The organism is Gleimia hominis (genome assembly GCF_032085515.1).
Classification (GTDB): domain Bacteria; phylum Actinomycetota; class Actinomycetes; order Actinomycetales; family Actinomycetaceae; genus Gleimia; species Gleimia hominis.
In genome coordinates, this window is record NZ_JASXSX010000001.1 from 195,610 (window position 1) to 253,280 (window position 57,671).

General features: G+C 57.6%; 43 protein-coding genes and 4 tRNA genes (2 of these 47 only partly in view). 21 read left to right on the forward strand and 26 right to left on the reverse strand.

What is annotated here, in order from left to right:
- On the forward strand, window positions 1-343 hold the 3' portion of the coding sequence (locus QS713_RS00930) for a Crp/Fnr family transcriptional regulator (protein ID WP_102217068.1). 335 nt of this gene lie to the left of the window's left edge; the window shows 343 of its 678 coding nt (coding positions 336-678); the start codon falls outside the window, past its left edge; it ends in the stop codon at window positions 341-343.
- 207 nt (window positions 344-550) lie between these two features.
- Here QS713_RS00930 and sp36 read toward each other — a convergent pair whose 3' ends face one another.
- Window positions 551-712, reverse strand: a complete 162-nt coding sequence (gene sp36 / locus QS713_RS00935; protein ID WP_102216856.1) for a Sp36 family protein — start codon at window positions 710-712, stop codon at window positions 551-553.
- 75 nt (window positions 713-787) lie between these two features.
- Window positions 788-1,129, reverse strand: a complete 342-nt coding sequence (locus tag QS713_RS00940; protein ID WP_102216857.1) for a WhiB family transcriptional regulator — start codon at window positions 1,127-1,129, stop codon at window positions 788-790.
- Between the two features lie 126 nt (window positions 1,130-1,255).
- On the opposite strand from QS713_RS00940, the gene QS713_RS00945 reads away from it, so the two are divergent.
- The 8 genes from QS713_RS00945 (at window position 1,256) to QS713_RS00980 (ending at window position 10,961) form a co-directional block, all read left to right on the forward strand.
- Complete coding sequence (locus tag QS713_RS00945) at window positions 1,256-3,457, forward strand: transglycosylase domain-containing protein (protein WP_313271704.1); 2,202 nt, start codon at window positions 1,256-1,258, stop codon at window positions 3,455-3,457.
- Entirely contained in the window at window positions 3,457-4,389 is a 933-nt protein-coding gene (locus tag QS713_RS00950; RefSeq protein ID WP_313271706.1) for a metallophosphoesterase, read from the forward strand. Before QS713_RS00945 ends, QS713_RS00950 begins: the two co-directional genes overlap by 1 nt.
- A 74-nt stretch (window positions 4,390-4,463) precedes the next feature.
- A tRNA-Pro gene (locus QS713_RS00955) sits at window positions 4,464-4,540 on the forward strand.
- Between the two features lie 441 nt (window positions 4,541-4,981).
- On the forward strand, window positions 4,982-7,609 hold the full coding sequence (locus tag QS713_RS00960; protein WP_313271708.1) for a DMSO/selenate family reductase complex A subunit: 2,628 nt from the start codon (window positions 4,982-4,984) through the stop codon (window positions 7,607-7,609).
- 44 nt (window positions 7,610-7,653) lie between these two features.
- Complete coding sequence (locus QS713_RS00965) at window positions 7,654-8,340, forward strand: DMSO/selenate family reductase complex B subunit (protein WP_313271710.1); 687 nt, start codon at window positions 7,654-7,656, stop codon at window positions 8,338-8,340.
- 13 nt (window positions 8,341-8,353) lie between these two features.
- Window positions 8,354-9,406 carry a dimethyl sulfoxide reductase anchor subunit family protein gene (locus QS713_RS00970; protein WP_313271712.1) on the forward strand — a complete coding sequence of 351 codons (1,053 nt, stop codon included), beginning with the start codon at window positions 8,354-8,356 and terminating at the stop codon, window positions 9,404-9,406.
- A gap of 2 nt (window positions 9,407-9,408) precedes the next feature.
- The gene (locus QS713_RS00975; RefSeq protein WP_313271714.1) at window positions 9,409-10,314 is read left to right on the forward strand and encodes a TorD/DmsD family molecular chaperone; all 906 of its coding nucleotides are present in this window, start codon (window positions 9,409-9,411) and stop codon (window positions 10,312-10,314) included.
- Window positions 10,311-10,961: a hypothetical protein gene (locus tag QS713_RS00980; protein ID WP_313271716.1), complete on the forward strand. Its 651-nt coding sequence runs from the start codon at window positions 10,311-10,313 to the stop codon at window positions 10,959-10,961. Before QS713_RS00975 ends, QS713_RS00980 begins: the two co-directional genes overlap by 4 nt.
- Window positions 10,962-11,086: 125 nt before the next feature.
- Here the strand turns inward: QS713_RS00980 and QS713_RS00985 are convergent, their stop codons facing one another.
- Window positions 11,087-12,421 (reverse strand): APC family permease, encoded by a 1,335-nt coding sequence (locus QS713_RS00985; RefSeq protein WP_313271718.1) that lies wholly within the window; start codon window positions 12,419-12,421, stop codon window positions 11,087-11,089.
- 388 nt (window positions 12,422-12,809) lie between these two features.
- Window positions 12,810-14,252, reverse strand: coding sequence for an adenylosuccinate lyase (gene purB / locus QS713_RS00990; protein ID WP_313271719.1), 1,443 nt, complete (start codon window positions 14,250-14,252; stop codon window positions 12,810-12,812).
- A 154-nt stretch (window positions 14,253-14,406) separates the two neighbouring features.
- Between purB and QS713_RS00995 the strand changes: the two genes are divergently transcribed.
- The 3 genes from QS713_RS00995 to hisC all read left to right on the forward strand — a co-directional run bounded on the left by QS713_RS00995 (window position 14,407) and on the right by hisC (window position 17,535).
- Entirely contained in the window at window positions 14,407-14,676 is a 270-nt protein-coding gene (locus QS713_RS00995) for a hypothetical protein (protein ID WP_313271721.1), read from the forward strand.
- Window positions 14,673-16,235 carry an alpha/beta hydrolase family protein gene (locus tag QS713_RS01000; RefSeq protein ID WP_313271723.1) on the forward strand — a complete coding sequence of 521 codons (1,563 nt, stop codon included), beginning with the start codon at window positions 14,673-14,675 and terminating at the stop codon, window positions 16,233-16,235. The genes QS713_RS00995 and QS713_RS01000 overlap by 4 nt, the downstream gene beginning before the upstream one ends.
- Before the next feature lie 211 nt (window positions 16,236-16,446).
- A complete protein-coding gene (gene hisC / locus QS713_RS01005; RefSeq protein WP_313271725.1) occupies window positions 16,447-17,535 on the forward strand; it encodes a histidinol-phosphate transaminase in 1,089 nt (362 codons plus the stop codon).
- Here hisC and QS713_RS01010 read toward each other — a convergent pair.
- From QS713_RS01010 to QS713_RS01025, 4 genes are all read right to left on the reverse strand, one after another.
- On the reverse strand, window positions 17,524-18,492 hold the full coding sequence (locus tag QS713_RS01010; RefSeq protein WP_313271726.1) for a YwiC-like family protein: 969 nt from the start codon (window positions 18,490-18,492) through the stop codon (window positions 17,524-17,526). The genes hisC and QS713_RS01010 overlap by 12 nt on opposite strands.
- Before the next feature lie 286 nt (window positions 18,493-18,778).
- Entirely contained in the window at window positions 18,779-22,570 is a 3,792-nt protein-coding gene (locus tag QS713_RS01015) for a hypothetical protein (RefSeq protein ID WP_313271728.1), read from the reverse strand.
- A gap of 129 nt (window positions 22,571-22,699) precedes the next feature.
- A tRNA-Ser gene (locus QS713_RS01020) sits at window positions 22,700-22,784 on the reverse strand.
- A gap of 61 nt (window positions 22,785-22,845) precedes the next feature.
- Window positions 22,846-23,406 (reverse strand): nucleoside deaminase, encoded by a 561-nt coding sequence (locus QS713_RS01025; protein WP_313271730.1) that lies wholly within the window; start codon window positions 23,404-23,406, stop codon window positions 22,846-22,848.
- Window positions 23,407-23,436: 30 nt separating this feature from the next.
- On the opposite strand from QS713_RS01025, the gene upp reads away from it, so the two are divergent.
- Window positions 23,437-24,075 (forward strand): uracil phosphoribosyltransferase, encoded by a 639-nt coding sequence (gene upp, locus QS713_RS01030; protein ID WP_102216870.1) that lies wholly within the window; start codon window positions 23,437-23,439, stop codon window positions 24,073-24,075.
- 134 nt (window positions 24,076-24,209) lie between these two features.
- On the opposite strand, the gene QS713_RS01035 is transcribed toward upp, so the two are convergent.
- The 4 genes from QS713_RS01035 to QS713_RS01050 all read right to left on the reverse strand — a co-directional run bounded on the left by QS713_RS01035 (window position 24,210) and on the right by QS713_RS01050 (window position 30,133).
- On the reverse strand, window positions 24,210-25,049 hold the full coding sequence (locus QS713_RS01035; protein ID WP_313271732.1) for a MetQ/NlpA family ABC transporter substrate-binding protein: 840 nt from the start codon (window positions 25,047-25,049) through the stop codon (window positions 24,210-24,212).
- Between the two features lie 89 nt (window positions 25,050-25,138).
- Complete coding sequence (locus QS713_RS01040) at window positions 25,139-25,861, reverse strand: methionine ABC transporter permease (protein WP_313273687.1); 723 nt, start codon at window positions 25,859-25,861, stop codon at window positions 25,139-25,141.
- A 32-nt stretch (window positions 25,862-25,893) separates the two neighbouring features.
- Window positions 25,894-26,940, reverse strand: a complete 1,047-nt coding sequence (locus QS713_RS01045) for a methionine ABC transporter ATP-binding protein (protein ID WP_313273689.1) — start codon at window positions 26,938-26,940, stop codon at window positions 25,894-25,896.
- 148 nt (window positions 26,941-27,088) lie between these two features.
- On the reverse strand, window positions 27,089-30,133 hold the full coding sequence (locus QS713_RS01050; RefSeq protein ID WP_313271734.1) for a right-handed parallel beta-helix repeat-containing protein: 3,045 nt from the start codon (window positions 30,131-30,133) through the stop codon (window positions 27,089-27,091).
- 357 nt (window positions 30,134-30,490) lie between these two features.
- Here QS713_RS01050 and QS713_RS01055 point away from each other — a divergent pair, with 357 nt between their 5' ends.
- On the forward strand, window positions 30,491-34,267 hold the full coding sequence (locus QS713_RS01055; RefSeq protein ID WP_313271736.1) for a glycosyl hydrolase family 95 catalytic domain-containing protein: 3,777 nt from the start codon (window positions 30,491-30,493) through the stop codon (window positions 34,265-34,267).
- A gap of 142 nt (window positions 34,268-34,409) precedes the next feature.
- Here the strand turns inward: QS713_RS01055 and QS713_RS01060 are convergent, their stop codons facing one another.
- Window positions 34,410-34,847, reverse strand: a complete 438-nt coding sequence (locus QS713_RS01060; protein WP_313271737.1) for a fluoride efflux transporter FluC — start codon at window positions 34,845-34,847, stop codon at window positions 34,410-34,412.
- The gene (locus QS713_RS01065; RefSeq protein ID WP_313271738.1) at window positions 34,844-35,599 is read right to left on the reverse strand and encodes a fluoride efflux transporter FluC; all 756 of its coding nucleotides are present in this window, start codon (window positions 35,597-35,599) and stop codon (window positions 34,844-34,846) included. The genes QS713_RS01060 and QS713_RS01065 overlap by 4 nt, the downstream gene beginning before the upstream one ends.
- Before the next feature lie 205 nt (window positions 35,600-35,804).
- Here QS713_RS01065 and gluQRS point away from each other — a divergent pair, with 205 nt between their 5' ends.
- Window positions 35,805-36,731, forward strand: a complete 927-nt coding sequence (gluQRS, locus tag QS713_RS01070) for a tRNA glutamyl-Q(34) synthetase GluQRS (protein ID WP_313271740.1) — start codon at window positions 35,805-35,807, stop codon at window positions 36,729-36,731.
- Between the two features lie 55 nt (window positions 36,732-36,786).
- On the opposite strand, the gene QS713_RS01075 is transcribed toward gluQRS, so the two are convergent.
- Together QS713_RS01075 and mgtE are read right to left on the reverse strand one after the other, a co-directional pair.
- Window positions 36,787-38,382, reverse strand: a complete 1,596-nt coding sequence (locus tag QS713_RS01075; protein ID WP_313271742.1) for an MFS transporter — start codon at window positions 38,380-38,382, stop codon at window positions 36,787-36,789.
- Between the two features lie 232 nt (window positions 38,383-38,614).
- Entirely contained in the window at window positions 38,615-39,961 is a 1,347-nt protein-coding gene (mgtE, locus tag QS713_RS01080; RefSeq protein WP_313271744.1) for a magnesium transporter, read from the reverse strand.
- 74 nt (window positions 39,962-40,035) lie between these two features.
- Between mgtE and QS713_RS01085 the strand changes: the two genes are divergently transcribed.
- Window positions 40,036-40,911 carry a fructosamine kinase family protein gene (locus QS713_RS01085; protein WP_313271746.1) on the forward strand — a complete coding sequence of 292 codons (876 nt, stop codon included), beginning with the start codon at window positions 40,036-40,038 and terminating at the stop codon, window positions 40,909-40,911.
- Between the two features lie 217 nt (window positions 40,912-41,128).
- On the opposite strand, the gene QS713_RS01090 is transcribed toward QS713_RS01085, so the two are convergent.
- Window positions 41,129-41,201 (reverse strand) — tRNA-Arg (locus QS713_RS01090).
- Between the two features lie 176 nt (window positions 41,202-41,377).
- Here QS713_RS01090 and QS713_RS01095 point away from each other — a divergent pair.
- A tRNA-Ser gene (locus tag QS713_RS01095) sits at window positions 41,378-41,464 on the forward strand.
- Between the two features lie 54 nt (window positions 41,465-41,518).
- On the opposite strand, the gene QS713_RS01100 is transcribed toward QS713_RS01095, so the two are convergent.
- The 7 genes from QS713_RS01100 to QS713_RS01130 all read right to left on the reverse strand — a co-directional run bounded on the left by QS713_RS01100 (window position 41,519) and on the right by QS713_RS01130 (window position 50,881).
- On the reverse strand, window positions 41,519-41,740 hold the full coding sequence (locus tag QS713_RS01100; protein ID WP_313271749.1) for a hypothetical protein: 222 nt from the start codon (window positions 41,738-41,740) through the stop codon (window positions 41,519-41,521).
- A gap of 119 nt (window positions 41,741-41,859) precedes the next feature.
- Entirely contained in the window at window positions 41,860-43,200 is a 1,341-nt protein-coding gene (locus QS713_RS01105) for an AGE family epimerase/isomerase (protein ID WP_313271751.1), read from the reverse strand.
- The gene (locus tag QS713_RS01110; protein WP_313271752.1) at window positions 43,200-44,102 is read right to left on the reverse strand and encodes a carbohydrate ABC transporter permease; all 903 of its coding nucleotides are present in this window, start codon (window positions 44,100-44,102) and stop codon (window positions 43,200-43,202) included. Before QS713_RS01110 ends, QS713_RS01105 begins: the two co-directional genes overlap by 1 nt.
- Entirely contained in the window at window positions 44,099-45,112 is a 1,014-nt protein-coding gene (locus QS713_RS01115) for a carbohydrate ABC transporter permease (RefSeq protein WP_313271754.1), read from the reverse strand. The genes QS713_RS01110 and QS713_RS01115 overlap by 4 nt, the downstream gene beginning before the upstream one ends.
- 28 nt (window positions 45,113-45,140) lie before the next feature.
- Window positions 45,141-46,439, reverse strand: coding sequence for an extracellular solute-binding protein (locus tag QS713_RS01120; protein WP_313271756.1), 1,299 nt, complete (start codon window positions 46,437-46,439; stop codon window positions 45,141-45,143).
- A 50-nt stretch (window positions 46,440-46,489) separates the two neighbouring features.
- Entirely contained in the window at window positions 46,490-47,770 is a 1,281-nt protein-coding gene (locus QS713_RS01125) for a hypothetical protein (protein WP_313271758.1), read from the reverse strand.
- Window positions 47,771-47,773: 3 nt separating this feature from the next.
- Complete coding sequence (locus QS713_RS01130) at window positions 47,774-50,881, reverse strand: alpha-mannosidase (protein WP_313271759.1); 3,108 nt, start codon at window positions 50,879-50,881, stop codon at window positions 47,774-47,776.
- 119 nt (window positions 50,882-51,000) lie between these two features.
- Between QS713_RS01130 and QS713_RS01135 the strand changes: the two genes are divergently transcribed.
- Together QS713_RS01135 and QS713_RS01140 are read left to right on the forward strand one after the other, a co-directional pair.
- Entirely contained in the window at window positions 51,001-52,002 is a 1,002-nt protein-coding gene (locus QS713_RS01135) for a LacI family DNA-binding transcriptional regulator (protein WP_313271760.1), read from the forward strand.
- 66 nt (window positions 52,003-52,068) lie between these two features.
- On the forward strand, window positions 52,069-53,514 hold the full coding sequence (locus tag QS713_RS01140; protein ID WP_313271762.1) for a GuaB1 family IMP dehydrogenase-related protein: 1,446 nt from the start codon (window positions 52,069-52,071) through the stop codon (window positions 53,512-53,514).
- Window positions 53,515-53,639: 125 nt separating this feature from the next.
- Here the strand turns inward: QS713_RS01140 and QS713_RS01145 are convergent, their stop codons facing one another.
- Together QS713_RS01145 and QS713_RS01150 are read right to left on the reverse strand one after the other, a co-directional pair.
- Entirely contained in the window at window positions 53,640-54,200 is a 561-nt protein-coding gene (locus QS713_RS01145) for a hypothetical protein (protein ID WP_313271763.1), read from the reverse strand.
- The gene (locus QS713_RS01150) at window positions 54,197-55,762 is read right to left on the reverse strand and encodes an alpha/beta hydrolase (RefSeq protein ID WP_313271765.1); all 1,566 of its coding nucleotides are present in this window, start codon (window positions 55,760-55,762) and stop codon (window positions 54,197-54,199) included. Before QS713_RS01150 ends, QS713_RS01145 begins: the two co-directional genes overlap by 4 nt.
- A 141-nt stretch (window positions 55,763-55,903) precedes the next feature.
- Here QS713_RS01150 and QS713_RS01155 point away from each other — a divergent pair, with 141 nt between their 5' ends.
- Both QS713_RS01155 and QS713_RS01160 read left to right on the forward strand, forming a co-directional pair.
- The gene (locus QS713_RS01155) at window positions 55,904-56,134 is read left to right on the forward strand and encodes a heavy-metal-associated domain-containing protein (protein ID WP_313271767.1); all 231 of its coding nucleotides are present in this window, start codon (window positions 55,904-55,906) and stop codon (window positions 56,132-56,134) included.
- A 197-nt stretch (window positions 56,135-56,331) separates the two neighbouring features.
- Window positions 56,332-57,671, forward strand: the 5' end (the start) of a protein-coding gene (locus QS713_RS01160; protein ID WP_313271768.1) for a heavy metal translocating P-type ATPase. The gene runs 1,345 nt beyond the window's last position; 1,340 of the gene's 2,685 nt are visible here — the first part of the coding sequence; its start codon is at window positions 56,332-56,334; its stop codon lies off the right edge, out of view.

The window sequence follows — 57,671 nt, forward strand, 5'->3', positions numbered from 1 at the left end:
AATTCTGGACACGAACCCGACGATGGCGCGGCACATGCTGCGTTCACTGGCGCGTCGTCTGCGTCGCACCAACGAGTCGCTTGCTGACCTGGTGTTCTCAGACGTACCCGGCCGCGTCGCCAAAGCCCTGCTGGACCTGGCAGACCGGTTCGGCACCCAAACTGACCACGGCGTACACGTACCTCACGACCTCACGCAAGAGGAGCTTGCGCAGCTCGTGGGTGCCTCACGCGAAACTGTTAACAAGTCTTTAGCGGACTTTGTTTCGCGCGGCTGGATCCAGCTCGAAGGCCGTGCGGTAACACTACTGGACCTGGATCGGCTCGCCCGCCGCGCCCGGTAACAACACCCCGGGCCCTAGCGCCAAACCTGCGGTAAGGCTGCATCCGCGGATACCGCAGGTTTAAAACACTTTGAGGCCCCAGCACTGCTGGGGCCTCAACGCAATTATTTAACTAGTGTTTCCATGAACATGAACGCACGCCAAAACAACTAACGTTGCCGCGAGCCTAGCCGCACGCCGGAAATAACTAGTCTTATTTCGAAGTCGCTAGTCTTGCTTAGGGCGTTTCAGATACGCCACAAGACTTTCGGGGTTCGCGGGTGCGGGAACGACCTGCACGAGTTCCCACCCGTCTTCGCCCCACTGATCCAGAATCTGTTTTGTACTGTGCACCAGCAACGGTATCGTTGCGTATTCCCATTTCTGCATGTACCCCATCCTAAGCTACAAATCCGCCCAGTTGAACCCCACCACCGAAAGTGGGACCCACAAGGCGAACGCTTGTTAGCGACGAACGCGCGCGAGAACTTTCGGTACTTTCGGTGTGCGAATCTCTTCCGCTAACGGATCATCTGAATGTAAGATCCATTCGCGCCAATCCTTGACATCCGTGTAGTGGCGGAGCATGGCCCGGCGTTCCCGTTCAGTTAACCCACCCCAGACTCCGAAGTTAGCTTCTGATTGCAACGCGTCCGCCAGGCATTCCAACCTCACCTCGCACGCAAAACAGCGCGATCGAACCTGACGCTGACCTGCGCCCTGAACGAACAACGCGTCGGGAGAATCAGTTGCACACAGCGCCTTCGCTGCCCAGCTCTGATCGCTATCCGCGTATTCGTATTTCATTTGCACCCCATTGATACGTCTTAATACGTAACCTTCTCTACATTGTGACCATACACACATGAACGCGTTTTTACCAATCGGCCTCCAGTTAGGCAGCGAAGGGCCGGTTCGTCGTAGGCTTAGAACATGCCTCATTCGAATATTCGCTCGGTCAAAAAACCGCAGCTCGCCCGTCTCCTCACCGCGTTCCTTGCGGTGTGCGCACTGGCGGGTGTGCTCCTTTCGGGTCTTTTAGTTCCGACCCTTGGGTTAGCGGGCATGGTGGTGAAGTCTGGTCCGGAGGTTTTTGATTCCCTCCCCGCCGACTTGAAGATCGTTCCCCCGTCGGAACAGTCCACTCTTGTGGCGTCAGACGGCACGGTTTTGGCGTCGTTCTACACGGAAAACCGGATTGTCGTTCCGCTCGACAAGATTTCCAAGCACCTTCAGCAAGCAGTTATTTCCACTGAGGACCGCCGGTTCTACGACCATAAAGGCATTGATCCTGAGGGCATGGCCCGCGCCGCGTTGAATAACCTCGGTGGATCCGGGTCCACGCAGGGTGCGTCTACCCTCACGCAACAATATGTGAAGAACTCGCTTCTGGAAGCTGGTTTGCAAAAAGGTGACCAGGACATGATTGATGAGGCAACCGAGCAGACCATCGGGAGGAAATTGCGCGAGGCACGCTACGCCCTGGACCTAGAGAAGCGGTTGTCGAAAGAAGAGATCCTGGCGGGGTACTTGAATATCGCCCCGTTCGGCCCCAACGTGTACGGGGCGGAAGCGGCTGCGCACCTGTATTTCTCAAAACCAGCTGCGAAACTGGACGCATTAGAATCCGCGCTGCTAGCGGGAATTGTTAAATCCCCCAATGAGTACAATCCGCTGCGGAACCCGGATGCGGCTCAGGATCGGCGGGACACGGTCCTAACGTCAATGCTGGCGCAAAACAAGATCACGCAAGAAGAGTACGACAAGTTCGTGAAAATCCCAGTGAAGAAAATGTTGAAACCCGACTACACTCCCCAGGGGTGTGCGGGAGCTGGCAACGCCGCGTACTTCTGTGAGTACGTGCGGTCTGAACTGCTGCGGTCAAAAGAGTTCGGGGCATCCCAAGAAGACCGATTGCAGAAACTGCAGCGCGGTGGTTTAACCATTAAAACCACGTTGAATAAGGACTTGCAGGCGAAAGCGTTCAAGGCGGCGCAAGATCGGATTCCAATTAACGACCCATCGGGTGCCAACACGGCGATAGTTTCTATGGATCCACGCAACGGCGCGATTGTGGCGATGGCGCAGAACACGAACTTCGGCACCCCCACGGAGCAGAACCCGGGAGCAACACAGAACTCGATCACGGCCGATAAGGCACACGGTGGTGGTGATGGGTTCCAGGCGGGGTCAGCGTTGAAGCCGTTCACGATGCTCGAATGGTTCCGTGAGGGCCGCTCCGCGTATGAACGGGTTGGAGGCCACTCCATTCACTTCAGCCGAGGAGAGTGGAATATTCCATGCGCCCCCCAGATGGCGGACAACTGGACGGTGCAGGATGTGGACGGTAAACCCGGGTCGTTCAACATTATTGAGGCCACGGAGAAGTCTGTGAACCGTGCCTACGCGCACATGGCAACCCAGTTGGATATGTGCAAGCTCTTTGACGGCATGAAAGACCTGGGGATCTCTAAGCCCGACGGTTCCCGGTTGGATCCGCACCCGTCGTCCATTATTGGTGCACCGGCAACCCCGCTGAGCATGGCGCGCGCGTATTCTGCGTTCGCTAACAAAGGTAAGTTGTGCAAACCCATGTCCGTGACCGAGGTGACGGATCGGGATGGTAAGCAGGTTGCGAAGTTCAAGTCTTCTTGTTCGCAAGCGATACCGGAGAAGAATGCGAACCAGGTGGCGGATGTGCTGCAGCAAACCACGCAGAGCGCGTTCTACCGCGCCTCTGACATTGGCCGCCCGCACATCGGGAAGACCGGGACTACGGATAACAACGCGGGTCTTTGGTTCGTGGGTGGTACCCCGCAGCTGATTACCAGCGCGTGGGCGGGTTACGCTTCCCAGTCTTCGGCGTCGATGAATGGCATTACCGTTAACGGCACATACTACGGCACGGTTTACGGTGGTACGTTCACCGCTCCGATGTGGAAGCAGTACATGGAGTCTGCTTTGGAGGGCCAGGAGGTAATGAACTTCCCTGAGGCAGACTTGACTAACGGGAAGAAAGACGAACCCGCGCGGGCTCGTGAGCCGCAGCATCAGCAGGCTGAAGACGAGGGTGAGCGGGATGCCGAACCTCAATACGAGTACGTTTACGAATATGAGGAAGACGACGGCGAATAGTGCCTAAAAAACCAGTTTTAACACGATTGAGGTACGCAACCGCGGTGGTGGCGGCAACTGCGATGGCAGGGTTGGCGTGGACGCAGGTGGAGCGGCGGTGGCCGACGGTGCGTCACGTGGATGCCCACGGCGTGCTGCCCACCGGGTCTGCGCCAGTGCGGGTTCTGCACGTGTCTGATCTGCACCTGTTTCCAGGCCAGGATTTTTTAGTTGATTTTGTGCGCAGTTTAGCGGAACTGGAGTTCGACTTCGTCGTGTCTACGGGCGATAACTTCGGGTCCACCCGAGGGTTGCCGATGCTACGCCGGGCGTACGAGCCTCTGCTGGGCCATCCCGGCGCGTTCGTGTTTGGTTCTAACGACTATTATTCGCCGCAGCCAAAACCGTGGCATTCTTACCTGGTGGGTTCGCGCCGCCACGCGTTCAACCGGGTGTCGCGTACAAAACCGGATTTGCCGTGGCAGGAGTTGGAAGCGTTTTTTCACAACGCCGGCTGGGTTAACTTGAACAACCGGGCGGGGCACGTGCAGTTAGAGGACGGGCGCACGCTGGCACTAATGGGGGTGGATGACCCGCATATTCACCGCGACCGGATGCCCGTTCCGAATGCGGATTGGAATTCTCCTGAGGCGCTGCGGATCGGCTTGTTGCACGCTCCTTACCAGCGGGTCCTCAACGAGTTCGTCCACTTGGGAGCGCAAGCACTGTTCGCGGGGCATACGCACGGTGGGCAGTTGCGCGTGCCAGGCGTGGGGGCGATTGTCAGTAACTGCGATGTGCCGCGCAGCATGGTGCGTGGTTTACACCGCTGGCACACCGCCGAAGGGGCCGCGGTTTTGAACGTGTCCGCTGGTTTAGGTACGTCCATGTATGCGCCCGTGAGGTTTGCCTGCCGGCCTGAGGTTAGCTTGGTGACCTTACATTCCGCGTGAGGTTCATTACCGTTACAAAAGTCTTTTGGTGGTTTGACAGCCGCTTGGCTATACTAATCAAGTCGCTTTGACTTCGGGGTGTGGCGCAGCTTGGTAGCGCGCTTCGTTCGGGACGAAGAGGTCGCAGGTTCAAATCCTGTCACCCCGACCATATGATGTCTCGAGGCATTGTTAACTGGTGTCTCGGGGCATTATTTACATTATTTTGCGCTATTGTTTACTTTTTAGTTGGTAGTTTTTGTTGGGGTCGAGTGCGATCTCGACAGCTATTCCTTTGGCGTTGTGGTTGATTACTTTTCCGGTGTTGTGGTTGCTTATTAGGATCTTGTTGTTTATGGGCTCTTCACCACAAACTCTTTTTAGAAAAACCCTGGATAGTATTTAAGTAATTGCTTACTGTTTTAAAAGATTTTCTTGGCACTAAATCATGAGGCGTCGCTCACCTCAAAGAACCCATTATTTCCCGTATTTACGCGCTTTAAGCCGAGTCGAAGAAGAATTTGCGGTTGCTTTCACCCCTCCCCTTTCGTCCCCTATTTTTGACGGAAACAACCGTTACTATTGAGGCAGTTATTAACTCCAGGGAGGGACGTTGCGAGTACTACACGAAGCTCAGAAAGAGCCGAAAGCCAGCATTCAAGCAGAACCTTCATCTGAGACCCCCGATAAACGAGGTGGGGTAACCCGCCGGTCATTCCTCGGATGGTCAGCAGTGGCCGGTGCAGGGCTCGGACTCGTGGGATGTTCCACCCAGAAAAACCCGTACTCCATTCACGGCCAAGCCCTCGTGGCAAACGGAACCGGACGCACCGACGTCGATAAAACCGTGTGGTCAGCCTGCACCGTGAACTGTGGGTCACGCTGCCCCCTGCGCCTACAAGTTAAAGACGGGCAAGTGGTACGGGTCTTACCCGACAACACGGGCACAGATGAGCTGGGGAACCAGCAGGTACGCGCCTGCCCGCGCGGCCGGTCAATCCGCCACCGCATCTACAATCCGGATCGTCTCAAACACCCCCTCAAGCGCAAAGCCGGTACTAAACGCGGGGACGACCAGTGGGAAGAAATCAGCTGGGACCAGGCCCTAACCGAAATCGCGCAGAAAATGAAAGAGATTAAACGCGACTACGGAAACGAAGCGTTCTACATTAACTACGGCACGGGGGTACTTGGTTCCACGATGTCTTGCTCATGGCCGCCAAATACGACGCCCGTGGCGCGGCTGCTGAACCTCTACGGCGGGTACTTGGACCACTACTCGGACTACTCCACTACGGGTATCACTCAGGCATACCCCTATTTTTACGGCGGGTGGCAAAACACGAACTCGCTTGACGACGTGATGAACTCAAAATTGCAAGTCATGTTCGGTAACAACCCGCAAGAAACCCGCATGTCTGGCGGTGGGCAAACCTTCGTCACCCAATACGTTAAACAGCACGCGAATGTGAAAACGATTGTGATCGACCCGCGTTACTCCGAAACGTCGATTGCTCTTGGTGACGAATGGGTTGCGCTACGGCCCGGCACGGACGCCGCCCTGATCGCCGGAATGATTTACGTGATGATCAAAGAGGGGTTGCACGACCAAGCGTTCCTAGACAAGTACTGCGTGGGATTCGACGAGAACACCTTACCCGAAGGCGCACCGAAGAACTCCTCTTACCGCGCTTACCTAGAAGGTAAGGGCCCGGACAAGACAGCGAAAACACCGCAGTGGGCGGCGCGCATAACGGGGGTACCTGCTAAACGTATTGAACAGTTGGCCCGCGAAATCGCCGGTGCTAAACCGTGCGCAATCAGCCAAGGGTGGGGGCCGCAGCGGCACGCGAACGGTGAGAACGCAGCCCGCGCCATCTTCTTGCTCGCAGCCGTAACCGGTAACATCGGCATCCCCGGTGGGGGTACTGGTGGCCGGGAAGGGGGTTCTTCCCTACCGGTAGACCCGATTTTTAACACGGAGTACACGAACCCCTCAAACAAAATTATTTCCGTATTCGGATGGCTCGACGCGATTGAACGCGGCCCCGAACTAGACACGTTCAACGCCGGGGTGGGGGTAAAACCAGAACCGGGCGTGCGGGCCCTGAAAGTACCGGTAGACGAGGATGGGAACCCGACGAACACGAAACTGGAAGTGCCAATTAAGGCGGTGTTCAACTACGGTTCCAACTCGCTCGTGAACCAAACGGGAGATAACAACCGGTCGGTAGAGATCCTCCAGAATGAAGAAAACTGTGAACTGATCGTCACGTGCGACATCATGAAAACCGTGACGGCACGGTACTCGGACTACATTCTGCCAGGCACGTCCACGTCGGAGGAATCGGACTTCCACCAGGGGGAAAACGCAACCCCAATGGCGTACGGGATCGTGTCGCAACAGGCGATTAAACCGCTGTACGAATGCAAATCCATTTTCGACATCTGCACCCTACTAGCAGAAAAACTCGGGTTGAAAGACGAGTTCACGGGTGGGAAAACGCGTGAGGAATGGCTGGAAGCCACGATTGCTGCCGCCCGCGAAGAAGACCCCGACCTACCCACGTACGCGCAGTGGAAAGAAATGGGAATCTACCGGCGCAAAGTTGATTCCGAGGTACCCATGGCGGATTTTCGAGAAGACCCGCAAGCGAACCCGTTGGACACGCCGTCTGGGAAGATCGAGATCTACTCCAAACGCCTCCAAGACATGGGGCAAAAATGGCACTTCGGGCAAATCCACGAGCAGCGCAAAGGCGATAAACTCACGGCCCTACCGGAATACATTGAAACCTGGGAAGGCCCAGCGGAAGCACAGGAGAACCCGGATTACCCACTGCAGGTGATCGGACACCACTTCAAGGGCCGCACTCACTCTTCGTACGGGAACGTGGAATGGCTCAAAGAAGCGCACGTGCAAACCGTGTGGCTTAACCCGATTGACGCGAAAACCAGGGGCATTAAGAACGACGACCTCGTGTTTGTCTACAACCCGCGCGGCACCATCCGGCTGCCTGCGAAAGTGACGACGCGGATCAGCCCCGGAACGGTTTCAGTCCCTCAGGGCGCGTGGTACGACCCGAAACCATCCACGGAAGTGAAGCCCCCTAAGGGCGCTAACCCAAATAAACCAGTGGACGTGAACGGGTCCGTGAATACGTTAACGTCCCTGCACCCCACCCCGCTGGCGAAAGGCATGGGCGTGCACACCACCCTCGCGCAAGTGGTGAAGGCATAGGCGTCGAAGCCAAGTGGTGAAGGCATAGGTGAAGAGGAAGATAGATGAGTAACGAGAAGATACCCGCCCCGGGCCGTGCAAACACGGTGGATGCGCCGCTGACGCAACCGGGCGCGAACTACGGTTTCGTATTCGACCAGAACGTGTGTAACGGGTGTAAGGCCTGTCAGATTGCCTGTAAGGATAAGCACGACCTGCCCCTGGGGATGAACTGGCGCAAGGTTGTGGAATACACGGGTGGTTCGTGGTCGCAAAACGATGCGGAGAACACGTTCACCCCATCCGTGTTCAGCTACTACACGTCGATTTCTTGCAACCACTGCGTGAACCCCGTGTGCGTGCAAGTGTGCCCCACGACCGCTATGACTAAGCGCGAAGACGGCACGGTGTACGTCGACCAGTCCAAGTGCGTGGGCTGCCGGTACTGCCAGTGGGCGTGCCCCTATGGGGCGCCGCAGTTGGATGCCCGCACGGGCCACATGTCTAAATGCGACCTGTGTTATGACTACCGAGTGGAGGGGCAGAATCCGGCGTGCGTGGATGCGTGCCCAACCCGGGCTTTGGGGTGGGGGCCGATTGATGCGCTGCGGGAAGAGTACGGTAGCGAAGCGGGGATTGCGCCCCTACCGGATCCGTCGATTACGGAACCGAACCTGGTGATTAAACCGCACCGGGATGCACAGAAGTGGGATCGGGGCACCGGCATGGTGCAGAGCCCGAAAGAGATTTAGGTAGGAGAATCCAATGCATGTGGGCGAACTGCCTATGATTATTTTTACGGTCGTTGCGCAGATGTCCGTGGGCGCGTTCTGGACGCTGGGTTTAATCCAGTTTTTGGGGCGTTTGAGGCGCGTGGATCGCACTGCGGTTGATCGCATCACGAACGCGGGGCTCTACGCGGCGGGCCCGTTGTTGGTACTGGGCTTTTTCGCGGCTTTCTTCCACCTACACGACCCGTTCCACTCACCGTTCACACTGCTGCACTTGGGGAGTTCTTGGTTGTCGCGCGAGCTGGTTAGCGGGGTGGCGTACGGCGCGTTCGGCGCGGTGTTTGCCCTCACCCAGTGGTTCAACTGGCTGTCGCGCACCGCGCGGGAAGTGCTGGCGGCACTCACGGCGGTTGCGGGCCTGTTTTTGATCATTTCGATGAGTGGGGTTTACTACTTTACGGTTACGGTGCCGGCTTGGCATTCGTGGTTCACGTGGGTGCTGTTTTTCGGTTCCACACTGTTCACCGGCCCGTTGGCAGTGGCGGTTGCGTTAACCGCTACGCTCGGGGTGTCACACAAGCGCCGCACGCAAACCCGCGTTTCGAAGCCCAGTAGTGGCGCGGGGCAGCCGATGATGGGAACTCGGGTTTCGCGGTGGCGAAAGAGCGTTGGGTTTGTCTCGCGCGGTTTCTTCCCTGAAGGTAGTTTCGAACCGGATGCGTACGCGCTATCTACCGCTTCGCTGCGCATGTCGAACGTGATATCCGTGGTGTCGGGCCTGTGTCTGCTGGTTGCTTACGGCGTGCGGGTACCGCAATTGGCGTTGGGGACCAGTGTGGAGCACGCGGTGGCGCAGGCGATGACGGCCCACGGTTACCTGGTGATTCGCCTGGTTACCCTGGTGATTGCCGTGGTGTTGACCGCGTGGGTGGCGCGTAAATCGTGGGATACTAGCCGCCGCCCGGCCCGGGCGTTAGTGTGGGGTCTTGGGGCCGCGTTCGTTTTCGCGTTGGTTACGGAACTGATTGGGCGCGGCATGCATTATGAAGGTTTGATTCACGTTGGGTTAAACACGACATTCGGGTGAGTATGAGTATTGATTCGCAGGTTCTTGAGGATTTTGCGCAAGCGTTCACGGTGGCGTCTACGCTGCAGTTGAGTCCGCTTTCTAACGCCGCTGCGGCGGAGCTTGTGCAGATGGGTCCGCATTGGCCGCTTAATGGTTTTGAGGCTGCGTGGCAGCTGCTTGCCGACGGGGTGGATGAGGGTGAGTACGCGCGGTGGCAAGACATGAACCGCGTGTATGGGCTAACTGGGCCAGCTGTGGTACCTCCGTACGAGTCCGTGCACACGGGTGATGATGGTTTGATTTTTGACCGCGACACCCTTCAGGTCCGTTTAGAGTACCTTCAGCTTGGCCTTGAGGCACCCCGGCTTAACAACGAGCCCGATGACCACATTGGGTTGGAACTGTCGTTTTTAGCGCACGCGTGCATGACGGCGGCGCAAGCGCAAACAGAGTTGTTCGCGCAACGAGCCGTCGGGGTGGCGGTAGATTTTTCTGCCCGCCACCTGCTGGTCTGGGGCCCGCCCATGTTGCGTGCAGCCTTGAGGGAAGCGTCTACCCAGTGGTTTAAAGGGGTGCAAACGTTAACGTTGCAACTGCTGGAGCAGTGGCAAGAACTGCTGGTCAACGCCGGTTTAGCGACCGTTGGCAAGCAAACTGGTTCAGATGGTGACTCCGCGGATAGCGCCCCGACCTCAGGAAATAAAACCGAAATACCATCCGGTGGCGACACGGACGGTTCGGGCGGCAAGAGTGCTGACGCTGACCGTTCGGAAGGCAAGAGTGCTGACGCTGACCGTTCGGGCGGCAAGACTGCTGGCGCCGGGGAACGGGCGGGCGTTAAACGCGACGGTGGAAAACAGGCGGACTCTGAGCGCAAAGCCGGGGAACGGGCGGGTTCGAAGCGCGACTGGTTAGAGGCATTATGATCCGATTCGACCCATTGGAAACGCCCGAACCGGGGGATGTGAACAGTAGGGGAACTCGGCTGGGGACAGTAGCGTCCGTGCTGGCGATGCTGCTTGCTGCCCCACCTTCGCGCGGAATGGAGTTGAACCTGCGGGACGGGCAGATGCTTGATTTATGGCCGCTGCGCGATGAGGATTCGCAAGCGGGGGTACGTAAACTCCGCACCGTAATGGCGGGTGGGCCGCTGCGTGTATCCGGCGAATACAATGCGTTGCTTGGCCCCGGTGGGTGCGTGCCAAAAAGTGAGACTGCAGCGACTGGGGCCGAGGCAAACCAGGGGGGACAGACGCTGGCGGGCACGTATGCGCGCTATGGTTTTGCGCAGCCGCATCTGCAGCACTTGGGATTCGGGCACGTTGCGAACCAGGTGGGATTCGTGGGGGTGCTCGCAACCACTTTGGCGCAGTGTGCGCGCGAAAACACGGACTTGTCTGAGCATGCGCGGGTGTTTTCCACTTTTCTAGATGACCACGCCGGCCCCCTGTGTGCGCGCGTGGTGAAGGGGATTCGCAGTGAAGGGTCGAGCGAGTTCTACAGTGCGGTTGGGGATCTACTGGTGGGGTTCTTGAAAGAAGCCGCGGCCCTAGCAAACCATCTAACCGACTAGCTTGCTGGGCCGCGGCTGCGCAGCTATCTCGCTTTACGCCGCCCCCGTTTAACTGCGGGCGGGCTCACTTGCCAGGTGATTACACCCCGCGTGTTTAACTGCGGGCGCGCCTAGTGCAGAGGTGATTAACTGCGGGCGCGCTGACCGCGGATGTGTTTGGCCGCGTACACGATCCCGCCTACCACCGCCCAGATAGCGGCAATAGTTAGTGCCAGGCGTGCTGCATCTACCAGCAGGTTCACCACAATAATGATCCCGATGATGGGCACCACCGCGGCTTTCCACCCTTCCCCACGGCCCCGCGCGTAGTAGCCGATCACGGAGATGTGCAGGAAGATGAACGCCACCAGCGCCCCAACCGTCACCATCGTAGACAGGGTTTCTAAACCATCGGCATGCAACGCAGCGACCGTAGAGACCACCAGCGTGATCCCCGCAGAAACGAGCGTGGCGTTGCGCGGCACGCCCTCACGCGCATCTACCTGCCCCAAGAAAGCCGGAAGGTCGTGGTCACGACCCATCGCGAACAAAAGACGCGACGCCGCTGCCTGCGCCACGAGCGCACTGAAAACCGGGCCGATAGAACGCATGATCGTGATCGGCAAATGCAACCACGATCCAATGGACGCGTCGAGCATGTCGTAAAAAGCAGTTCCCTGCAGGTCCGGGTGGGAACGCAGAACCTCCGGAGAATACGGGGTGAGCAACGACGCCACGTAAGTTTGCGCTACGAACAAAACCGCGGCAACCACTAGGCACCAGCCGAGTGCCCGCCCCACATCACGCGTGTCCCCAGTGGTTTCTTCAGCGAACGAAGCGATCGCATCGAACCCCAAGAACGCTAACGCAGCCACCGTTGCTGCACCGAGCACACCGCGAATATCCAAGGTTTGCGCGCCAATGATGGGTGACAGCCACGGCCTCTGCGGCCCCACAGTGAACAGAACCCACAGGCCTGCGATTAGGAACACGGACAGGGCGATGACCTCAATAATCAACATGACCATGCCAACTTTTGTTGCAAGTTTAACGCCCAACAGGTTCAAAACCGTCACCAGCACCACGCCCGCTAGCGTGAGCGCCCAAACCGGGAGGGAAGGCACCAGCGCGTGGGTCGCGATCCCCATGAACAGCACCGCCATCGCGGGAATGAACAGGTAGTCCAAAGACAACATCCAACCGGCAAAGAAGGCAGGTCCTTTCCCGAGCCCCGCTTCGGAATACGCGTAAACAGAACCGGCTTTAGGTACCGCGTGGCTCATCCGCGCATACGAGTACGCAGTAGCTCCCATCGCACAAACCGCGATTACGAACACGAGTGGGGTAACCCCACCACTTCGCGCGTCGAGCACACCGAAAGTGCCCATCGGCGCGGTTATCCCAATGAACAGCATGCCGTACACGATCAAATCCGTGACCGACAGTGTTCGCCGCAGTTTTGGTTCAGCAGTTGACGTCATTTATCGACCTTTTCGTTAATCTTCCCTCTTCTCGCCGTCACTTCAACACTTGCACTACCCACATTTATTCCCCTTGCACCGCGTATTTCGCTACTCGCGCTAGTTTTGCTTACGACGCTCGGAAGAACGCGGCTCAGGCCGCTCACTTAGTGCACTTTATCGCTGTTCACAGCACTGCAGTTACGCGTGTTTACTCCACTTGCTGTGCGTGTCGCGTTTGTGCAACGTGCACGCATTGCGTAGCGTGCGCACCGCGTTCCCGTAGCGTATGCATATTTCGTGCACTACCGGCAGCTGGGTCATGTTTGTGCGACTTATTGAGGGTTTCTTTCTGTCTAGTTAGGGAACTATTTCCCTTTGCGGGGGACGTATCCCTTTATTTAGGAATCTATTTCCCTATGTATTGGGTAAGCATGGGGGCCACCCCCACGTAGTTCGCAGGGGTTAGGGCCAGCAGGCGTTTTTCTTCTTCCGCTGGGAGCCCGAGTTCTTTAATAAAACATCGCATGGAAGACCCATCTATTTTGTGTCCGCGCGTTAGTTCTTTCAGCCGCTCGTATGGATCTTCCATCCCTTTAACACCAGCGATCGCTAGAACCCGCATGGTTTGCTGCACGGCTTCACCCAGGACCTCCCAGTTATTTTCAAGGTCCGCACGCATTTTGCTTGCGTTCACGTCCACGCCTTCCAGCCCGCGCCGCAAGTTATTGAGCGCGAGGAGGGAGTGGCCCAACGCCACCCCGATCGTGCGTTTGGTGGACGAGTCCGTGAGGTCCCGTTGCATCCGCGACGTCGTAAGCGTTTGCGCAAGGTTGTCGAGCAGCGCACACGACACCTCCAGGTTCGCTTCCGCATTTTCGAACCGAATGGGATTGACCTTATGCGGCATTGTGGACGATCCCGTACTGCCTTGCGCCTGCAGGTTCTGGTGGAAATAATCCATTGAAATGTACGTCCACGCGTCAGTCGCCAGATTGTGGGCCACCCGGTTGTAGTGGGCAACGTGTGCATACAGGTCCGCTTGCCAGTCGTAGCTTTCGATTTGTGTGGTGAGGGGGTTCCATTCCAGCCCGAGGCTACCCACAAACTCTTTGGTGACCGCTAGCCAATCCACGTTCGGTAGTGCCACCACGTGCGCCGCGTACGTGCCGGTTGCACCATTCATTTTCCCGAGGTACTCGGTGGCCTCTACGCAGCGACGCTGGCGCGAAAGTCGGTGCGCAAAAACGGCGAGTTCTTTACCGACCGTAGTGGGGGTCGCGGGTTGCCCGTGTGTGCGCGCCAGCATCGGGGTTGCGGAGTGCGCTTGGATCATTACCTGCAACTGGTCTTCGAGTTTGCGTGCGGCTGGCAACCAGATTTGCTCAACCGCCCCTTTAATTCCCAGGGCGTACGCCAGGTTGTTCACGTCTTCCGAGGTGCAGAAGATATGCACTACCTCGTGCAAAGCTTTAAGTTTTTCACCGTCTAGTTCTACACCGTCCAGGTCCGCTGGCGCGTTGTCTAAGCGGTGTTTTACGTAGTATTCAACTGCTTTAACATCGTGGCGCGTCTGTGCTTCAGCCTGGGCGATCCACGCGATCGCGTCCGCGTCAAAATCCTCAGCGATACTGCGTAAGTAATCACGCTGCGCGTCTGTCAGCTGCGGGGCACCGGGCAGTAGTTGGTGGTCGAGCAAGAAGATGAGCCATTCGACTTCGACGTGTACCCGCGCCCGGTTCAACGCGGGTTCCGACAGGTGGTTCACCAGTGGAGCGGCAACGCGCCGGTAGCGGCCATCCAGGGGCCCTAACGCGATCGAAGGCTGAATAGTCGAAAGGTCGATGCTCATACAGTAATTGTTGCATAAAACAGTATGAGAATACTAAGGCGCTCATCACAACACGCATTCACCGCCGGTGTAAACTACCCGGGGCTGTGGATAGACCTAATACACAGGATAGGCGTGTACACAGCCCGATGCTCTCCGCGTTATTGCCCCCTCTGTGGTCCGATACTTTTTCTACGTGGACTTCATAACAGATATTTCATTGTCGGGAGCATGTATTTCCCTAGAGAGCAGCGCATCAGCAGTGCGTGACCTCGCGATGGAGTGGGAGGGGTCGGCTGCTGCATCGGCTCGGTCCCGCCAACGCGAAATCGCAGACAAAGTGGAGCACGCCGCCGGGTTAGCGCGGCAAGCCCAAGCGTCTTGCAAGAAACTACAGGCATTACAGGCCGCCCAAGTGGCGTCCGCATTAGTGGGGGCACCGTGACTGTCGTAATAGATTCGGGCCAGACCCGAGTGAACACTGTGAGCATTCTTCTAGCCGCATTCACAGCGAAAACAATTGTGGCGCAACTGCAGATCGCCAAGGGAGCAATCAGTCTTGCACGTATTCCCGTGCAAGCCACCGCCATGACTGTACCGTTCGGCAGCTCCGCTGCTGCTCAGCTGGATGCGGCTAACGCCGCTATTCCCATCGCGGAACTGGATGAGTTTGCCACTAACTTATTGTACGTAGCAAGGATCATGGATACGGTAGAAAACCAGGTGCGCGGCTCATTCGAGTTCTCTCGAGGGCTCGCGGCTTGGTTAACCGGCGACCAACTGCGGGGCATAGAGACCGCGCATTTGATTAGCCCTGCCGCTCAAGTGCTTCGCCCCATTATTGACGAAACGCGAAGAAAGGTAGCGCTCCCACTTGGGATAATCGCGTTTTGGCAAGACGAAAGTAAACGCGGTGACAGTATTTTAACTGGACCGTTTTCACTGAAGAAAGCCGGTGAATTCCTCAAACGTGGAGTGGCTGAAATCTTCAGTGGCTACTACATCCACTCTCCCCTCCTCCACCCGCGTGATGATGTGCGTCAAAGCGCGCGGGGAATAGCTGTGATCTGGGAGCGGTTAGTGCGCGCAACCGACCCGAATTTCTTTCCGATAACTCGGATCCGAGAATCCTCAACTGGAGAACAGGTGCACGAGTTCGATTCGATTAACACCCACTATGGTTTACGCGATGCAGCAGTGTGCGGCATGCTCACCAATCGTCTGAGCAAGAACAGTGATTGCGTGATTCCCGTGCGATCTTTAAAGGATAAGCACGGCAAAGAACCCGGGGTGGAAGTTAGTACACCTATGAACTCAGCGGACGTGCTGAACCGGGTGCATGATTTGGCTACCAGTACGCGCGATGAGAACACTAATACGATTGAGATCCTACGCCACAACACCCCCGGGTCTAGCCGCCCAAGCTGGTCCGTAAACATGCGGGGGACACAAACGTGGATGGTGGGCCGAAACCCGGCTGATGGGTTGAATGATGTGAAGATCATGGGTGGCCTGGTCACAGACCTGGAGCAAAGTGTGGCTGACGCAATGAAAAGCGCGGGCGTTCAACCGGGTGATGCCGTAGAGTTCGCGGGGCATTCGCAAGGTGGGATGGTGGCTGCCTCACTTGCTGGGTCCGAACTAATGCAAAAGAAGTACAACGTGGCGAGCGTTATCGCCGCTGGATCACCGATAGATGGGATTCGTGGGCTCGAGAACACGCCTGTTGTTTCTTACATGAATACGGCCGACCTGGTACCCGCTTTGGATGGTCGCGCCGTTCATGGCACCAATGAGCACATAATGGTGCACTCCATTACTCAGCGTGATTATGCGCATTCACTACCCGGATATGTTGAGGATGCGTTAGAAGCCGACAACAAAGGAGACGTTAACTTTGACGCGCTGGCGCAACAGCGGCGCAACAAGTTGGGCTTGCGGGAAGATACGGTTACGACCGCGGTCCGGTTTGACCTGGACCGAGTTAAAGAGGCGAGCAAGTAAAACCCGCCTAGCCAGGGAGCCACCCAGTCGATTCCAGCCCCTGCCGGGTAAAGCCCAGCCAGGAACCACCCTGCCGGGAACCACCCAGCCGGGTAAAGCCCAGCTAGGTGCCGGCAAGGGCGTGCGGGAAGCGCTCCGGCGCTCGTGGGGCACCGCTTCCCAGACTGTTGGGCGGTGTTCTAGCCCCGTGGCGTGGGCGTAAACTGGGGTTATGAACCACTGCCATGTTTCGATTCGCCCCGACGTTGCCGCACTCCCTAACTACGTGCCGGGCAAACGGCCTCAGGGGAAAAACCCAGCAAAACTATCTTCCAACGAAAACCCGTACCTGCCACCACAAGCCGTGCTCGCAGCGTTCGCAGACACGGCACAATCCGTGAACCGGTACCCAGACATGGCTTGCACCGAATTGCGTGAAACGTTGGGGCAAATGCATGGGGTTGCTCCGCAGCAGATTCTGGTTGGGGATGGTTCTTCCGCAACCCTGCTGCACGCGTTAACTACTGTGGCTCATCCGGGTAGCGAAGTGGTGTTTGCGTGGCGATCTTTTGAGTCCTACCCGATCGCCGTCCCAACAGTTGGGGCCAAACCAGTGGCTGTTCCCCTCACCAACAAGGGTGATCACGACCTTGATGCAATGCTCGCAGCCGTAACTGATCGCACGTGCGCAGTGATTGTGTGCACCCCAAACAATCCCACTGGGAACGCGATCACCCTGCAGGCACTGCGAGAATTCTTGTCGCACCTTCCAAGCAGCGTGATGGTGCTGGTGGATGAAGCGTATATTGAGTTCGCCTCCGCCCCCGGGGTTGAGACCGCGTTGGGTTTGCTCGGCGAGTTCGCGAACCTCGTGGTTATGCGCACGTTCTCCAAAGCCTACGGTTTAGCGGGTTTACGCGTCGGCTACCTGGTGGGACACGAGGAGTTGATCGCAGCGATCACGCGTGTCGCCACTCCATTTGGCGTGTCCACAACCGCGCAGGCCACGGCTTTAGCTGCGCTGCAAAACCGCGGTTACGTAGAAGAAGCGGTGGCAGCTCTGTGTGAGCAGCGCGACGCGACGATCACAACGCTGCGGAACCTAGGGTTAAAAGTGTGGGATAGTCAAACTAACTTCTTTTGGATACCCGCCGAGGATTGTCCCCTGCCACCCGCGGAGTTGGCCGCACGTTTCTTAGCCCAAGGGGTTGCAGTGCGGGCGTTCCCACAGGGGGTGCGGATCAGCGTGGGGCTACCGCAAGACAACGAGCGGTTAATCCACGTATTCCACGACCTGTTGATGGGCGGCTCAGTACGGTAATGTAACCACGATCAGGGCGGACAGGGCGATTTCCGGTAGCCCGATTGCCCGCGGGGGCCACGGTTTTGCCCGCAACCTCGCGGAAACTGGCATGCCCACTGCCCGCCCCAGCGTAACCGCCCACGCAAGCAGATGCCACGGGGAAACGAGGCCCCGGGTGAACAGCAGCAGTATCACGGCGAACGCGATCGCGTGGGCGGTGATGGAACCGATCAGCCACGGGTTGGAACGGCGCTTTCGAATCAGGGTTTTGACGTACGGCACCGTTAAGAGGAAGTAGGTGAACAGCAGGCACCAGAGGAACCAGGCGTGCGTCATCAGTGGACTGCTTTGCCAAAACACTTCGGCGGTGGAGATCGAGGCGGCGACGGGCACGAGCAGTGTGGACGCGGCGATCGTGGCTGTGCGCGAAAGCATTCCCCGTTCTTTCCGTTGCCACGCAGTGATCGCAGCGATTGCGACTAGGGGAATGTAGACGAGTGCCCACGATACTAGAGTGGGGCGGGCGATGAGCAGTGGGATGCCGAGCAGCCCGGTGATGATGGCGTAGGTGGTTGTGGATTTGCGGTAGCGGGTGCGGAAGTGGAATTTAACCCATTTTTCAGCGGCACCGAAGAAGAGGAAACCACTGGTCCACGCGAGTGCAAGCAGGATGTGCACCGCGCTCAGTGGAGCGAGGATCAGGCCGGCGATCAGTGGGAAAAACGCCATTCCCCAGGAGCCGTGTTGGTCGGTGATCCACCCGTTTTTAACTGCCGGTGATGTTTTGAACGGCCGCTTCCGCGCACCACTTGACTGATGTTTGCTTGAGCGGTGCACCTCCGAAGAGCCGCTGTGCGACTGCTGCGCCCTGGAGCCGCCGCTAGTTGTCTTGCCCGCCCGTGGCGAGGGAGAGGACGTCGCGGACGATTTTTGGGGTGTTTGTTCTTGTGTTGCGGAAGAGTTGTCCATAAGCATATTCTACGGATTTTTTCGGGTTAAATGTGGGACCGGGTTAAATGACTGAGCAAATCTCGGACCGAAGCAAATCTGGTACTGGGTTAATGACCGGGTAAATGTGGGACTGGGGTTTGGGGTAGTGGATATGCTTCGCGGCCAGTACCGCTGGTGTGGAACCGGATCGGTACTGGCCGCGTGCTCTCGTTGCTTATTGGCGCTCTGTTAGCGCTGGGTTTTGCTTTGTTCACCCGGGTTTTTTCTCACTAGCCCTGGGTTTTGCTTTGTTCACCCCGGTTTTGTCTTACTAGCGCTGGTTTTTTACGCTGTTGCGCCTGCCGATTGCTAGTGCTGCAAGCCCCAGCCCGGTGATGGTAACCACTGGTGCTACCAGGCCTGCTGCTTGCGAACCGGAGGACGCGAGGTTGGATTCCTTCGCTTGCGTTAGGGTCACGTGTTTGAATCCTGGTGCTTTAGCAGGGGTTTTGTGCGTGGCACCCGGGTTCACCACATTCCCAGCAGGATGCTCACCCTGCCCGGCGCCTGGTGTCGTCTGCTGGCCGTGCGTCCCCTGGTTACCGTGTTGGTTACCTTGTTCGCCGATCTGGTTGCCCTGTTCACCGGGTTCATTCCCTTGGCCGCCGGGCTGGTTACCTTGCTCACCGGTGCCGGGGGTTTCTTCCCCACCGGTTTCGGGTGCGCATGGTTTCGGCAGTTCAGCACTGAATTCCCATTCGGTTTTCACTCCTGGTAGGAACGCGAACCGGTCTTCTGGTTGCGCTTTTACGGTTACTGACGTTCCGTACTCGTATTCGTGCTTGCCCGCGCTCACGGCTTCACCGTTGAGAGTGTAGTGCACGTGGTCGCTGCTGGGGATCGTGACGAATGGTTTCACTTTGCACGATGAGGGGTCGGATGCGTCTGGCACTGTCCCTTTAACTGCAGCGGGGGTTACGTGGTAGTAGTCGTATGCGCGTTTAGCTTCTGCGTACGCAGCTTTTGCGTTGTCGTATTTCTCTTGTGCTGCCGCGAGCGCGGTGGCTGAAGCGTTGGCTTGCTTTTTCGCTTCTGTGAGCGCTTCTTGCGCAGCTTGCGCTTTCTCTAATGCTGTTTTGAGGTCCGTGACCGCCGTGTTGATGGGGGTGAACTCTGGTGCGTCTACCTTCTGAGTGTCCACCCCGCTCCATTTGAGGGACTGCGCTTTTACTTGTAGCTGCTTGGCGTCCTCTAGGTTTTGCTCTGCTTGTTCTGCGTCTGCTTTGGCGGTTTCTAATGTTTGGTGCGCGGAGTCTGCTGCTGCCCGCGCTTTCTGGAGGTTCAGGGTGGCTGCTTCCACCCCGTTCCCAGCGGCGAGCATCTGGTTGTATGCCTGCTGTTTTTGCGTGGCTTCATCAGTTTTGTTTTGGGCTAACTGTTGCGCTTGCTCAACTTTGGTTTGAGCAGTTTGCAGCTGCGTGTTTTTCTGGTTGAACGCTTGTTGTTTAGCTTCTTGAGTTTGCGTTGCTTTTTGTGCTGCTGCTTGCGCTTGAGTTAACGCTACTTGTTTATCGTCCAGTTGTTCTTGCGCTTTTGTGACGGCTTGCTGCGCTGCTAGTAAAGCTGCGTCATCACCGCTGAGTGCCGCAAGTTTTTCTTGAGCGTTTTTAAGTTCTTCCTGGTGTGCTGCTACTAGTTCTTCCGCTGCTCTGAGTTTGTCTTCTTCCCGCCCGAGGCTGGTTTGCGCTTGCGTAACTGCTTGATCAGCTTCGTCGTACGCAGCTTTCGCCTGGTCCACAGTTTGCTGCTTAGCGTTAACTTCAGCTTGTGCGGCAGCAACTTTACTGGTGGCGGCCTGAGCTTCTTCTGCTCGGCTCGACGCTTCACCCTGCTTGTCGGTGAGGTCTTTTTGCGCGCTGTCTACCGCGGTTTGCGCTTGCTCGGCTCTTGCTTGAGCTTCGGCTAACTCTTTTTGCTTCTGCACCACAATGTCTGATGCAGAGTTATTTTGCGCATTTTCGAGGTCTTCCAACGCTTTATCTAACGCTGCTTTAGACTCGGCAGAACCATCAGTAAGCTGGGCTTTCAAAGTGTCGTAGTACTCGTTAAATACCTGTGCGTATTTTTCTAACGTAATGGCTGTTGTGGGATCTGCTGCCCCATCAAGCATCTGTTGAACGTGAGTTTGTTGCCCCGCAGCGTTCTTGGCAATACCGTAACCTGTTACCGTCGTTTCTGGCTCAACGATGGACTTGAAGTGGCCCACGCTCGTCACTATCCACCGCCCGTACATTTCATTGTGCTGAGTTAGTTGAGCTCTGATCTGTTCATCAGTTTTTCCCTCAGCACTCAGTTTCTCGTACCAGTATTTCTCTGCGGTGTACCAACCTGCGTATGGGTCTGTCGTATCATTGGCCGAAGGTTCGACGAACTTGCCGGAGCTGTCAATTACATTGTGGGGTTTAGCCGCAATGGTTGGCACTAGGATTTCATGCATGTTTCCGTATAGTCCAGGTGGGAGCGCCAGGTTGCCATGGTCCTGTGTGCGTGCCGAGATGTTCGCGTTCACCTGGGCCGAGGCCATTACGGAGCTGTGTATTTTCCACGGCTCTAGTGGTTGCCCTTCAGTTGATGTGGAGTGCGCTCTAATGTCGTTGCCTTCTTTAAGGAAGTCAAGGGAGGCCTTCATATTGTCCAGGCTGGTGGCGTCTCCGTCTTGGCCAACTTTGGTGTCACTTCCAGCGTTGTCAATAATGGCAGCAGCGTCTGTGTCACCGTTCTTCTCGAAGAATCCTTTGGAGCCTAGCGCCCATTGTTTCTGCGCTTCTGCTTTTGAGGCTTCTACCGCTTGCTTGGCTTTGTCAACGTTCGCTTGTGCCTGCTCAACAGTCATGCCACTTTGGTTACCAGCAGCTTCAGCTTTCGTGTCGTCCAACGCTTTCTGCGCGGTTTCCACTGCCTTATCCGCTTGCAGCTTCTCCTGCTGAGCCTTTTCCAACGCTGCTTGCGCATCTTGCACAGCCGTGTCAGCCGCCTGTTTTTGCGCTTGCGCCTGCTCGGCTTGCTGCTGCGCCTGTTCTAAAGCAGTTTGGGCGGCCTGCTGCTCAGCTTCCGCAGCTGCTACCGCTTCTTCTTTGCTGTGCAGCTCCGTCATTTTCGCCATCACAGCCGCGTTACCTGCGGTAACAGCCTGCTTCTGCGTATCCACCTGCGCTTGCGCTTGATCCAACGCCGCCTGCGCATCCTCCACCGCTTTTTGCGCCTCACTCAGAGCCTCATCGTCACCGAGCTCACCTTGCAGTTTCTGCAACGCCTGCTGCTTTTCCTGCAGTACTCCCTGCGCGTCCTCAACCGCCTTCTGCGCGGTCGCCAAATCCGCGGCCGCTGCCTCAGACGCTTGTTTAGCCTGCGCCAGCTCCTGCTCAGCATCCGATTTTTCCGCATTCACCTGCGCGAGCTGATCCTGCGCTTGCTTAGCCGCAGCCTCAGCTGCCGCCGCGTCTGCCTGCGCTTGCTCCGCCGCTTCCTTCGCAGCCGCGATTGCCTCCGGATCCGACGCCCCCGCCTGAGCCTTCTCTAAAACCGCCTGCGCTTCCCGCACCGCCGCATCAGCAGCATCCGCATCCACCTGCGCTTGCTGCAGCACCTGGTTCGCCGCCGCAACTTTCGCTTCCGCCTTCTCCACGCGAGCAGCGATATCCGCCTGTACCTTCGCCACCGCTGAGTCCCCAGCCGCATCCGCCGCCTTAACCTCGTTGGCCGCAGTGTCCGCCGTAGCCTCCGCTGCCTTCACCGCCTGGGCGTCTTTATCCGCCTGAGTTTTCGCCGCCTCCAGCTCAGCGCCAGCTTCCTCTTGAGCGGCCTGCGTGGTTTCTACCGCCTGCTCAGATTCCGTTGCGTTAGTAGGCAAACCTTGGTTTGCGTTCGTGTCCTTTTCTGTTTCCTGAGGGAGGTTATTCTCCGTAGGTGCCGAATCGGCTGCCATCCCAGGCACCACGGTTGTGAGCGCCAAAACTGCACTCAACCCAAGGCCCGTGCTTACACGCGCCATCCCCCGGCTGTGACGCGCTTTTCTTACTGAGGGTTTACCAAACTGAGCTGCCGCTCGACGCTGACGTGACATTACTACTCCCGCGCAAGTGTTGAAGGAAAGGGTTAGAACAGTTCTTACTGTACATTGCGCGAAGAAGAAAAGACATGGTTGTCCACAAACACGCTGCACCAAAACTGGTGCGCCCCAAAAACAGGAAAGCGGTGGAGGTGGGATTTGAACCCACGGTGGCTTGCACCACACAGCATTTCGAGTGCTGCACCTTCGGCCGCTCGGACACTCCACCTTAGAACGCTCAGCACCTCAAGCATCAAAAAGAAGCGACGCGAAGCATTCGGCTTTCAAGTTTACATGTTTCTACGCGAAGCGAAAAATCTGCGCAGCACAAACTCGCAATCGTGTTCTAACACACCTGCCACAACTTCCACCTGGTGGTTCAAACGCGAATCACGCACCACGTCCCGCACCGAACCACACGCCCCCGCTTTCGGATCCCACGTCCCAAACACCAGGCGTGGCACGCGCGACGCCACCACCGCCCCCGCACACATCGTGCACGGCTCCAACGTGACCACCAGCGTGCAGCCCTCAAGCCGCCACCCTCCCCGCTGCTTCGCAGCTGCCACCAACGCATTCACTTCTGCGTGCCCCACGGGGTTACCGGCGGCCTCACGGTCATTAAAACCCTGCCCAATTACCTCACCGGCCTCATCTAAAACTACAGCCCCAACCGGCACGTCTCCCGCTTCACCGGCCCGCCGGGCTAGACGCAACGCCCGCACCATCGCTTCCTTATAATCCACAGCCAACTCCAAATCCAACCTCCACACACTAGGCCGCTCGACCCGCACGGGCAATTGGGTAAACATCGAACACAACACAATCACGCCGCGCGGCAAATAATCCACTCCACACGCTTCACACGGTATTCTAGAAGCATGCGAGTTATAGAAGTAAAACACCCCCTGATCGCCCACAAATTAACTGAAATGCGTCAGAAGGAAACGCCGTCATCGACTTTCCGTCATCTAACAGAAGAACTGTTGATGCTACTGACCTACGAAGCCACCCGAGACATCGCTGTTGAAGATGTTGAAATTGAAACGCCCGTCGCGAAAACGACGGGCACTCGTTTATCAAAACCCCGCCCCCTAGTGGTTCCTATCCTGAGGGCCGGCCTTGGCATGCTAGACGGCATGATGCGGCTACTGCCCACAGCGGAAGTTGGGTTCCTCGGGATGGTCCGCGACGACGCCACCTTGCAGGTGGAAACGTACGCTAACCGGCTTCCCGAAGACCTGGAGGGCCGCCAGTGCTTCATCCTCGACCCGATGCTCGCCACCGGCCACACCATGATCGCGGCAATCGACTACCTGCTAGACCACGGGGCGCGTGACGTCACCTGCCTGTGCCTCCTATCCGCCCCGCAGGGTCTAAAAGCCCTCGAAGAAGCGGTCGGGGATCGCGCGAACGTAACTATCGTTACCGGTGCGATCGATGAAGGTCTGAACGAACACTCCTACATCGTGCCCGGCCTTGGGGATGCCGGGGACAGGCTCTACGGCGTAATCGACTAACCACCCCTAGCTGCAAACAACGCGCTAATACAAATAAAACCTCTGCCCGGGCCTGACAAACCAATGTCACCTCGGGCAGAGGCTTTATTCAACGCGTAGCCCGCGTTACGTTAGAACGCGAAGATCACCTGAGGTTAGAACGCGGGAATAACCGACTTGTCCTTGAAAGTGTCCTCAATAAACTTCTTCACCTGATCACTGTGCAGCAACTCATCCAGTTTTTTCAGATGCTCATCATCCTTATCTTTTGCTGCCCATACCAACACGTTGTTTGCCGGGTTGTTTTCTGGCGATTCAACTAACAAAGCATCATCGGCGGCGCTCAACCCGCCTTCGCTCGCGAAGTTTCCGTTAATTACTGCCGCGTCCACATCCTGCAGCGCCCGCACAAGCTGCGGCCCCTCAACTTCTTTAAAATCAAAGTTTTTTAGTTTTTTAACTTTATCGATCGTGAGGTCCTCAGCTCCCTTCGGCACTTCCACCAGCCCCGCTTGCTCCAGCAGGTGCAGCGCCCGATCTTGGTTCACCGGGTCGCTGATGATCCCGATGGTTGCCCCGTCACCAATTTCTTTCATGTCCTTATGTTTCTTCGAGTAGATCGCAAGCGGTTCCAGGTGCACGGGTTTACCGGGCACAAAATCGTATCCGCGTTCCTTCGATTCCTTCTTTAAATACGGCACGGTCTGGTAGAAGTTCGCATCCAAATCCCCCGACGCAAGCGCCTGGTTCGGTTGTACGTAGTCCGTGAACTCCACAATATCTAGTTTTAGACCCGCGTCTTTAGCCAGTTTGTCGTCTATAAAATGCAGAATTTGCGCATGAGGGGATGGCGACGCTCCTACCCTCAATGTCGTAACCGCGGAATCACTGCCCGACCCGTCACTGCCGGCATCGGATCCGGAGGTTGAACCACAGCCCGTTAAGACGAGCGCTGCTGATGCTGCCACTGCAGCGAAAACACGTGAGAAACGCATAGTTATTTCCTGTTCTTAAAAGTCGAAATGAGTTTGAGGTAGTGCTGGCCAGGTACGCTAGTTGGGGACCTAACCCGGCTGGTGGTGGCTCAGCGGTGGTCCACCAGCCGGCTACACATGTCGCCTACCATCTGCACGATCTGCACGATTACGTACACGCCAATTACCGCCAGCACCATTACGTCTGGCATGAAGCGGTTGTACCCGTAGTTCATTGCGAGTTGCCCAAGGCCGCCGCCGCCGAGCGCACCCGCCATCGCCCCGTAGCCAATGAGCGTGATAGCAAGCACTGTGATGGCGTCGATGATCGCCGGGAGGGCTTCGCGCACCTGCACGTCACGCATTATTTGCCCGCGAGTGGCCCCCATCATTTGTGCGGCTTCTATCTTGCCGTCGTCCACGCTCCGCACCGCGGTTTCCACGAGGCGAGCGAAAAACGGGATGGCCGCTACTGTCAGGGGGACAACCGCTGCTTTCCAACCGATTGAGGAACCAGCCACTAGGCGGGTAAACGGAATGATTGCGATCATCAGAATGAGGAACGGGATGGACCGCCCAAAGTTCACGATGAAGGCCAGTACTTGGTGCAACGGCTTGTTGGTGAATAGGCCGCCGCGGCCAGTTGCAATCAATACAAGCCCAAGGGGAAGGCCAATGATGACGGTAAACAGGGTTGACAGCCCCGTCATCGCTAACGTTTCCCACACGCCGGGCCAGAACGCGCGCTGTACCGCGGGGTTGTTGAACCAGGTTTCGTCGCCGTTAGCCACGAGTGGCACCCACGCGTGCGTTAACGACGCGGTGGCGGGCATCAGGGCAGCTCCTATGTTCGATAGCACCGCGCTCATGCCCTCACCTCCGCATATACTTGATTATTTTTTAGTGTTTCAATAATTTTATCCGCATGGTATTGCGGGACGCCTAGTGCTAACCGCCCTACCTGCACGTTAGAGAAAGATTCGAATGTTCCCGCGAGCACGTCAGCGCCCATTCGGGAGGCCAGTGACATCACAGTTGATCCCGTGGGTACCCCCGGGGTGGAGGTGAACATGGTGTCTATAATCGTGAGGTCTTGCGCTACCGCTTCTTCGGCCAGGGACGGCATGGGAACTAGTTCTTGCGCAAGCTTCGAGGATGGATTCGCCACGATCTGTTCTATGGAACCGGATTCAACGATTTTTCCGTGCTCCAGCAGCGTTGCGGAATCGCAGATTGCGCGCACCACCCCCATTTCGTGGGTGATGATAATGATGGTTACGCCCATTTCGTCGCGGATCTGCGCCAAAAGGTTGAGGACTTGGCGGGTGGATTCCGAGTCGAGCGCGGACGTGGGTTCGTCGCACAACACTACTTTTGGTTTCGCCGCGAGCGCCCGCGCTATCCCAACGCGTTGGCGCTGCCCACCGGATAGTTGCGCGGGGTATGAGGTACCGCGGTTCCCCAGGCCAACTAGTTCTAAGAGTTTTTGTGCGCGTTCGCGCCGCTCGTGCTTGGGGGTGCCCGCAACTTTCATGGGGTATTCCACGTTCGCGAGTGCGGTTCGGGCGTCCAGTAGGTTAGCGGATTGGAACACCATGCCGATGCTGCGGCGTTCTTCCCTAAGTTGGGCGTGCCCCAGCTTGGTCAGTTCTACACCCCCGAGGGTCACGGAACCTTCAGTTGGTGATTCCAATGCGGTTAAGCAGCGAATCAGTGTCGACTTGCCGGCACCGGACTGGCCGACAATACCGTGAATAGAGCCGCGTTCCACACTGAGATTAACGTGGTCTAGGGCCACAACTTCGTTGCCGCCACGCACCGGGTATTTTTTTGTGAGATCCCGCAGTTCAATTAGCGTGCCTGGCGTATGCCCATCTTCCGGACTTGTTTGCCCCGCATGTTCGGGCAACATGTTTTGCGCAGTGTTAATAGCAGGGCGACTCATAATCCGAGCTCCTTTCACACTGGCTCATGTTGTACGGTGCTGATTCGAGCCTACACTGTGAAAATTCGATTGCTCAAACGAGTCCAAAAATAGACCCTAAAAGTGATCGGTATCATTATTTTCTGCGTCGCAACAAGAGCACGCCCCCTAGACCAGCACAAACAGCGGCTGCTGCCAACCCCAACACGGGTGCTCCCGTACGTACCAACTTCCGCACTTTCTTCACCGCCGGCTTCTTGCCCGGCACAGCAGACTGGTTCTGCTTTCCAGCTGCCGGTTGCTGCGCTGGAGTGGTGGGATCGGTTATTTCAGGCGCGGGTTCCACCGTTCCTGGATCCGACGGTTCTGTCGTGCCCGGGTCATTACTGCTGATGCGGTCAATGACAAACCGGTAGGTGTTAGAGGTAATCCCGTCTGCGGCGCGGACCGTAACTTCAAGCACGTTCCGGCCGCGCAACAAAGTGCCTGCGAACTCAGTTGGTTCCACCGGCTGCCCATTGAAAGTGGCCGTGACTTCAGCATCCGCATCCGTTGCCGTTAGTTGGCCCAAAATAGTTTTCGCACGATCAGCTGCGAAATAATGCAACTGGCCTGCAGTAAACTTCCAATCGCGTGAAAGGCCCGAGAAAACAGCTTTCGACAGGGTAGCTACCGACGACGGGTGGTCACGTAACGAGTCTGTTTCTTGCCCAGCTACACCCTGACCGGCCTCACCTTGACCATCTTCACCTTGATCAGTTCCACCCTGACCAGCCCCACCTTGACCAGCTTCACCTTCTTCAGATCCACCTTCTTCAGATCCAGGCGCGGTTTCCACATCAGCTGGTTTAACCGAAACCGCTACGACTGGGCCCGGTAGGCGCCGCTCCCCCGCTAAAACATAGGTTTGCACAGTGGTCTGCCCAACGCTCATACCAGTGACCACCCCGGCACTATCCACCGTGGCTACAGCAGGATCCGCGCTAACAAAAAACACTTTCCCAGACTCACCTGCCACCCGATCTTGTGCAGCAGCATTTTCCGCACCGCTAGTATCTTCTGCGGCAGTATTCTCGACAGCACCAGCGTCTTGTGCAGCAGCATTTTCCGCACCGCTAGCATCTTCTACAGCAATCCCACCGTCTTGAGGCGCGGTGCCATCACCCGAGTTGTCGAGTTCACCCGCATCCATATTCTCTAGCTCTGCTTGCGGGTTGAGCCCAACATCGTACGTATTATTTGCAAGCACCACTTGCTTACTACCGTTGAATGCGAACAGTTTTTGCTCATTCACAGGCTTAAACACCGGCCGGGCTTTAATATGGTACGCCCCGCCCACAGGTACCTCAACAGCCTGGCCACCATCTATTTGCACACCATCGGACACAGTTTGCCGATACACGCGGTTGGACACAAACCTCAAATTACTAACTGACTTAGCATCCAAAACCCGCTGATCCGACACGTAAAACGTGTTGTCCTCAATTGCCATGTTCTTATGCACCGTGTCTTCACTAGACACCGTGGGGTTAGTTGGCTCCACCAAAATCGCTTGCGCCCCAGACCGCTGGAAAGTGTTCGCGCGAATAGTCACATCCCGCGTCGGCCCCGATTCGTACCACCCCTGGGCATCATTCGAAATATAAATCCCAGCCATCCCCATGCCATCAAACAGGTTGTCTTCAATCAGAACCTTCCCCCGGGTAGTAACCAAAATCCCACGCGTAGGAGTTTCTTTGAAAACATTATTCTTAATGGTCACATTCGGCGTGTAGGTAATGTTTTCAACCACGTGCTCGTTCACTGCTATTTCTTGAGGAATAGGCTTATCGAACGTAAGAATAGTATCTGTTAAACTACCTGACCCCTGCCCCAGGTTTCCACCCTGCCCGTCCGGACCATCTACAGCCACCACTGTGCGCACCGAATCGCGCACCGGAATCATGTTGCCCTGCGTCATGAACTCCACTTGGTCTCCCACAAAAAACGAGGGGAATCCAGCGGTCTCGTTATGCATGTACCGCACGCGGACCTTCCGATCAGAAATCCGCTCCACCACCTGCTGGAAGGTTCCGTGAATATTAATCGGATCGTCATGTGGGTTAGAGAACGTGGAGTTAGTTACCTCAACCGCGCCCTTGCAGCCAGACATTTGAATGAAATCCGCATACCCAGCGGTGCTGCGGCCCGTTCCAACTCCCACGCCAAAGTGGAGGTTGTTCATCTGCACCGTATCCGTCGACTGGCCCACTACCCCGAAACCGTGTAGGAACCGAAAATCAATCGTATCCAAGCGGACGTTCTTGTCTTTCCATAAGAAAACCCCTGGGTGGTCGCGCACTGTCTGCCGCATCTGGTAGCTTATTCCCCGCGCGTTTTTCAGTTCCGACTCCATCTGGGTGTAGGAAAACTCGAGCCGGTTGTTCCCCAGGTCTTTCACACCGGCCACGTGTTTGAAAATCGGGTTGTTCCACACGTCGCCTCGCACTGTTAATCCACTTTTCGTGTCGTAGCGTTGCACGTACGGCAGTGCGTTTCGCTCCGTCCAGTAGGCCTCATGCGTATACGGACTCTTATCGGAAAACCATTCAACGTCACTGCCTTTAACCCGGTATTTGTACTCTTCTGGTACGTAAACGGTAGCGATCCCGGCATCCGGATCCACCGCCTCAACCGTTAAATCAATCGCAGACGGAACTTCGAAGTCTACCTGAAAGTTTTTGAACGAAACATTCTCACTATTAATCGCCGCGAAGGTGGTCATTTTCCCATGGAAGATAATTTCAGAACCCTGGCCATCCACGGTTATATTCTTTGTATCTTCAAGCAGCATGCCGATACGTTTTTCTTTATATGAGGCGTCCGCCCCCACCGTATTAGAAACATACAGTGTGCGCTGGGGTGCTTTATCCGGGTAAATATCGTATCTACCCGCAGGGAACACGATCCGCACGGAAACGCCTTTTTCTGCCATAGTTTTCGCCTTCGCGATAGCTGCCTTGACAGGCTCCGCCGCATCCTGCTTCGAATCTGCCTTCGCACCGAAGTCAGCAACCGACACGGTTTGAACCAACTCGTCTGCGTACGCAGCCGGTGCGATTACTGCAAGCAGCACGCATAGAACAGCGGCAGTTACTGCGCCAACTAGGCTTCTCGCAGTATTTAGGGCTTTGAACGACATTGTGATCCCTTTCCGTCCCCCTGCGCAGACTAGCGGGGCAGAAGAATCCACTGTTGTGAAACCGCTGTACACCCGTTTTTATCTGCGAGGTTTACCCGATTATGCCAAATGCTGCGCGTTAACAATCGGCTGTTAGCGCGCCAGGTCTGCTTTGAAGCTAGCACACTTAAACTGCCTGCAATGCGGAATTGACGACTCAATCTGCGCACGGTCTGATTAGTTGTGCGCAGACCTGCTCAAATGGGGTTAGAGGTGATCTGAATCGTGTTATTCTTTCGTAAGTGCTCAGCTTTGAGCACGCTGTTTCGTAATCTAACCCGGCCTACCGGCAGTGACGCCGATATAGAAAAGAAAATCATGAGCAGATTTGGCAAGCTAATAGGGGGCGTGCTGACCGCCTCATTAATACTGGCTCCCATCACCAGTTTCGCCACCACTCAAACCAGCCCGCGCAGCGGCGAAAATAGAATCGAGAATACGCAGGCCAACATGATTTTGCGGTACAACAAACCCGGGGTCATAACCGACGCCGACGGCTCCACCGACGGGTGGGAACACGAAGTACTCCCCATTGGTAACGGCTCGATGGGCGCCACCCTCTACGGACAGGTGGGGGCCGAACAGATTGTCCTCAACGAAGACACACTATGGACCGGCGGGCCAGGAACTGAGGGGTACAACTACGGCAATCCACCCGCCGACCTCCTCAAGCAGAAAAAAGCGAACCTGAAGAAAATCCAAGAAACCATTGACGCAAAAGGTAGTTTGGAAGCGTCGCAAGAACTAATCAGCTCAATCGGACACCCCAAGGCCGGATACGGTAACTACCAAAACTTCGGGATCCTCAAAGTAGACACCCCAAATGCGCAGAACTACACGCAATACGAACGCCACCTAGACATCGACCAAGCCGTTGCGGGCGTGCAGTACAACGTGGGGCAAACCCAGTTTAAACGCGAAGCCATCGCCTCCTACCCCGCCGGGGTTATTGCCCAGCACATCAGTGCGAACCAAGGCACGGCTGTGAACTTCCACCTCACCTACGACCGGGGGTTGCCCCCCGAGTTGAAAACCCCTCAAGCGCTTTCTGAAGCTGAAGTAAAAGCAGAAGGCAACGCGATTACGCTAAGTGGCAAAAGCCCCGACAACGGATTGCAATACTACGGCAAAGTACAGGTGGTTACGGAAGGTGGCACGGTGACGGCGGGAGAAAATGGGGACCTCACCGTTAAAGACGCCGACAGCGCCACCATAATCTGGGCGGGCGGCACCAACTACGCGCAAGCCTACCCTAACTACCGCACGCAAACAGCACCAAACACCGCAGTAGACCGCAAAATAGCGCGGGCCGCCGCGACCCCGTTCGCAACCCTGCGGGCCAAACACGTGCAGGACTACCAACAGCTGTTCAACCGAGTGAAACTCGACCTGCACGCCCCCACACCAAACACCACCACAGACCAACTGGTGCGCGCATACCAAGGAACTACCGACGCGGACCGGTACCTCGAAACGCTCTACTTCCAATACGGCAGGTACCTACTCATCTCCTCCTCGCGCGAAGGCTCCCAACCCGCGAACCTGCAGGGCGTGTGGACCCGCAAAAACAACCCACCGTGGTCAGCGGACTTCCACTCGAACATTAACTTGCAGATGAACTACTGGCCTGCCCTCACCACGAACCTCGCGGAAACCTACGACCCGTACCTGAACTTCACCTCCGACCTGGCGAAAGCCGGGCAGGTGACTGCAAAAGAACTGTTCGACGCGCGCGGCTGGGTCGTGATGAACGAAACCAACCCCTGGGGGTTCACGGGCGTATTCGACTGGCCCACGGCCTCATGGTACCCAGAAGCGAACGCGTGGCTCGCACAAGGTTTCTACCAGCGCTACCTGTACACCAACGACAAAACCTTCTTGAGGGACCGCGCGTACCCGATGTTAAAGGCCACCTCTGAGTTCTACCAAGACTTCCTGCGCGAAGACCCGCGCGACGGATCCCTAGTGTTGAACCCCTCGTACTCGCCTGAACACGGCTACTACACGGCCGGCGCCGCGATGAGCCAGCAAATAATCACCGAACTATTCACCTCCACGCTCGCGGCCGCCACAGACCTGGGGGTTAGCGACAGCTTCACCGAAGGGCTCACGCAGACCCTCAAGAAAACGGATAAAGGCCTGCGGGTGCACAACGGGAAGGTGCAGGAATGGAAAGACCCTGCGCTGGAACAATCAGGGGAACCGCACCACCGGCACACATCGCACCTGTACGCCCTGTTCCCAGGGGAAGCGATCTCACCGGCCACCACGCCGGAACTAGCTGACGCGGCGAAAGGTACGCTGAGGGACCGCGGGGACGGTGGAACGGGCTGGTCGAAAGCGTGGAAAGTTAACTTCTGGGCGCGGCTAGGTGACGGCAACCATGCGCATCTGATGCTGCGGCAACTACTGACGCAATCGACGTACCCGAACCTGTGGGACGTGCACCCGCCGTTCCAGATTGATGGGAACTTTGGGGGTACCTCGGGGGTAGCGCAAATGCTGCTGCATGGCAATGACCAGGTGATTGACGTGCTTCCAGCGCTGCCGGGGGCGTGGCGGTCCGGTTCCGTTTCTGGGTTGCGGGCACCGCGCAACGTGACGGTCAATGCGCAGTGGAAAGACGGGCAGGCCACCACTATTGAGGTACATTCGCAGGATGCGCAAACGTTGAGTATTCACACTGCCCTAGCCCAAGGCCCCGTTGTGGTTCGGAATGCGGATGGTAACGAAATTAAAACCACTCGCAAAGATGGGGTAGTTACGTTTGAGGCGCAAGCGGACACTTGGTACACGCTTACGGGGACGACTTCGCTGACAGTCAGCTGCCCCGCACAGATCAACGCTGGTCAGCAGGCGGAAGTGGCGATCACAACCCAGGGGATTTCGGGGAACGCGAAACTACGCACGTCAGTGGCGCAAAACTGGCAGGTAGCACCCGCAGTGGCGATTGCGCCGCGGGACGTGCAGCAAGAAGGCGCGGAACCGATTGATGAGTACAACCAGCGGGCCCTCACTAAGCCCGCACGGTTCAGTGATGCGGCTGACGGCGCTAAAACCACTACGGTTAAGGTACGCGCCCCAGAGGACACGGCGGGCACCGCAAAACTGCAGGTCACGTTAGAGGCAGCGGGTGACCAGTTGGTGCGCGAATGCTCCACCACGGTGGTGGACACCGGGGTGGTGCCGATGGGAGCTGCGAAAGTAGTGGCGTGGGATTCGCAGGCCACCGAGGGGGAGGCCCGCCCCTCTGGTTTAGCGACCGCCGCTATCGACGGGGACCCGCAGACGTATTGGCACACGCGGTGGACCCCTCAGGTTGATGAACCCCCTCATTATTTAGTAGTGGACCTGGGGAAGGAATACGACCTGACGGCTGCGATTTACACGCCGCGGCAAACTGGAGCGGTGCAGAACGGGCAGATTGGTGAATACGAGTTCAAGGTCGCTACCGACACTGAACTGCCTGAACCGGGTGCGGACGATTACGGTACCCCCGCCGCGGGTAACACGGATGGGGTGGCGGCGTTCCCACTTGATTCTGAGGACGCGTTCCACGCGGTGGCGCAAGGCCAGTGGCCAAACGCTGTGTACGAGCACCAACGCGTTGACTTAGAGGCCGATGGGCCGGTGAAAGCCCGGTACGTGATGCTGAAAGCGGGCGCGGATGTGAAAGGACAACCGTTCACACATGTTGCGGAACTGAGTTTCCGGCAGCAACCCGAAACCCCGAGTGCTGAACTGGAAGCCGTGCCCGAACCGGACTATCCCAAACCAGCCACCGGGATCGTTCCGGGCCATGAGCCTTCCGACGGGCCTTCTGAGGGGCCTGCCGGCGGATCTTCTGGAGGTCCTTCTGACGGGTCTTCCGGCGGGCCAGCCGGCGGGGCGGGAACTCCAAGCGCCCCTGCGTCGAAGCCAACTACTGGAACTTCCAAGCCAACCCAGAAAGCCGGAGCGCAGCAGAACCAGCGCGCAAATGGCGCCCAGAAGTCTGGCATTGCCCGCACGGGAGCGCTGGCGATAGTACCGCTGCTGCTAGCTGGAGGTGCGCTCACAGCAGTGGGAATTGGGCTTAAACGCAGGCGTCACTAACGGGTAGCGCCTGGGTGGCGCGGCTCGTAGCAACCCTCAAGTGCGGAAATCTAGCAGCCCTCGGGTGCGGAAGCGTTACGGCGGCAGTGTAGCGCCGCCCAAACAGGAACCTCGCACACTTCAGGCAGGAACCTCGCGCCCCTCAGGTAGATAACCAAAGGCCGAACCCGGCGGTTAGCACGCACAGGACCGCGGTGCCCACACAAGTTAGGAATGCGGCTACCCAGGTTCGGGCTGATCGGGCTACGCGCGCCATGGTGTACACGTCCATCATGGCGGTTGAAAACGTGGTGTACCCACCCAAAAACCCGGTGGCGACCACTAACCACACTCCCGCGTATTGCGAGAGGAACCCGAACAGCACGCCCATTACGAACGAGCCGATTAGGTTAATCAACATGATTGGCCACGCGAGCGCGCTGATCCGCCACACGGAGGTGCGGGCGGCCTCATCCAAATAGGGCGACAGCGTGGTGGATCCCGTGTGGGCGCTCAAAAACCCGCGTAACCGTAGTTCCGTTGCGTACCGGCACAGTGCTCCAAATCCGCCTGCGAACGGCAGTAGTATCCAAGCGATCATGCCACTCCCCCCGACTCACTTTCGCCTTCAGAGTCACAAGAGCCTTCAGAGTTACGCGGGCGGCCAGAACGTCCAGTGTCGCCAGATTCACCAGCTTGTTTTTGCGATCTGCCCGGCTTTTTGCAGCCACCAGGTCCCCCAGCCTGTTTTTGTGGCCGTGCGGTTCCTTGCCCGAGTTGGCCAATGAACATACCTGAAAACACCGCCACGTAGCCGAGCAGCAGCACCAAGCCGCCTTGGATGACCGCGGAGAAAGCCGCGCCCTGTGACACCTCACGCGCTAATGCCAGCGCGAACGACGAATATGTGGTAAACGCCCCTAAGAAACCCGTGCCGGCAAGTAGTTTAATCCGATCCCAACTGGGGTTATTGCCGCGTTTACGCGCCCACAAGCCAGTAAGTACCCCCATTAGGAACGCACCCACCACGTTCACCAGTACCGTCGAAGTTGCAAGTGGGGTTTCCACTTGCATGAGGGTAATTGCAGGCCCGGTGAATAAACGGAACCCACCGCTGACAAGCGCATCCATGACCGCGCGGGTGGTGGCACCAAGTGCTCCGCCAATAAATACCAATGCGTAGGGGTTGAGGTGGTAGGTGCGGGCATTTACAACATTTGGCCCGTGGTTCTCACGGGCATTCGCTTCGGGTTTCGCGCGGTTTCCGCCGGCAAATGCGTCGCGTTGCCCACCGTTTTTACCGGCACCAGAATCGCCTCTGAACCACGTGCGCCGGCCGTTGGAAAACCTCATGAAACCCCTCCCAGCGGCCAGTTTATACGCCATTCCCATCGGCCCGTAAACCACGTGGCTGCTCGTGCGAGGAGGATCACCGGCCCGTAAACCACGTGGCTACTCGTGCGAGGAGGATCACCGGCCCGTAACCCGCGCGGCCGCTGACGCGCATAGAGTCACCGTCCATCAACCACGTGGCTGCTTGCGCACATAAAATAAGGGGGTGAGTAATACTGGTCGTTTCGCTCCCAGCCCGTCTGGGGACCTGCACGTAGGGAACCTGCGGACCGCGTTGCTGGCGTGGACGCTGGCTAGGCAAACTGGTCGCCGTTTCGTTCTGCGGGTAGAAGATATAGATAGGGTGCGTGAGGGGGCAGCGGCCCGGCAGGTGCAGGACCTGCGGATGCTGGGGTTGGACTGGGATGGGCCGGTGCAGTATCAATCTAAGCGCCGCAGTGAACACCTGCAGGCATTGGAAACACTGCGGTCTAAGGGGTTGCTGTTTGAGTGTTTTTGCTCGCGCAAACAAATCCGAGAGGCCGCGGTCGCACCAAATGGTCAAGTGGGCCACTACCCGGGGACGTGTCGGAATCTGGATGCACACCAGCGCGATCGCAAACGCGCCGAGTTGCTGCAGCAGGGGCGTCGCCCGGCGTGGCGTTTGAGCCCTCAAGTGGAAAAATGGCCGATTGAAGACGCGGTTTGGGGGAAGCGGGCGGACCCGATTGACTGCGTGGTTCTACAACGGGGGGACGGCGCGGTGGCGTATAATCTGGCGGCGGTGGTTGACGATGCGCACGCGGGGGTGGATCAGGTGGTGCGGGCGGACGACTTGCTGCAGACCTCTTCAACGCAAGCGTATTTAGCCCACGAGTTAGGGTTCGCCCAGCCCACATACGTGCACGTACCCCTGGTTGTGAATGCGCGTGGGGACCGGTTAGCTAAACGCGATGGGGCGGTGACTTTGCGTGACCTCTTGGCCCTGGGGTACTCGGTGAGTGACGTTATCGAGACAATTGCCAGGTCGGTCGGGGTTCAAGCCACTACTGCCAAGCAGTTTTTGCACCGCTTCGAGTTAGCACGCATGCCCCACTCCCCCTGGGTGTTTACCCCACCCCAGGCACTTACCCCTCCCGCGTCACAACGCTGAGGTACTTCGCACCTGATTGCGTGCGATTGCCTGCGATACAGACCAGTCTGCGGTCTTAGTTGCGGAGCCGGTCGGCGCGACGTTTGTCTACCCAGCCGATGCTTATCGCAATGGTTTGGATACCTAGCACAATGCACAGCGCGGTCACGGTTCCCCACGAGTATCCCACCGCGGGCACTGCTGCGAAGAACACTGCGGTGATGATCGCGTTACCGATTGCGGTGGCGAGGCGTTCCACAGTTTGTTTAACCCCACCGGCAGCACCACCGTGTTTGACGGGCACTTCATCGAGGGACAGGGTTTGGTTGGCAGACCCAACCGCGCCTTGTCCGAACCCAAGTATTGCCAGCGTTAAGATCACCCAGTAGATAGATAGGCCAAACATTTCGTGACACGCCACCACGACGGCGGTCAGTGCGGTACCGACCATCATTGTGCCGAGCGCGATTTGGATTACTGAACGCCCCCAGGTGAGTGCCCGTTCGGAAGACCAGCGGGCCGCAAACATAGAAACCAGTGCGTTCGGTACCGAGAAGCTCCCGGCCGCCAGGGCACTGAACGCAAGACCGTTTTGTAAGAAAATAGCGGAGATGACGAATATGGACGTGGAGCCTAAGAAGTACGCGCCGGACACGGCTGTGCCGAAAGAGAATGAGGGGATCCGCAGCAGATCTGGATCCACCATCGCGTAGTTACCGCGGTTCTTATACCAGTTCTCCCACGCGTACCAGGCGAACAGCAGCCCGATGCCCGCAGCGAATACCAGTAGTAGCCACCACTTGAAAGTGTGGGAAGTGAACGGCAGCATAATTCCCAGCACAGCGGCGGTAACGAGTAGCGCACCAACGGGGTCAAGGTCGATCTTCTGCTTGGGTCGCGGCTCGCCGCTGGTCGCGTCGGGCTGTGCTGCAGCGGGGCTTTGCCCACGGTTTTCGCGTTTATTCCGGCGGTTGTCGCGCCGCGCTTGCTTGCGAGCACGCCGCCGCCGAATCCACATTCGTTCGCGTTCAAACGGCAGCCAGATGAATGCGAGTGCGATACCAAGCAGGCCGAGGGGCAGGTACATCATGAATGTGTATCGCCACCCAACGGTTGGGCCGAACAGGTTAATGATCGCACCGGCAATCGGTGGCCCCACTGCGACCGCAACGGCCACTACCATGCCGAACATGCCGAACGCTCGCGCCCGGGCTTGGCCCGAGAAGGTTTGTTGGATAATCCCCATAATTTGCGGAGAGTAGATACCCCCGCCGATGCCTTGGATGATGCGGAAAATGTTCAGGTGCGTCGGGTCGGAAGAGATTGCGCACAGGGCAGAGCCGATGGTGAATATCACCAGGCCGATTTGGAACAGTAGGCCCCGTCCGAACAGGTCCCCCAGCCTCCCCGCGGGGATTAGGGAAATACCGATCGCGAGGGCGTAGCCAGACAGTACCCACTGCAAGCTAGCGTCCGTGGCGTGTAGGGATTTACCGATTGTTGGTAGGGCAACATTCACGGACGACACGGCAACCAGGGACATCGCTAGGGGTACTAGTAGTACCACGAGGATCCTGCTGGGTGTGAATACGCGTTTTACGCCTGGGATGCGGATTTCCCCGCTGTTGTTTTCGCCTGGTTGTTTGAACCCTTCTTCTTTGCCAACTGACAAAGTCGAGCCTTCTTTCTGCACGTTGTTCTTCAGTTTTCGATCTTCTCAGACTTCGCAGAAATGGAACAAGCGGAAATTCGTAAATCACATTTCTGCGTTTACGCCCGGCGCGTCGCCTAATGGTTGGCGTGCACACACCCCGCCCCCACAGTGTGTTCTACATGTAACCATGGGGGCGGTTTTATTTTCGTTTGAGGTACTTGCGTGGGCAGTGCAAGCACCTTCTGTTTGCTTATATTCCGAGTACGGTTTTGGCGATGAGGAAGTAAAGGATCAGGCCGGTGGCGTCACAGAACGTGGAGATGAAGGGGTTGGAGAACACTGCGGGGTCTGCACCCACTACCCGGGCGATGATCGGCATTACCCCACCGACGGAAGCAGCCATCGTGCAGATGGACAGCAGTGTCAGCCCGATCACCAGGCCGATCTGGTAGTTGAACACGAGGGAGGCGAGGATGAACCCGATTCCCCCAAGCACGGCACCGAGGGTGAAGCCAACGCGAACTTCCCGGCCTAGTACGCGCACAACGTCGCGTTTCTCCACGTCTCCGAGTGCGAGGGCACGGGTGACGGTGGTGGCTGCTTGGTTACCGGTGTTCCCACCCGTACCGGTGAGTAGGGGGATGAACAGGGCTAAGGTTACGACTTTGTCGAGTGTGGATTCAAACGTGTCGAGCACGTGCACGGTGAGGATTGCGGATAGTGCCAGCACCAGTAGCCACACGATACGTGACCGCACGATCCGCAGCACTGGGGTCGCGAGGTAGGGTTGGCCCAATGGTTCGGACGCACCTGAACGCGCGGAGTCTTCGGTGTCCTCAACTTCAACAATATCTGCGGCGTCGTCCCACATTAGGAGGCCGACGTAGCGTTCCTGACTGTCCACTATCGGCATGGCTAGTAGGTCTAGGGGAAGGAACCAGCGGGCTGTAGTTTCGGCGTCGTCGTTAACGTGGGCGCGCACGGCTTCTGTCATGAGTTCCGAAATTATGGTTGATGATTCCGCCATAAATAGTTCCCGCAGTGACGTGACGCCAACGAGTTTGCGTTGCCTATCGACTACCGGCAGGGTGTAGATGGTTTCCATGTCGTTTGCTACGTGCCGGACGATTGCGAGCGCGTCGCCGACTGTCATGTCGTCGTGGATGTCCACGATTTCTGGAGACATGTGGCGGCCGATTACGTCTTTTGGGAACCCGAGTAGTTTGCTGGTGGATTCGCGTTCTTGTTTTGTGAGGTTGGAGAACAGTTTGCGCGCCACGGATTGTGGTAGTTCGTCCAGTAGGGAAACTCGGTCGTCTGGGTCTAGTTCGTCGAAGAACTCGAGTACTTCTTCGGTACGCAGCGCCGTGATGAGGTCCGCTTGGTGTGCGGGGTCGAGCGTTTCGAATAGGCGTGAGGCGCGGTCTAGGTCGAGCAGGCGCAGCACCACTGCCGCTTTGGCTTTCGGGATGCGTTCCACGAGTGCGGTGAGCTCTGGGATGCTCAGGGAGGTTATTAGGGCGGAAACCTCTTTCGCGTTTTTCGCGGTGATACTTTGCGATAGCAAATCTTCTATTTGCTCTACGGTTTCTTCCATGATGCCTCCTTCGCTCCCCCGTTACCCTATCGCATGGACGCTCATTAGAGCATTATGCGTGAGAGGGTAGTTGCATGGGTATTTCTAGAATCGATGATGTTTACATTAAAACGGACAGTATCAATCCTACTAACACTGAGCTGGAAGCGTTTAGTTTAACCTGGCTGGCGGAAGGTGAGGAGTATGGTGGTGCACACGTTGTCCCGGTGGTGAGTGTGAAGCGCGGTGAGTTGCGTACGCGCGCGGTTGGGGCCGGTTCGGTTACGCGGGCGGCGGCACGCCAATTTGGGCGGGCGCTGGCGGTGACGCATGCGGTGGGCGCGGATTATTTTGGTCAGCCGCCAGCGGGGTGGAGTGGTAATGGGTGGATGGGCCGCAGTGAGCTGGCGTATCCGTCGGCGGAGCGGGCTTTGGATTCGTGGGGGGCGTTTTTGGCGCGCGATAGGATTTTGCCGAACCTCAAGCCGGCTGTGGATAATGGTTCGATCGATGGTCGGGGCGCGGCGGTGGTTGAACGCTTGTGTGAGCGTTTGCGCGACGGTGAGTTTGATAGTCCTCAACCTGGTTTGGTGCGCACTGCGGCGGCGCGGATTCATGGGGATTTGTGGACGGGGAATGTGATTTGGTCTGCGACTGCGGATTTGCCTGAGGGGCCGCGGCGCGCGGGTTTAGGTTCGCGTGAGGGCGCAGCGTTGGCGGATGTGACGGGGGTGCTGATTGACCCGGCTGCGCAGGGTGGGCATGCTGAGTCTGATTTGGCTGCTCTGGGTGTGTTTGGGCAACGTTATTTGGAGGATATTTACGCGGGTTACAACGAGGAGTCTGCGCTTGCGGATGGGTGGGAATCCCGGATTGGTTTACATCAGCTGCACATGTTGATTGTGCACGCTAATCTTTTTGGTGGCGGTTACGGAGCCGAAACCGTTTCGGTTGCGCGGCGTTATTTGTAAGTCGGTTGCTCGGCGTTACTTGTAGTTGGTTGCGCGGCGTTACTTGTAAGCCGGTTGCGCGGCGTTACTTGTAGGGTTTGTACGCGGACCGTGCGCAAGTTCTCAGCCACTGCTGTTCTTAGCCGCTGCCGCTGGTGAGGCTGTCCGGGTGTGGCGAAATTGGGAGGGAAATTAAAATATCTCCTTCCCGGTGGGTCTCACCAAGAAGGAGATGGGGCGCGCTCGAAGGGATTCGAACCCCCAACCTTCTGATCCGTAGTCAGATGCTCTATCCGTTGAGCTACGAGCGCTCAGTTTTGAGCGGCTGGAATTACCGTTGACCGCTTCAACCTGGGTTTAACTTTAGCTGCCTGCGATGGGTTTTTCCAAATCAACGGGCTGTAACACTAAGCACACTTAATGGCACGGCGTTTTGCGTGCGTTCAGTTTGGTAGAATCTTGTGTGGCCGTTAGGCTATTACCCATTGGAGATGTCGCATAGTGGCCTAGTGCGCCTCCCTGCTAAGGAGGTTGGGGCGTTCGCCCCTCGCGGGTTCAAATCCCGCCATCTCCGCAAAAACCCCGTTGTTTCGTTGAAATAGCGGGGTTTAGCTCGCCCTACATGCGGCTAGAAAAACCCGAAGAAGTCATCCTCTGGGAACATTAGGGAGTCTTCTTCATACTCGTAATACGTGGCCATCGTTTCATAGTCGTCTACGACATCGGATAATTCTACCCCGCGTTCATGAGCTTCCTCGGCGAAACGTTCCGGACGAACCCCAGTGCGGTCCGAAACCGTCTCCATAATTTTGCGTTCTACATCATTCAAGTTACCGAACTCTTCGTCCACTCCCCCACCTTCTTTGGCTCATACATGCTAATTCAGACCTACGTCACGGTAGTTATTATTCAATCCTCAGCATAACTAAAATGTCTGAGCGTATTTCAGACTAGGGGGTATAAGAAGCTTTAGGCGTGCGCTGCCTCGGCGAAGGAAACCGCGTAGTCCCCATCAGGCAGTACCAGGGCCTGGTAGGCGTGGTAGATCTCCGGCATACCTGTCCACGTTTTTTCTGACAGTTCGTTGTTCTGATCCAGTTCTTCGCGCCACTTACCCGGTGCAGTAATCAGGTACTTGTCCGCGTACTGCCACCACTGTGCTTCCCATTCCTCATACTTAGGATCCACTTCAAGCCCCCACTCGGCCTGCGCGTGGCGTGCCACGTATGCTGCGTTCAACGCCTCGCACACCACCCAGTGCATCCGCTCATGCGTTACCGCACGTCCCTCAAAATCAGTGGTGTACACAAAACCAGGCGCACCATCTACTTCCCAACCATCCTGAACTCCCGCGTGAATTAAGTTGAACGCGTCCTGTGCCCAAGCCACGTCTTCCCCTAAACGCGAATACACAACGGCAGCTTGCAGCGCTAACCGCGCCCACTCAAAAGCATGGCCCACGGTTGCACCAAACGGGCGGAACGGGTCCGCAGGCTTATCCCGGTTATACTCCGGTTGCGGCGTCCAATCCTGCGCATAATGCTCCACAATCCGCCAGTCGTTACCACGCGCGCCCTCAAGCACAAACCGGCAAATCGCAACCGCACGATCCAAATAACGCCGCTGCCCCGTAGCATCGTAAACCGCTAAGAAAGACTCCACCGTATGCATATTCGCATTAATCCCCCGGTAAGAATCAAACTCCGACCAGTCTTCGTTAGCGGCCTCCCGCACCCGCCCAAACTGCGGTTCCCACCAGTATTTCTCCGTCAACCCCAGTGCCGCGTCCAATAGTTCTTGTGCCTGAGGGTGCCCTGCTTGCAATGCCGAAGCGGCGGCGAGCACCACGAACGCATGCGAATAAGACTGCTTAACCCGATCCGCATCCGTAAACGGTTCCTGCCCGTTCGCTGTTACTGCCGCGAACCAACCGTCGTTAACTGGGTCCCGCAGCGAATGCAGCAGAGCGTGAATACCGTGGTCTAGCAGGTCGCGCGCCTGCTCGTTCCCACGCAGCACTTCGCACGCATACACGTGGGTGAACCGGCCATTAATCCACAGTTCTACACCGTGGTCAGCCTGATGCTTCCCGTTCGCGTCCAAATACCCAAAACCACCGGGCAACTGCGCATTCTTAGAAAACTCCACCAACGCATCCCGCTGCACATGCCGCCACTGCTGCGATGGAATCCCCTTTAGAGCACCTTTCCCCTCAACGCCTGTGGTAGAAAGCGAGTGTGCGTCAGCAGCGTCGTTCACATTTGAGGTGCCTGCATGGTCTGCGTGCATATGATTTTCTGGTTGTGTCATTATCCTTTAAGAGCTCCTTCTTCAACGCCGCGGAAGAAGAACCGCTGCATGGTTGAGAAAATAATAATGATAGGAATCAGTGCAATCACCGTTCCAGCAGCCACCACGCGCGGGTTGGACCCGAAGTTAGACTGCAGGTACTGCATCCCCACCGTCAGGGTGTACTTCGCCGGGTCGTTCAGCACCACCAGTGGCCACAAGAAATCGTCCCATGCGCCAATAAAACTGAACAGTGCCACCACTGAAACCATGCCCCTCACGTTTGGCCACACCACGTAGCGGATCCGCTGCCACGTGTTTGCACCATCAATTGTAGCGGCGTCCAAAGTATCCTTCGGGATCATCCGGCACGAAACCGCCATGAGCAGAACGTTCATCGCCCCGATCGCACCCGGTAACCACACGCCCACCAGGGAGTTATCAAACCCTAAGCCCTTAACCGTTAAGTACTGGCTGGTTAGCGTAACTTCTCCCGGCAGCAGCAGGGTAGACAAGAAGATGCCAATAATAATTTTCTTAAACCGAAACTGCATACACGCAATTGCATAGCCCGCCAAGGTTGCAAAAATCGTGTTCGACACAACGGTTGCCACCGCCACCAGCACCGAATGCAACCCGTAATCCAAAATTGGAACGCGCCGCGCAACCTCCGCATAGTTCGCCATCGTTGGCTCAATTGGAATGAGGTTCGGTGGAAACTGGTAAATATCCTCCGCAGCCCCTTTAAAAGAGGTAGACAACTGCCACACGAACGGGCCCACCGCTAAGATCAGCAGCAAGATCAGCAGCACATACTTGGCGATGAACAGGGTTGGGGTCGCGTGCTCATACGGCAGTGAACCACGCTGATACCACTTCAACCGCGCCACTTTACCGCGCCCCGGTTTCACCTGCGCACTCATTGCCTTCCACCTTTCTGCACAACCACACTCCCGGTCGCAGCAGTTATGCCACTGCGGTGCGCGTCAGCCTCACGGGCCGCAAGTTTCGCACCGACCCGCTTCTTCTTCTGACGGTCCTCCCGCCACTTCTCAATCGTGGCTTTACCGCCATAGTTCATGTACGCAACAAACAACAGGGGGCCAACTGTTAAGAAGAACAAGGCCACCGACATTGCGGATGCGTACCCCAAGTTCCCGTTCAACCCCGAACCGATCCGTTTAATCAGCATCACGATCGACTGGTCGAGCCCACCGGGGCCACCCGTACCATTCGACAGCACGTACAGTTCAGAGAAAATCCTCACGGCCGCCACACACACCAGGGCAGACACCAGAGCCATCGCGCCTTTAACACTCGGAATCACGATCGAAGTGAAACGCCGCCACCAAGAGGCACCATCAAGCGTCGCGGCCTCTTGAACCTCACGCCCCAAATTCGCTAGTGCCGCCAAGTAAACGACCATGTAATAGCCCATCCCCTTCCAAACTGTTAACGCAATGGAACACAACAGCAACTTCCACCGGTCCACCAGGAAGTTAATGGGTTGATCCACCAACCCAGCCATCTGCAGGGCCTCATTGACGATGCCGCGGGAGTTAAAAATCCACGCCCAAATAATGCCCACAACCACCACGGACGCAACCACCGGGAAGTAGTAGGTGGTGCGGAAAAACCCGATGCCAGGGATCTTCTTTTGCACCAGCATGGCTAGCAGTAGCGGTAAGAAAGTTAGGAGCGGCACGCATACGACCACGTACACGAGCGAGACGATGAGTGCCGCCCCAAACTGGGGGTCATGAAACAGGTTCGCGTAGTTCTCCAACCCCGTGAACTCAGCTGGTCGCAGCGGCCGCGCATTCGTGAACGAGAGGAAGATGGTGTTAATGAACGGCCACAGCGAGAACACTAAGACCCAGAGCACAGCTGGCCCCGCCAAAAGGTAGGGCGTATACCAACGATGTGTTTTCATGACCCGATCCTTATTATCTACCCGATTTTTACTGCTCGATCATCGCGTTGCACTTTTGCACCGCGCTGTCCAGAGCTTCCTTCGGGGTCTTGTTACCCTGCAGTGCTAACGCAATTTCTTGCAGCACCGCGGTTTTCATTTCATCTGACATTTCCACAGGGGTCAGCAGCTCTGCCCGCTGCACGGTTTTACCGGACACGTCCAGCGCCTGCTTCATCAGATCTGTCTCTGACCCGTCCCGCAAGCTAGCAGCGTCTTTGTTACCTTCTTGCGTGCCGGGCATGAACCCTTTAGCGATCTTCACGAACGCCACTTGGTTTTCGTTATTCGTGAGGTACTTCGCGAGCGCCAACGCTGCCGCCGGATGCTTGGAGTTCTTCGCCACGGCCACGCCCTGCACCAGCAGTTGCGGAGTTTCCCACGGTTCGGTTACCTCCACTTTGCCTTCCAAGCTGGGGGCGTTGGTTACGACGTCGTCCGCGAACGAAGGAGTGGATTGGATGCCGGCGAGCGTTTCTTTGTAGAACGCTTCGTTGCCGATGTTGCCTTTATCTACCGCGGTGATTAGTTCCGCTGGGATAGCGCCCGCCTGGTAGAGTTTCGCGTATTCCTCAACGATTTTTACACCGTCTTCAGAGTTGAACGTGAACTTGCGTGCATCTGGGTCCCACACTTTAACGCCGCGGGCAGACAGTGTTCCGATTGAGGGAGCTTGCGACACCATGGCCACACCCTTCTCGGCTGCTTTCTGCGCGTCCGCCAGGAACTCCTCTTCGTTCGCTGGGGCCTTGTCAATACCCGCTTTCTTCAGCAAATCCTTGTTCCAGTAATTGAACGAAACCCCAAGGTACCACGGGTAGCCGTACGAGCCTTCGACCCCGGGGTACTGGTAGGCTTCCACCCCGCCTTTAACGTACTTGTCGAGGTCGTTGTTCTCTGCGGACTTTAGGTCCATGAGTTTACCGGCTTTAGCTAGAGGCAGGCCGAACTCTGGGGGAATGTTCACCACGTCGGGAAGCTCATCTGCGTTAGCTTGCTGAAGGAGCTTATCTTCGTACCCGTCGCCAGGCTGGTCCATCCACTTAACTTTGACTTTCGGGTTTTCTTTCTCGAAGTCTTTAACGAGTTTTTCAAAGTACGGGGTGAACTTGTCGTTCTTGAGCGACCAGGTTTGTAGCGTGATGTCACCGTCCACTTCACCTGCAGCTGCGTTCTTTTCACCCCCACCCTCGTTGCTGGTGCTGGACCCGCCAGTGCATGCCGTCATGCCGAGGGTTAAACCGCCGGCACAAGCGAGCGCCACGAGCTTCTTTGCTATGGATCGCATGGGATCTTCCTTTCTTATGGTTTCCTTACTTAGGTTTCCTAACGCAATAGCTATATCGAGTTTTTCGTTACTTGCAGAACGCGGGGGGCGCCGCGTTCAATGGCCTGCGCCCACTGCTCAAATATTTGCCCGCTGGGCCGCACCAGAACGCGCGCATCCTCGTGATCAACACTGGGAATCGCAATCGGGTCCGCCCCAGGTTCTTGAGGTTGAGGAGCCTGGCCCGGGGCCTCAGGTTGAGGAGTTTGTCCCGCGGCTTCTGGTTGCGGAGCCTGGCCCGGGGTCTCAGGTTGCCAAGCTTGATTCGGGATTTCAGGCTGCTGAGCTTGGTTTCCAATCCACTGGGAAAGCGCTTGTCCAACGGGTTTCACGTTTCCCTCAGAATCAAATAAACCCAAATCGTACTCAACGGCAGGGAACCCCGTGAGGCTGCGATGCACGTCGTGCGAACACCACCAGGTGACGGCCTCCACCCCAGGTACCGCCGCCACGTGCGACAGTGTGCGCGACACAAAAGCGGGAGCGTTCTTGGCGCTCAGGTAGTTCAGGGGCGCGCCAATTTCTTGCAGCCACAGGGGTTTAACCTGTCCCAACTCCGTCTGCCAGGCGCGCATGAGCTCCAGCAGGTAGCGGGCTAGCAACACTAATCGCGGGTGGTCTTTACCGTAGTGCTGGCCGATTTTGCCGAACACCCACGAATGCACTGTGGTGATATCCCCGCATTCCAACGCGTGCCGCGGTGTGAACGGCTGGGTGGGTTCAAACACTAAGTCGTCGTCGAACGAGAACGAGTGCTGCCCCGCCGGCCAGTACTCGTCAGCGGTGCTGAGCAGCTGGGTGAGCCACGCGCCCGCCTGCTGGGTCGTCAACTTGTGCCGCACTGGGTGGCGTGCAGCCGCGAACTGCACGATTTCGTTACCGAGCGAAAGCCCCGTTGTACCATCGACGTCCCGCAGCGCTTCCGCCAGCGCCCGCACCAGTGCCGCCTGTGCCTGCACCACCGTGGGGTCAGTGAAAATGTTGCTCTGATGCCAACTTTGCGTCCACGCGGGTAAGAAGTCGAACGACGACATGTGGCCCTGCAGCACGTCCACACTCACGGTCAACCCCCGCTGTGTCGCCAGCTGCGCGAGGGTGCGCACATCCTCCACCGCCTGAGCGCGAATGTGACTTGCGTTCGGCTGCAAAACTGGCCACAGCGGAAACACGCGCACGTGGTCCAAACCAAGCTGAGCGATCGCATCGAAGTCGCGCGCAGCCTCATCGGAATCAAAATCCAACCAAGAGTAGAACCAGCCGCTGCGCGGCACGTAGTTAACACCGACCTTCATCGCTTACGCCTTTACTCGCAAAGTCACAATCTGGAATGGGGCGAGCTCGAAGTGGGTTTCGTTATTTTCCGTCACCACACTTGGGAGCGTCACGTGCGTGTCCGCGGATTCCAGCACGTCCACCGCACTCACAGTTACGGGCCGGTCGAACTGGATCCGCGCATTCACCCGCGCTCCCACCGGTTCGTACCCGCGGATAATCACGTCCCCACTGCGGTCTTGCGCAAGCTTCACGGTCTCCACCACAAAGCCATCCGCAGCCTCAATGAACGTCGGTACCGCCCGCTCGCCCTTTGGGGTGGTCGAATCAGCGGCCGAACTGCTCGCGGCAGAAGTACGCACGGCAGAGTCGGTGGCCGAACCACCAGTTCGATCAATGGCCCGATCAGCGACCACATCAGCCGTGATGTGGCGCAGCGGGGCGTCCATGCGTTGCGTTCGAGCAACCGTGTCCCTCAAGCCCGCACCTGGGAAAATGCGGAAGTGGCGGGTGTGGTGCCCGCGGTCTTGAATCGGATCGGGGTAAATAGCGGCGCGCAGCAAAGACGCTCCAAGCGTCACGTACGTACCCCCGCCCTCGCGAACATGCCGGGAATGCGACCAGCCGTAGGTGGCCTCATTAGCAATCCCCACTCCAAAACCGGTCTCAGCCACGTGCACCCACCGGTGCGCAGCAACCTCAAACTTATTGGACTCCCACGTGGTGTTCTCGTTAATCGGACGGGTCAAGTACCCCATTTGTGTTTCATACGCCGCCTGATCCGTGTGCACATCCACCGGGAACTGCAACTTCAACAGCTTCTCGGTTTCCTGCCAGTTAGCATCCACCGTGACCTCCAGTGCCGCCTCTCCCTCAGGCAGGGCGTAGGTAACGGTGAAACTGGACTTACTCGTCCGGTAGTGCGCCACCACGCGATCACCGCGGGCTTCAACCCGGTCAGCCACCAGCGTGCGCTCACTCGCCTTGTAGAACTCGTCCAAATCCCACGCGTCCCACATGTTCGGGAAGTCTTGGTACAGGTTCAACCGGCCCAGCCGCTCCCCCGGGGGCACCACTTCGCGCCCATCCGCGCCGCGCAGCGATTCCACCAAACCATCCGCGCCGATGCGCACTGTCACCGCGTCGTTAGCAAGCTTCCAACCACCATCCACGGTTTCAAGTTTGGTCGGTGCCACGTGTTCAGGAACCCCCGCGGCGAACGCTCCCACCCCCTGGGTGGGTACCGCAGCGGCATTGAAGAAAAGGTCTTGCCCATCCGCGAGCGCTGCGCACGCTTCGGCAGCGATCTTTCCGGCGGCAGCTACCACGGCCGCGTGGTCGCGCTCGGCTTCCTCGTGCACCCACCCGATTGACGATCCGGGGAGGATGTCGTGGAACTGCAGTAACAGCGTGTTCTCCCACAGTTTCAGCAACTGCTCGTACGGGTATTCGAAGCGGCCTTCAAGCGCAGCCAGCGTGGCCCACAGTTCCGCTTCTCGTAACGCAGCCTCTGCCTGCCGGTTACCTAGTTTGGTATTTGCCTGCGAGGTGAGGGTACCGCGGTGCAGTTCCAAGTACAGCTCCCCCACCCACACGGGCACGTCCTGCCGCTCAGCCATCGCGCGGGCAAAGAACGCGTCCGGGGTTTCATGCGCGATCGTGGGCGCGCCGTACAGGTCCTCCATCCGCTCTGCCTGCTCAAGCATGTCCCGGGTTGGCCCACCGCCGCCGTCACCGTAACCGTATGGCAGCAGTGAGCTTGACGCCTGTGCTTTATCTTTAAAATTCGTTTCCGCATGCCGCACCTGCTCGGGGCTAATCTCTGCCCCGTAGGTGTCGACCGGTGGGAAGTGAGTGAACAGGCGGGTGCCGTCAATGCCTTCCCACTGCAGGGTATGGTGCGGAAATACATCCGTTTGGTTCCAAGAAATTTTCTGCGTGAGGAACCATTTGGCGCCCCCGAGTTTAGCGATCTGCGGTAGTGCGGCAGAGTATCCGAATGAGTCTGGCAGCCACACGCCATCACAGCGGACCCCGAGTTTGTTTTCAAAATACTCTTGCCCCAGTAGGAGTTGCCGGCACAGTGATTCCCCACTGGGAAGCATCGCGTCGGGCTCCACCCACATGCCTCCAACGGGCACAATCTTGCCTTTTTCTACCCACTTCTTGAGGCGGGCGAACAGTTCGGGGTGATCCTCTTCGAGCCAGGCCACGTGTTGGGCAGCTGGGAGCGCGAAAATCATTTCATGTCCGTCGTCGAGCAGGCGCAGCACGTTAGAGATTGTGCGGGCAACTTTGCGCCGGGTTTCACGCACCGGCCACAACCACGCGGAGTCAATGTGAGCATGCCCCACTGCCGTTAGGTGGTGAGCGTGTTTACTAGCGTGGTCAGCCAGCACGGGTTCAAGGACGCGGCGGGCCGCGGGTGCGCTCCCCTTAATATCATCTAGATCCACCGCGTCCAAGGCTTGGTTGACGACCTGGGCGAAACGCAGCCGCAACGCGTCGTCATCACTGTAGGTTTGGGCAAGTTCAGACAGGATTTCAATGTCGAACGCCAAGCCCCTCACCTGGTCGTTGACCTCCACCACTTGCGCGCCCGCCACCTTGTAGATGTGCTCAGCTGGGCTCGTGGTTTTGCGGCCTAACTGTGTGGGTTCAAACGGCGGGATTCCCAGCAGCAAGGGGTTTGCCGCGGCCTCAATGTAGAAACAAAAATCTTCCCCCGCAGTAAGTGGAATCCACGTGTTACGCGGATTAACAGCTTTAACGATCTGCCCATCCGGGGTGTAAACAAGACCCTCAGACTGGAAGCCGGGCGAGTGGTCTTCCCACCCTAGATCAACGTGTAACTCCACGGTTTGATTGGTTTTAGGAGCGCTCCCCTCCAGCTTGAACCAAGTGGTTCCCCAAGCTGGGCCCCACGTCTGTCCGATTTCGAACGGCTCGTAAGTAGCTTTTATAGCGGTTTCAAAGGACACTGGTTCGCCCTGACCAGGCCGGGTTGGGTCTTGTGTTACGTTCCATGCGGACACGTTCACATCTGCGAGTTTTGTGAACTGCGCGGGGCGGATACGTTCAACGAGCGTGCGCTTTGCGCGAGCTTCAAACAGATGATGATTGTCGTGCATGTTGCCTCCTTGCCACTTCCACTAAATAAACTAAACCGCTATAGTGGAGTTTGTCAAGGCTTAACGCGCAGTTATTTCAAATAACTGAACACCTTTAGTGATTGAGGTAACATAGATTTATGTCTAGGTTGACTATCCGCGATATTGCTCAGGAGGCCGGCGTGTCCCCCGGTGCCGTTAGTTTTGCGCTGAACGGCAAACCTGGGGTTTCGGAGGCCACTCGCACCCGCATCATCAATATCGCCAACGATTTAGGGTGGCAACCAGACCCGGCGGCGAAAGCGTTGTCGCTACGGAAAACAGATGCGCTCGGCATCGTCCTCACCCGCCCACCTCAAACGGTGCGCGACGAAGGGTTCTACTTCCCATTCCTGTGCGGCCTAGCGGAAGTGTTCGCGGAATCCTCCCGCCCCCTCGTGTTCCGCCTGGCGCAAACCATTGCGCAAGAAGTGGAGATTTATAAGCAGTGGGCCTCAAACCACCGGGTTGGGGGCGTGGTGCTGGTGGACCTCAAGGATAATGATCCCCGCCCGCAGATTGTGAAAGACCTGGGCCTGGCTTCCGTGTCGGTGGGGCACGATCAGGGCGCGGGGTCGTCGATTTCTGTGGACGACGCGCTGGCGATGCATGCGGTAGTGAACCACGTGTTCGCGCAAGGTTTCCGCTTTCCCGCCTACGTTTCTGGGATTGAAACGTTTACACACACGACGGTGCGGAAGAAAGCGTTTCTAGATAAGGCGCGCGATTTGGGGTTGGAGCAGGCGTACGCGTTCAACTCCGATTACACGGAGGATTCGGGCGCAGCGATTACCCGCATGATTGTGGAACGCCATCCGGAAGTGGACGTGATTATTTACGATAACGAGATGCTCACATTGGGCGGTGTTAACTATCTTTTGTCGCAAGGCAAAGCGATTCCCGCTGATGTTGGCGTGTTTAGTTGGGAAGATTCGGTATTGTGCCGGGTTTTCTCCCCTTCTATTTCCACGTTGTCGCGTGATCCTGAGGCCCTGGGGCGCGCGAGTGCACAAGTGCTGATCGATGCGATGGATTCTGGTGAAGATCAACACCGGGTAATGCCTAGCCCTCAGGTGGTTCAACGCGCCACCACTAGCGTGTAGGCGCTATGTAACCACGCGCCCCTGTGAGTTGCTTCAAACCGCGTGGTTTTTGGGTAGGCTTGGCGTGTGAAGTTCCTCAATAATCTTTTGCCCTCATTCGATCTGACGTACGACGACGTGTTCATGGTGCCGTCGCGTTCTGACGTGGGTTCGCGCCGCCGCGTGGACCTGACTACGAGTGATGGGACGGGCACCACCATTCCCCTGGTGGTTGCCAATATGACGGCGATTTCGGGTAAACGGATGGCAGAGACGGTGGCGCGCCGCGGGGGGATTGCGATTATTCCGCAAGACATTCCGTTGGACGTGGTGGTTTCCACGGTTTCTGAGGTGAAAGCCAGCCACCTGGTATACGACACGCCCGTGGTGGTGAAACCGCATCACACGTGCGGGTATGCGCTGGGCTTGATGCCGAAACGCTCCCACGGGGCCGCGGTGGTGGTGAACCCGGAGACGAACGTGCCGGTGGGCATGGTGGACATGTCTGATGTGATGGACGTGGACCGGTTCACGCAGGTGCGTGAAGTGATGACTACGAAACTGATGACGTTACCCGAGGGCATTGACCCGGTGGAGGCGTTTGACCAGTTGAAATCCGAGCACCGCAAACTGGCGCCCGTGGTGAATAAGGCCGGTGAGCTGGTGGGATTACTAACCCGGCAGGGAGCGTTGCGTTCCACGATTTACAAACCTGCGGTGGATGCGCAGAACCAGTTGCGGATCGGCGCGGCAATCGGGATGAACCGCAACCCCGCGCAGCGCGCAGTGGAGCTAGTGCAGGCTGGGGTGGATGTGATTGTTGTGGACACGGCGCACGGCCACCAGTCGAAGATGATGGATGCGGTACGGCAGGTGCGCAGCGCTCTGCCAGATGGGTTCCCGATTGCAGCGGGGAACGTGGTGGCCGCACCTGGGGTACGTGATTTAGTTGAGGCGGGCGCGTCGATCGTTAAGGTCGGGGTGGGCCCGGGCGCGATGTGCACCACGCGGATGCAGACCGGGGTTGGGCGCCCGCAGTTCTCCGCAGTTTTGGAGTGTGCGGCTGCCGCGAAAGAGTTGGGTGCGCACGTGTGGGCTGACGGGGGTGTGCGCCATCCGCGGGACGTGGCGTTGGCGTTGGCCGCGGGGGCGTCTAACGTGATGATTGGTTCGTGGTTCGCTGGCACCTATGAGTCGCCCGGTGACGTGCAGTTCGACGCGCACCAACGCATGTATAAGGAATCGTTTGGGATGGCTTCTAAACGCGCGGTTACGCGCCGTACTTCCGGCGAGTCTGATTTTGATCGGGCCCGCAAAGCCCTATTTGAGGAGGGCATCTCGGTGGCCCGCATGTACATTGACCCAGAACGCCCCGGGGTGGAGGACCTGATTGACCAGATCGTTTCTGGCGTACGGTCTTCGTTCACCTACGCGGGTGCACGCACGATCGAACAGTTCCAAGAACGCGCGATCGTGGGCCTGCAATCAGCATCCGGCTACCGCGAAGGCGCACCCGTGCCCACCTCTTGGTGAGGAGCATGCCAAACCCCAGTAACGGGCGCACTTAAGGAGTCGGGCCAGGTGAGGGCGCACTTAAGGGTTCCGCGGCAATTAAGGGAGCCGGCTGTTTTGTGGCGCCGGGTCGTTTAATTACGTAATTATGGGCGCCAGGTCGGGTCGGCAGCGGGCGCACCGTAACGTTCGTACAGTTCCGCCGGCCGGGCCGTGGCGTCACTGAACCCAGCGCTGCGCAAATCCCATTCACTGTCCGCATGCTCTCCGACTTGCGCTTGCACGCTAATGGAAATCGGAGCTGGGGTACCCCAGTTCCACACGGTCCGAGCTACCTCGTCCAACAGAGCACACAGTGCCTCAGGCGCTTGCTGACCAGTCGGATGCTGAGCCATATCCTGCACCTTGAGGGTCACTTGTGCGAGCGCTGGCTTACCGAACCCGCGGCGTACCTGGGCGGAAACGGAAACGAAACCGTGTCGGCCCTCCAGTTCTTGGGCTAAGTGCCGCGCCAGATCATCTGCCGCCACATCTGGGTTACGCAAGAACTTTAACGCGGTCGACGCAGCCAGAATACTTGCGCCGATACCACCAATGATCAGGGGATTACGCACTTCCGGCACTTTACCGGAACGGAACTTGTTCACCGGAAAACGCTTGCGTCGCCCCCGCGCATCCCTTGTTCCAAACAGGTCACGGAACCTCATTCACTACCTCCAAACCCCGGCAACGGTACTTCCGGGGGCTGCCACACGGGCCCCATGTGTTCGTATACAGAGTCAATCGAGGGTGGCCCTCCCTCAAGGATGTCTTGTGAAATCTCAAAATGGTACACGCGCGTCTGCTCCCCCGGGTGCGCTAACTGTTCTTGAAGTTTGCGTACCGCCCGCCCCATGCGCGAAAACGGTTCCACGCGGGCGCGGCGCTCTAACAGGCGAATCGTGTCGGTGTAAGTCGCAGAAGAATGCGCGTAATACAGTGCGCCGCTGCGGGGGCGGTTAAGACGCCGCCCCACCACTACGCGGTCGGTGGTTAGGCGGCGGGGGCGCCCGTCGAACGCGGGGATCACATCTTGGTCGTGCTCCACTGCAATCGCAGTTACGCCCGCGGGGATGCGCACGCGCCGGCCAGGTACCCCCAGGGTCACAATCCCATCTATCGCCAAAGCTTGCTCTTGAAGCAGCCCGAGGGCCACCATGCCACCTTGCGAATGCCCCACAATGGTTACGCGTTCCCGATCGGACCCAGCTGGGTCGAGCCCTTCAGCTTCCATGGCTTGCCGGAATGCTGCTAGTACCCCCATGCGGACTGCGGACCGCAGGCCCAGCATTTCGCGGATATTCGTTTCGGTACCCGCGGGGTTGTGGGTGGTGCGCAGCTCAACTGAGTCCGTCCCGGGGATTGAGATGAGCCAGCGCCGCTGCGGCCCCGCTCCCACCCGGGTGATTTTCACGATCGCGCCCGTGGTTTCAGCCCAGTAAATGTCATCAATGTCCGCCGCCATGTCTTGCAGTGATTCGGGGGCGGTAAATCGCCTTACTTGCCCGTGGGCGTGACCGCGAGGCAGTGGGCGTTCCCGCCCGTCCTCATACATTAAATCTGCCCGCACGTCACCACCTCTGAACCGGCCCATGGCAGTGCCGGCGGCGAGGAAAAAGGACATGAACGATTCGTATCCGCCGCGTGGGAGGCGGGCGATCCGCTCGGCCAGTTGGCTGCTATGCGACGGGTGGAGCAGCTGATCTACCCGCAGGCCACTGCGGTAGGCGGCAGACACGGCGTGTGCAACCCGGCAGACCGCTTGGATCACCAAGGTGTCCAGACCGGGCATGTCAAAGAACACGCGTTGGGAATCTTCAACGATTTGCTCGCCCCGCGCCGCCACTTGCCCTTCCATTTGCGCACGTACCCCAGCGTCCCACACGGGTAGGGACGCGAAGATTCCCGCGGCCGCGTTACCTGCCAATCGGCCGATGAGAGGGGCCAGTTGCCGGGCCCCTTCTATTAGCAGCATCGTTTCTGGCACCTGGCGGGCAGAGTAATAGTGGTGCAGCTGCGCCTGCCCCGGCGCGTTGGTTTGAGGGCGGCTTCTGCTGCTAGTGTGCGCGCTGCCCCGTTGGTAATGACCCCGCTGGTAAGTACCTGTCTTGGTGGGGGTGCGCTGGGCGCCAAATCGAGGTGGTTGAACACCTTCGTCACCGGGTTTTGAGGCATTTTGGCGCGTGTGTGCGGTCAGTAGCTTCCGAATCGCGTTGCCCAGTACCCCCATGGGTTTAGTCTATGGTTTTCACCCCCACCTGGCAGCGCAGAGGTCAATAAACACCCTAGACACGCATACCCCTCGGGGGTATAGTCGGAGACGGTTCCCATATTGCATTAGAACTGGGAAGCGGGATTTGTAGGAGGAAACATGAGTGCTTTCACGCTAGATGTTAAGGGTTTGACTTGCGGGCATTGCGTTGCGTCCGTGAAGGAAGAACTGGGGGAGATCGACGGAGTTGACACGGTCGATGTGGATTTGAATGCGGGTGAGGACAAGGTCAGCCACGCCCGAGTTGAAGCTTCGAAGGAGATTTCGGACGACGCGATCCGCGAAGCCATTAACGAGGCCGGTTACGACCTGGTTTCGATCAACCGGTAAACCGAGTTTCGATTAACCGATAAGTAGAAGCGAGTTAAACCGACCCCGCACGCATCCAGATTGTGCGGGGTGGTTGGTGTTTTTGGTTAGTGTTTTTGATATCAGGGCCGCCGGGTTCTGGTAGACGTCGAAGCCGTTAGGTTTTTATGCTTCTAAGTCAGTTTTTATACGCCGGATTTTTGAGTTAGGGAGGCAGCATGCAGCACGCGCAGATTGGTGAGGATGTGCAGCGCCGCGCACAGGATCTTAAGCGGCGTTTCTTTGTGGCGGTGGGGTTCGCTGTTCCCGTGATGGCCCTGTCGATGGTGCCCGCGTGGCAGTTCACCGGCTGGCAGTGGGTAGTGGCGGCGCTGGCTGCGCCGGTGGTGACGTGGTGCGCGTGGCCATTCCACGTGGCGGCGTTCCGCGCGGCCCGGCATGGCTCGTCTACCATGGACACGCTGGTTTCGATGGGCGTTATTGTTGCTTCCTTGTGGTCGGTTTGGGCGCTGTTGTTCGGGGGTGCGGGCACCCTTGGGATGCAGATGGACATGTCCCTCATGCCGAAGGATGCATCTACGTCGCATGCAGAGATTTATTTTGAGGCCGCAACCATGGTCACCACGTTCCTGCTAGCCGGGAGGTGGGCTGAGGCGCGGACGCGTTACCGGGCGGGTGATGCGCTGAGGTCCTTGTTGGAACTGGGGGCGAAGAAAGCTCACCGGGTGGTGCCTGCTGGTGGGGTGGAACTGGTGGATGTTGACGCGCTGCAGGTGGGTGACCTGGTGGTGGTTAAGCCCGGGGAGAAGATTCCAACTGATGGGCGCGTGGTGCGTGGGCACGCGGCTTTGGATACGTCGCTGCTTACGGGTGAGAGCGCCCCCGTTCAGGTGGGTGTGGATGATGAGGTTACGGGCGCCACGATTAACACGGATGGCCAGTTGACCGTTGAGGTCACTCGCGTGGGGTCCGACACGACTTTGGCGCGGATTGGGCAGATGGTTACCGATGCGCAGGCGGGTAAAGCACCGGTGCAGCGTTTAGCGGATCGAGTGTCTGCAGTGTTCGTGCCGGCGGTGCTGGTGATTTCGCTGTTAACTCTGGTGGGGTGGCTCATTTGGGGGCCGGGTGTACAGCCAGCGTTCACAGCAGCGGTGGCGGTGTTGGTGATTGCATGTCCGTGCGCACTGGGTTTGGCTACGCCCACTGCACTGCTGGTTGGGTCAGGCCGGGCAGCGCAGCTGGGGATTGTTATTAAGGGCCCTGAGATTTTGGAATCCACCCGGCAGATCGACACCGCTGTGTTAGATAAAACCGGGACGATCACTAAAGCGCAGATGCATGTGGACCGCTTTGTGCCAGCCGAGCCGCGTTTCGCTGGTAAGCATGCGCACTCGCGAAAGCATCAGTCAGAAGAGAACCGTGGATCCGCGCCAGCTCATTCTGCCGACGGGCCGCTTTTAGCTGCCGCTGTTGAGGCCGGTTCGTCGCATCCGATTGCGCAGGCAATTGCGGACTACGGAAACCAACCTGGTGACCGCTCGGATGTCGATGCCTC

Excerpts from the sequence above, each read along its gene's own strand:
- QS713_RS01130 (WP_313271759.1), bottom strand. The coding sequence starts at position 50,881 with ATGCACGACAATCATCATCTGTTTGAAGCTCGCGCAAAGCGCACGCTC.
- QS713_RS01085 (WP_313271746.1), top strand. The coding sequence starts at position 40,036 with ATGGGTATTTCTAGAATCGATGATGTTTACATTAAAACGGACAGTATC.
- QS713_RS01110 (WP_313271752.1), bottom strand. The coding sequence starts at position 44,102 with ATGAGTGCGCAGGTGAAACCGGGGCGCGGTAAAGTGGCGCGGTTGAAG.
- mgtE (WP_313271744.1), bottom strand. The coding sequence starts at position 39,961 with ATGGAAGAAACCGTAGAGCAAATAGAAGATTTGCTATCGCAAAGTATC.
- QS713_RS01105 (WP_313271751.1), bottom strand. The coding sequence starts at position 43,200 with ATGACACAACCAGAAAATCATATGCACGCAGACCATGCAGGCACCTCA.
- QS713_RS00985 (WP_313271718.1), bottom strand. The coding sequence starts at position 12,421 with ATGACGTCAACTGCTGAACCAAAACTGCGGCGAACACTGTCGGTCACG.
- QS713_RS00965 (WP_313271710.1), top strand. The coding sequence starts at position 7,654 with ATGAGTAACGAGAAGATACCCGCCCCGGGCCGTGCAAACACGGTGGAT.
- QS713_RS00980 (WP_313271716.1), top strand. The coding sequence starts at position 10,311 with ATGATCCGATTCGACCCATTGGAAACGCCCGAACCGGGGGATGTGAAC.
- hisC (WP_313271725.1), top strand. The coding sequence starts at position 16,447 with ATGAACCACTGCCATGTTTCGATTCGCCCCGACGTTGCCGCACTCCCT.
- QS713_RS01150 (WP_313271765.1), bottom strand. The coding sequence starts at position 55,762 with ATGGGGGTACTGGGCAACGCGATTCGGAAGCTACTGACCGCACACACG.
- QS713_RS01065 (WP_313271738.1), bottom strand. The coding sequence starts at position 35,599 with ATGAGGTTTTCCAACGGCCGGCGCACGTGGTTCAGAGGCGATTCTGGT.
- upp (WP_102216870.1), top strand. The coding sequence starts at position 23,437 with ATGCGAGTTATAGAAGTAAAACACCCCCTGATCGCCCACAAATTAACT.
- QS713_RS00945 (WP_313271704.1), top strand. The coding sequence starts at position 1,256 with ATGCCTCATTCGAATATTCGCTCGGTCAAAAAACCGCAGCTCGCCCGT.
- QS713_RS01010 (WP_313271726.1), bottom strand. The coding sequence starts at position 18,492 with ATGCTTATGGACAACTCTTCCGCAACACAAGAACAAACACCCCAAAAA.
- QS713_RS01135 (WP_313271760.1), top strand. The coding sequence starts at position 51,001 with ATGTCTAGGTTGACTATCCGCGATATTGCTCAGGAGGCCGGCGTGTCC.
- QS713_RS01035 (WP_313271732.1), bottom strand. The coding sequence starts at position 25,049 with ATGCGTTTCTCACGTGTTTTCGCTGCAGTGGCAGCATCAGCAGCGCTC.
- QS713_RS01040 (WP_313273687.1), bottom strand. The coding sequence starts at position 25,861 with ATGCCCGCCACCGCGTCGTTAACGCACGCGTGGGTGCCACTCGTGGCT.
- QS713_RS00975 (WP_313271714.1), top strand. The coding sequence starts at position 9,409 with ATGAGTATTGATTCGCAGGTTCTTGAGGATTTTGCGCAAGCGTTCACG.
- QS713_RS01050 (WP_313271734.1), bottom strand. The coding sequence starts at position 30,133 with ATGTCGTTCAAAGCCCTAAATACTGCGAGAAGCCTAGTTGGCGCAGTA.
- QS713_RS01055 (WP_313271736.1), top strand. The coding sequence starts at position 30,491 with ATGAGCAGATTTGGCAAGCTAATAGGGGGCGTGCTGACCGCCTCATTA.
- QS713_RS01115 (WP_313271754.1), bottom strand. The coding sequence starts at position 45,112 with ATGAAAACACATCGTTGGTATACGCCCTACCTTTTGGCGGGGCCAGCT.
- QS713_RS00970 (WP_313271712.1), top strand. The coding sequence starts at position 8,354 with ATGCATGTGGGCGAACTGCCTATGATTATTTTTACGGTCGTTGCGCAG.
- QS713_RS01145 (WP_313271763.1), bottom strand. The coding sequence starts at position 54,200 with ATGAGGTTCCGTGACCTGTTTGGAACAAGGGATGCGCGGGGGCGACGC.
- QS713_RS00940 (WP_102216857.1), bottom strand. The coding sequence starts at position 1,129 with ATGAAATACGAATACGCGGATAGCGATCAGAGCTGGGCAGCGAAGGCG.
- QS713_RS01045 (WP_313273689.1), bottom strand. The coding sequence starts at position 26,940 with ATGTTGCCCGAACATGCGGGGCAAACAAGTCCGGAAGATGGGCATACG.
- QS713_RS01120 (WP_313271756.1), bottom strand. The coding sequence starts at position 46,439 with ATGCGATCCATAGCAAAGAAGCTCGTGGCGCTCGCTTGTGCCGGCGGT.
- QS713_RS01015 (WP_313271728.1), bottom strand. The coding sequence starts at position 22,570 with ATGTCACGTCAGCGTCGAGCGGCAGCTCAGTTTGGTAAACCCTCAGTA.
- purB (WP_313271719.1), bottom strand. The coding sequence starts at position 14,252 with ATGAGCATCGACCTTTCGACTATTCAGCCTTCGATCGCGTTAGGGCCC.
- QS713_RS01125 (WP_313271758.1), bottom strand. The coding sequence starts at position 47,770 with ATGAAGGTCGGTGTTAACTACGTGCCGCGCAGCGGCTGGTTCTACTCT.
- sp36 (WP_102216856.1), bottom strand. The coding sequence starts at position 712 with ATGCAGAAATGGGAATACGCAACGATACCGTTGCTGGTGCACAGTACA.
- QS713_RS01155 (WP_313271767.1), top strand. The coding sequence starts at position 55,904 with ATGAGTGCTTTCACGCTAGATGTTAAGGGTTTGACTTGCGGGCATTGC.
- QS713_RS01060 (WP_313271737.1), bottom strand. The coding sequence starts at position 34,847 with ATGATCGCTTGGATACTACTGCCGTTCGCAGGCGGATTTGGAGCACTG.